54 protein-coding genes, 1 tRNA gene and 1 other RNA gene (1 of these 56 only partly in view) are annotated in these 56,559 nt (G+C 62.2%); 30 read left to right on the top strand and 26 right to left on the bottom strand.

Going from position 1 to position 56,559, the window contains the following annotated elements:
• Together I6E51_RS09965 and I6E51_RS09960 are read right to left on the bottom strand one after the other, a co-directional pair.
• Positions 1–663, bottom strand: partial view of an ABC transporter permease gene (locus I6E51_RS09965; RefSeq protein ID WP_307783908.1) — the 5' portion only. Its footprint begins 138 nt before the window's first position; the window shows 663 of its 801 coding nt (coding positions 1–663); the start codon lies at positions 661–663; the stop codon falls past the left edge of the window.
• A 146-nt stretch (positions 664–809) separates the two neighbouring features.
• Positions 810–1,502, bottom strand: a complete 693-nt coding sequence (locus tag I6E51_RS09960; RefSeq protein WP_197107291.1) for an NTP transferase domain-containing protein — start codon at positions 1,500–1,502, stop codon at positions 810–812.
• 201 nt (positions 1,503–1,703) lie between these two features.
• Here I6E51_RS09960 and I6E51_RS14545 point away from each other — a divergent pair, with 201 nt between their 5' ends.
• From I6E51_RS14545 to I6E51_RS09945, 3 genes are all read left to right on the top strand, one after another.
• Complete coding sequence (locus tag I6E51_RS14545; protein WP_307783907.1) at positions 1,704–3,986, top strand: ATP-binding cassette domain-containing protein; 2,283 nt, start codon at positions 1,704–1,706, stop codon at positions 3,984–3,986.
• A 53-nt stretch (positions 3,987–4,039) separates the two neighbouring features.
• A complete protein-coding gene (locus tag I6E51_RS09950; protein ID WP_197107290.1) occupies positions 4,040–5,533 on the top strand; it encodes a hypothetical protein in 1,494 nt (497 codons plus the stop codon).
• Between the two features lie 71 nt (positions 5,534–5,604).
• Complete coding sequence (locus I6E51_RS09945; RefSeq protein WP_197107289.1) at positions 5,605–5,865, top strand: DUF3039 domain-containing protein; 261 nt, start codon at positions 5,605–5,607, stop codon at positions 5,863–5,865.
• A gap of 30 nt (positions 5,866–5,895) precedes the next feature.
• On the opposite strand, the gene I6E51_RS09940 is transcribed toward I6E51_RS09945, so the two are convergent.
• A complete protein-coding gene (locus I6E51_RS09940; protein WP_307783906.1) occupies positions 5,896–7,188 on the bottom strand; it encodes a nicotinate phosphoribosyltransferase in 1,293 nt (430 codons plus the stop codon).
• Between the two features lie 72 nt (positions 7,189–7,260).
• Between I6E51_RS09940 and murI the strand changes: the two genes are divergently transcribed.
• From murI to I6E51_RS14540, 4 genes are all read left to right on the top strand, one after another.
• Complete coding sequence (gene murI / locus I6E51_RS09935; protein WP_197110229.1) at positions 7,261–8,097, top strand: glutamate racemase; 837 nt, start codon at positions 7,261–7,263, stop codon at positions 8,095–8,097.
• An 83-nt stretch (positions 8,098–8,180) separates the two neighbouring features.
• Entirely contained in the window at positions 8,181–8,930 is a 750-nt protein-coding gene (gene rph / locus I6E51_RS09930) for a ribonuclease PH (RefSeq protein WP_197110228.1), read from the top strand.
• Between the two features lie 2 nt (positions 8,931–8,932).
• Positions 8,933–9,562 carry an RdgB/HAM1 family non-canonical purine NTP pyrophosphatase gene (rdgB, locus tag I6E51_RS09925; protein WP_197107286.1) on the top strand — a complete coding sequence of 210 codons (630 nt, stop codon included), beginning with the start codon at positions 8,933–8,935 and terminating at the stop codon, positions 9,560–9,562.
• Positions 9,563–9,636: 74 nt separating this feature from the next.
• Positions 9,637–10,182, top strand: a complete 546-nt coding sequence (locus tag I6E51_RS14540; protein WP_197110227.1) for a HEAT repeat domain-containing protein — start codon at positions 9,637–9,639, stop codon at positions 10,180–10,182.
• A gap of 11 nt (positions 10,183–10,193) precedes the next feature.
• On the opposite strand, the gene I6E51_RS09915 is transcribed toward I6E51_RS14540, so the two are convergent.
• Positions 10,194–10,931: a DedA family protein gene (locus I6E51_RS09915; RefSeq protein ID WP_197110226.1), complete on the bottom strand. Its 738-nt coding sequence runs from the start codon at positions 10,929–10,931 to the stop codon at positions 10,194–10,196.
• A 202-nt stretch (positions 10,932–11,133) separates the two neighbouring features.
• A tRNA-Leu gene (locus I6E51_RS09910) sits at positions 11,134–11,218 on the bottom strand.
• A gap of 396 nt (positions 11,219–11,614) precedes the next feature.
• On the opposite strand from I6E51_RS09910, the gene I6E51_RS09905 reads away from it, so the two are divergent.
• Complete coding sequence (locus I6E51_RS09905) at positions 11,615–12,427, top strand: TauD/TfdA family dioxygenase (protein WP_197110225.1); 813 nt, start codon at positions 11,615–11,617, stop codon at positions 12,425–12,427.
• A 19-nt stretch (positions 12,428–12,446) separates the two neighbouring features.
• On the opposite strand, the gene I6E51_RS09900 is transcribed toward I6E51_RS09905, so the two are convergent.
• The 5 genes from I6E51_RS09900 to I6E51_RS09880 all read right to left on the bottom strand — a co-directional run bounded on the left by I6E51_RS09900 (position 12,447) and on the right by I6E51_RS09880 (position 16,659).
• On the bottom strand, positions 12,447–13,292 hold the full coding sequence (locus I6E51_RS09900) for a hypothetical protein (RefSeq protein WP_197110224.1): 846 nt from the start codon (positions 13,290–13,292) through the stop codon (positions 12,447–12,449).
• Between the two features lie 91 nt (positions 13,293–13,383).
• The gene (locus I6E51_RS09895) at positions 13,384–14,340 is read right to left on the bottom strand and encodes a DUF2510 domain-containing protein (protein ID WP_197110223.1); all 957 of its coding nucleotides are present in this window, start codon (positions 14,338–14,340) and stop codon (positions 13,384–13,386) included.
• 239 nt (positions 14,341–14,579) lie between these two features.
• Positions 14,580–14,981, bottom strand: coding sequence for a roadblock/LC7 domain-containing protein (locus tag I6E51_RS09890; protein WP_197107278.1), 402 nt, complete (start codon positions 14,979–14,981; stop codon positions 14,580–14,582).
• Positions 14,978–15,568 carry an ATP/GTP-binding protein gene (locus I6E51_RS09885; RefSeq protein WP_197107277.1) on the bottom strand — a complete coding sequence of 197 codons (591 nt, stop codon included), beginning with the start codon at positions 15,566–15,568 and terminating at the stop codon, positions 14,978–14,980. Before I6E51_RS09885 ends, I6E51_RS09890 begins: the two co-directional genes overlap by 4 nt.
• Positions 15,569–15,786: 218 nt before the next feature.
• Positions 15,787–16,659 carry an EamA family transporter gene (locus tag I6E51_RS09880; protein WP_197110222.1) on the bottom strand — a complete coding sequence of 291 codons (873 nt, stop codon included), beginning with the start codon at positions 16,657–16,659 and terminating at the stop codon, positions 15,787–15,789.
• 97 nt (positions 16,660–16,756) lie between these two features.
• Between I6E51_RS09880 and I6E51_RS09875 the strand changes: the two genes are divergently transcribed.
• Positions 16,757–17,266 carry a MarR family winged helix-turn-helix transcriptional regulator gene (locus tag I6E51_RS09875; protein WP_197110221.1) on the top strand — a complete coding sequence of 170 codons (510 nt, stop codon included), beginning with the start codon at positions 16,757–16,759 and terminating at the stop codon, positions 17,264–17,266.
• On the opposite strand, the gene xylB is transcribed toward I6E51_RS09875, so the two are convergent.
• Both xylB and xylA read right to left on the bottom strand, forming a co-directional pair.
• Positions 17,254–18,648 (bottom strand): xylulokinase, encoded by a 1,395-nt coding sequence (gene xylB / locus I6E51_RS09870; protein WP_197110220.1) that lies wholly within the window; start codon positions 18,646–18,648, stop codon positions 17,254–17,256. The genes I6E51_RS09875 and xylB overlap by 13 nt on opposite strands.
• Complete coding sequence (gene xylA, locus I6E51_RS09865; RefSeq protein WP_197110219.1) at positions 18,649–19,839, bottom strand: xylose isomerase; 1,191 nt, start codon at positions 19,837–19,839, stop codon at positions 18,649–18,651.
• Positions 19,840–20,199: 360 nt separating this feature from the next.
• Here xylA and chvE point away from each other — a divergent pair, with 360 nt between their 5' ends.
• The 5 genes from chvE to I6E51_RS09840 all read left to right on the top strand — a co-directional run bounded on the left by chvE (position 20,200) and on the right by I6E51_RS09840 (position 26,846).
• A complete protein-coding gene (chvE, locus tag I6E51_RS09860) occupies positions 20,200–21,303 on the top strand; it encodes a multiple monosaccharide ABC transporter substrate-binding protein (RefSeq protein ID WP_197110218.1) in 1,104 nt (367 codons plus the stop codon).
• Between the two features lie 88 nt (positions 21,304–21,391).
• Complete coding sequence (mmsA, locus tag I6E51_RS09855; protein WP_197110217.1) at positions 21,392–22,921, top strand: multiple monosaccharide ABC transporter ATP-binding protein; 1,530 nt, start codon at positions 21,392–21,394, stop codon at positions 22,919–22,921.
• Positions 22,922–22,925: 4 nt separating this feature from the next.
• Entirely contained in the window at positions 22,926–24,125 is a 1,200-nt protein-coding gene (gene mmsB, locus I6E51_RS09850; RefSeq protein ID WP_197110216.1) for a multiple monosaccharide ABC transporter permease, read from the top strand.
• A 42-nt stretch (positions 24,126–24,167) separates the two neighbouring features.
• On the top strand, positions 24,168–25,370 hold the full coding sequence (locus I6E51_RS09845) for an ROK family protein (protein ID WP_197110215.1): 1,203 nt from the start codon (positions 24,168–24,170) through the stop codon (positions 25,368–25,370).
• A gap of 66 nt (positions 25,371–25,436) precedes the next feature.
• Complete coding sequence (locus I6E51_RS09840; protein WP_197110214.1) at positions 25,437–26,846, top strand: GH1 family beta-glucosidase; 1,410 nt, start codon at positions 25,437–25,439, stop codon at positions 26,844–26,846.
• A gap of 25 nt (positions 26,847–26,871) precedes the next feature.
• On the opposite strand, the gene I6E51_RS09835 is transcribed toward I6E51_RS09840, so the two are convergent.
• Complete coding sequence (locus I6E51_RS09835; protein ID WP_197110213.1) at positions 26,872–28,506, bottom strand: SulP family inorganic anion transporter; 1,635 nt, start codon at positions 28,504–28,506, stop codon at positions 26,872–26,874.
• The gene (locus I6E51_RS09830) at positions 28,503–28,868 is read right to left on the bottom strand and encodes a metalloregulator ArsR/SmtB family transcription factor (RefSeq protein WP_197110212.1); all 366 of its coding nucleotides are present in this window, start codon (positions 28,866–28,868) and stop codon (positions 28,503–28,505) included. Before I6E51_RS09830 ends, I6E51_RS09835 begins: the two co-directional genes overlap by 4 nt.
• A 199-nt stretch (positions 28,869–29,067) precedes the next feature.
• On the opposite strand from I6E51_RS09830, the gene I6E51_RS09825 reads away from it, so the two are divergent.
• Genes I6E51_RS09825 through I6E51_RS09810 form a run of 4 tightly spaced genes read left to right on the top strand, consistent with a single transcriptional unit; the run spans position 29,068 to position 32,604 of the window.
• Entirely contained in the window at positions 29,068–30,306 is a 1,239-nt protein-coding gene (locus I6E51_RS09825) for a CpaF family protein (RefSeq protein WP_197110211.1), read from the top strand.
• Complete coding sequence (locus I6E51_RS09820) at positions 30,303–31,169, top strand: type II secretion system F family protein (RefSeq protein ID WP_197110210.1); 867 nt, start codon at positions 30,303–30,305, stop codon at positions 31,167–31,169. The genes I6E51_RS09825 and I6E51_RS09820 overlap by 4 nt, the downstream gene beginning before the upstream one ends.
• Complete coding sequence (locus I6E51_RS09815) at positions 31,166–32,104, top strand: type II secretion system F family protein (RefSeq protein ID WP_197110209.1); 939 nt, start codon at positions 31,166–31,168, stop codon at positions 32,102–32,104. The genes I6E51_RS09820 and I6E51_RS09815 overlap by 4 nt, the downstream gene beginning before the upstream one ends.
• Positions 32,105–32,157: 53 nt before the next feature.
• The gene (locus tag I6E51_RS09810) at positions 32,158–32,604 is read left to right on the top strand and encodes a hypothetical protein (protein ID WP_197110208.1); all 447 of its coding nucleotides are present in this window, start codon (positions 32,158–32,160) and stop codon (positions 32,602–32,604) included.
• 265 nt (positions 32,605–32,869) lie between these two features.
• Here the strand turns inward: I6E51_RS09810 and I6E51_RS09805 are convergent, their stop codons facing one another.
• From I6E51_RS09805 to I6E51_RS14495, 4 genes are all read right to left on the bottom strand, one after another.
• Entirely contained in the window at positions 32,870–34,474 is a 1,605-nt protein-coding gene (locus I6E51_RS09805) for a GTPase (protein WP_197110207.1), read from the bottom strand.
• Positions 34,471–36,231 (bottom strand): dynamin family protein, encoded by a 1,761-nt coding sequence (locus tag I6E51_RS09800; protein ID WP_197110206.1) that lies wholly within the window; start codon positions 36,229–36,231, stop codon positions 34,471–34,473. Before I6E51_RS09800 ends, I6E51_RS09805 begins: the two co-directional genes overlap by 4 nt.
• Before the next feature lie 128 nt (positions 36,232–36,359).
• The gene (locus I6E51_RS09795; protein ID WP_231600018.1) at positions 36,360–37,682 is read right to left on the bottom strand and encodes a PHB depolymerase family esterase; all 1,323 of its coding nucleotides are present in this window, start codon (positions 37,680–37,682) and stop codon (positions 36,360–36,362) included.
• A 225-nt stretch (positions 37,683–37,907) separates the two neighbouring features.
• Positions 37,908–39,641, bottom strand: a complete 1,734-nt coding sequence (locus tag I6E51_RS14495; RefSeq protein WP_197107257.1) for an InlB B-repeat-containing protein — start codon at positions 39,639–39,641, stop codon at positions 37,908–37,910.
• A 219-nt stretch (positions 39,642–39,860) separates the two neighbouring features.
• Between I6E51_RS14495 and I6E51_RS09785 the strand changes: the two genes are divergently transcribed.
• From I6E51_RS09785 to I6E51_RS09755, 7 genes are all read left to right on the top strand, one after another.
• Positions 39,861–40,907: a Gfo/Idh/MocA family protein gene (locus tag I6E51_RS09785; protein ID WP_197110204.1), complete on the top strand. Its 1,047-nt coding sequence runs from the start codon at positions 39,861–39,863 to the stop codon at positions 40,905–40,907.
• An 85-nt stretch (positions 40,908–40,992) separates the two neighbouring features.
• Complete coding sequence (locus I6E51_RS09780; RefSeq protein WP_197110203.1) at positions 40,993–42,855, top strand: BCCT family transporter; 1,863 nt, start codon at positions 40,993–40,995, stop codon at positions 42,853–42,855.
• A gap of 128 nt (positions 42,856–42,983) precedes the next feature.
• Positions 42,984–43,166, top strand: a complete 183-nt coding sequence (locus I6E51_RS09775) for a hypothetical protein (protein ID WP_231600052.1) — start codon at positions 42,984–42,986, stop codon at positions 43,164–43,166.
• A complete protein-coding gene (locus tag I6E51_RS09770) occupies positions 43,166–43,579 on the top strand; it encodes a TadE/TadG family type IV pilus assembly protein (RefSeq protein WP_197110202.1) in 414 nt (137 codons plus the stop codon). Before I6E51_RS09775 ends, I6E51_RS09770 begins: the two co-directional genes overlap by 1 nt.
• Positions 43,554–44,006, top strand: coding sequence for a hypothetical protein (locus I6E51_RS09765; protein WP_197110201.1), 453 nt, complete (start codon positions 43,554–43,556; stop codon positions 44,004–44,006). The genes I6E51_RS09770 and I6E51_RS09765 overlap by 26 nt, the downstream gene beginning before the upstream one ends.
• The gene (locus tag I6E51_RS09760; protein ID WP_197110200.1) at positions 44,006–44,461 is read left to right on the top strand and encodes a Tad domain-containing protein; all 456 of its coding nucleotides are present in this window, start codon (positions 44,006–44,008) and stop codon (positions 44,459–44,461) included. The genes I6E51_RS09765 and I6E51_RS09760 overlap by 1 nt, the downstream gene beginning before the upstream one ends.
• Positions 44,462–44,600: 139 nt before the next feature.
• Entirely contained in the window at positions 44,601–45,254 is a 654-nt protein-coding gene (locus I6E51_RS09755) for an SDR family oxidoreductase (protein WP_197110199.1), read from the top strand.
• On the opposite strand, the gene I6E51_RS09750 is transcribed toward I6E51_RS09755, so the two are convergent.
• Complete coding sequence (locus I6E51_RS09750; protein ID WP_197110198.1) at positions 45,244–45,885, bottom strand: LysE family translocator; 642 nt, start codon at positions 45,883–45,885, stop codon at positions 45,244–45,246. The two genes, I6E51_RS09755 and I6E51_RS09750, sit on opposite strands and share 11 nt — an antisense overlap.
• Positions 45,886–45,949: 64 nt before the next feature.
• Positions 45,950–47,206, bottom strand: coding sequence for an MFS transporter (locus tag I6E51_RS09745; RefSeq protein WP_197110197.1), 1,257 nt, complete (start codon positions 47,204–47,206; stop codon positions 45,950–45,952).
• Between the two features lie 98 nt (positions 47,207–47,304).
• On the opposite strand from I6E51_RS09745, the gene prfB reads away from it, so the two are divergent.
• The 4 genes from prfB to smpB all read left to right on the top strand — a co-directional run bounded on the left by prfB (position 47,305) and on the right by smpB (position 50,855).
• A complete protein-coding gene (gene prfB / locus I6E51_RS09740; protein WP_197107248.1) occupies positions 47,305–48,411 on the top strand; it encodes a peptide chain release factor 2 in 1,107 nt (368 codons plus the stop codon).
• Positions 48,412–48,551: 140 nt separating this feature from the next.
• On the top strand, positions 48,552–49,367 hold the full coding sequence (gene ftsE, locus I6E51_RS09735; protein WP_197107247.1) for a cell division ATP-binding protein FtsE: 816 nt from the start codon (positions 48,552–48,554) through the stop codon (positions 49,365–49,367).
• Positions 49,364–50,281, top strand: a complete 918-nt coding sequence (gene ftsX, locus I6E51_RS09730; protein ID WP_197107246.1) for a permease-like cell division protein FtsX — start codon at positions 49,364–49,366, stop codon at positions 50,279–50,281. Before ftsE ends, ftsX begins: the two co-directional genes overlap by 4 nt.
• A gap of 94 nt (positions 50,282–50,375) precedes the next feature.
• Positions 50,376–50,855 (top strand): SsrA-binding protein SmpB, encoded by a 480-nt coding sequence (gene smpB, locus I6E51_RS09725; protein WP_009771737.1) that lies wholly within the window; start codon positions 50,376–50,378, stop codon positions 50,853–50,855.
• A gap of 46 nt (positions 50,856–50,901) precedes the next feature.
• Here the strand turns inward: smpB and I6E51_RS09720 are convergent, their stop codons facing one another.
• A complete protein-coding gene (locus I6E51_RS09720) occupies positions 50,902–51,573 on the bottom strand; it encodes an SIMPL domain-containing protein (RefSeq protein ID WP_197107245.1) in 672 nt (223 codons plus the stop codon).
• Between the two features lie 2 nt (positions 51,574–51,575).
• Positions 51,576–51,848, bottom strand: a complete 273-nt coding sequence (locus tag I6E51_RS09715) for a glutaredoxin domain-containing protein (RefSeq protein WP_197107244.1) — start codon at positions 51,846–51,848, stop codon at positions 51,576–51,578.
• A 167-nt stretch (positions 51,849–52,015) separates the two neighbouring features.
• Between I6E51_RS09715 and ssrA the strand changes: the two genes are divergently transcribed.
• Positions 52,016–52,390: a transfer-messenger RNA gene (ssrA, locus tag I6E51_RS09710) on the top strand.
• A gap of 37 nt (positions 52,391–52,427) precedes the next feature.
• Here the strand turns inward: ssrA and galK are convergent.
• The 4 genes from galK to I6E51_RS14430 form a co-directional block, all read right to left on the bottom strand.
• Positions 52,428–53,606, bottom strand: coding sequence for a galactokinase (galK, locus tag I6E51_RS09705; RefSeq protein ID WP_197110196.1), 1,179 nt, complete (start codon positions 53,604–53,606; stop codon positions 52,428–52,430).
• Complete coding sequence (gene galT, locus I6E51_RS09700; RefSeq protein ID WP_197110195.1) at positions 53,603–54,712, bottom strand: galactose-1-phosphate uridylyltransferase; 1,110 nt, start codon at positions 54,710–54,712, stop codon at positions 53,603–53,605. The genes galK and galT overlap by 4 nt, the downstream gene beginning before the upstream one ends.
• Positions 54,709–55,701, bottom strand: coding sequence for a UDP-glucose 4-epimerase GalE (galE, locus tag I6E51_RS09695; protein ID WP_197107241.1), 993 nt, complete (start codon positions 55,699–55,701; stop codon positions 54,709–54,711). The genes galT and galE overlap by 4 nt, the downstream gene beginning before the upstream one ends.
• 126 nt (positions 55,702–55,827) lie before the next feature.
• Entirely contained in the window at positions 55,828–56,313 is a 486-nt protein-coding gene (locus I6E51_RS14430) for a GNAT family N-acetyltransferase (RefSeq protein WP_197110194.1), read from the bottom strand.
• Between the last annotated feature and the right edge of the window lie 246 nt (positions 56,314–56,559).

Genomic DNA, 56,559 nt, shown 5'->3' with positions numbered 1-56,559 from the left:
CGAGAAAATTCCGGCGAGCGGATTGAACGCGGCGAGACCGTCAAGGCCAAGCTTTTCCAAATCGGGGATGCCGTAAATGATGGGGGAGGCATAAAACAGAAAGCGCAGCGCGAGCTTGGTTGCCCGCTCAAGGTCGCGGAAGAACACCACCAGTGGCGCCACAATCAGGCCAACGCCGATCGTGAGTACCGCCTGCAGGAGCACGCCAAGAACGAAGTAGATTGCTTCCCAGTGCAGCACGGCACCGCTCGCGATAGCGAAGAAGGCGAGCACCGGCAGGCTCGCGATGAACTCGATCCCCTTAGAGAGCACGAGCCGGGCAACCCAGATAGTGCGAGGGATTTTGGTGGACCGGATGAGCTTGGCCTCACGCAGGTAGGCACGCGTGGCATCCGATACTGCACCGTTGAACCACATCCAGGGCAGCAGAGCGCTGAGCAGGAACACGATGTAGGGCTGCTCGCCAACAGCCTTGTCGAAGACCTGAGTGAAAACGAACCAGTAAATGCCCGCCATGACCAGAGGGTCGAGAACGGACCACACGTAGCCGAGGGCTGAGGTGGAATACCGCACGCGGAGGTCGCGCATGGTGAGCAACCAGAGAGTGCGGCGGTATCGGGTGAGGGGAGACCATGCAGGTCGCTCCAGTGCTGTGTTCGCCACGCCCCTATAGTAAACGGGCAATTCGACAATCAGCCGCACTCATTCGCAGTCGTGTGAGCGATTCTTCACTTTAAGCAGTAATGCCCGCCTCGCACTGAGTGCGAAACGGGCAAAAGCTGGGAGGCTCACTTGAGCCAGATGTCTCGTTAGACGAAGAGGTTGGCGCGCTCGAGGTCTTCAGCGAAGTCCACCTCGATGGCGTACAGGTCAGAAATGTCGACGGGCTCGATGAGCAGGCGGTCTTCTTCGATGGCGAGCTCAATGCCGCGTTCGAAGTAGTCCTGGTCGCCGACCTTCTTGAGGTGACGCACGAGAGTTGCTTTGGCGTCACGCGAAATGTAGTTGATGCCAACGGCCTCGCCCAGTCCGCCCTTGACGGTCTTGGAGAGTTCCTTGATGTAGCCCTCAGCGTCGGTCGTGTACTTGACTTCTTCGTCAGAGACCTTCGCGGTGTTGACGCTGACGAAGGACTGGTCGCGAGCAACCATGGCCGCGGCACGCTCAAGAGCGGTCGGGTCGAAGACAACGTCGCCGTTCATCCAGAGAACTCCACCAGGAGCGGATGCCTGCAGTGCACGCATGAGGCTCTTGGAGGTGTTGGTCTGGTCATACTGCTCGTTGTAGACGAACGATGCCTCAGGGAATGCTTCGATGATGTGCTCAAGCTTGTAGCCGACAACGATCGTGACCTTGGCATTGTTGCCGAAAGCGTGACGGATGTTGTCGAACTGCTGCTGCATGATGGTGCGGCCATCGCTGAGCTCAGTAAGCGGCTTCGGCAACGAGCGGCCCAAACGGCTGCCCATTCCGGCAGCTAAAATTACGACCTGTGTAGTCATGGTGGTCTCCTCAGTAGTTCTGGGGCTCGGGTTCAAGGTTCATGATTTACCTACTGTTAACCCGAGATTGGAAAAAACGACACACCTTTGTGCGATAGTCAGGCTAACTGTGTCGGCCGAGAACTCCATAGATTTTGGAGGGTTGTTGCCTATTTGTGATGCAGGCTCATTCTCTGCGCATCTGATTGGTAGGTTTGGACAGTGGAAAACGCCCAAACACCCGACGAGGGCACGAAGTCTGTTGAAACGCCGGTAACGAAGCCCGCGAGCAGCACCCGGAAGCCGGCTACGGCCCGTGGTTCTCAAGCAAAATCGTCTACCGCTAAGCCAACAACTCCTGCTACTCGTAAGCCCGCCGCCAAGAAGCCCGCCGCTCGCAAGACGCCGGCCAGCACTACAAGTAGTGCTGCCGCAAACGTTGATGCGTCAAACGTAGATGCGTCAAATGTTGATGCGTCTGCCGGTGAGTCGCCGACCGCTCCGAAACCGTCGCCGACGACGGTGAAGAGCGCCGCGAGCAAGTCGACTGCCGCGAAGCCGACTCCAACCGCAACGAAGCGTGCTGCTGCGAAACCCGGCGCAGCCAAGTCGAGTGCCGCAAAGAGTGGTGCAGCGAAGCCAACTGCCGCGAAGCCCAGTGCCGCCAAGAGTGGTGCCGCCAAGAGTGGTGTCGCCAAGACTGGTGCCGCTAGCGCTGCCGCAACGACGAGCCAAGCGGCCCGGGGCTCGACGGCGCCTAAGCCGACGGCACCGAAACCCACCGCACCCAAGCCGACCGTGCCGAAGCCTGCTGCGTCGGAGACGGCTGCCCCCGACTCGGATGCTGTTGGAGCGGTCGACGTTGAGGCGCTCGTTGACGATCTTGTAATCGCTGAGAGCACCGAGGTCACGACGGATGCTGACAAGGCCGACGCGAGTGTCGTTGCCGATTCGCGCGCCCCGGGCGCCACCGCTGACGTTGCTGCAGAACCGGCAGCTGCGGATGACACCACTAGTGACGCGAAGAGCGACGCCGACGCGAAGGACGATTCTGACGCTGAGAGCGACTCTGACGCGAAGAGCGACTCTGACGCGGAGGACGACGCGGAGCCCGCGGCCGTAGAACCCGCAGAGAAGCCGGATGCCGTACTCGCGGGACTCGCACGCCTGCGTGCCCTTGCATCGCAGTTCGCTGCGCCCGCAGCGGAAGCGGCCGAGAAAAAGGCGCTCGCCGAGAAGGCTGCCGCTGACAAGGCCGCAGCTGAGAAGGCAGAAGACGACAAGCGTGAAGCCGAGCGGGTCGAAGCAGAGCGTGCCGAAGCCGAGAAGGCCGAAGCCGAGAAGGCTGAAACCGAACGTGTCGAGGCAGAGCGGGCCGCCGCTGACAAGGCTGAGGCTGAGGAAGCCGAAGCGCTGAAGGCCGATGGCGAGAACGCTGACGCTGAAACTACTGAAGACCAGAAGCTCGCTGACGCTGACGCTGAGCGCGCTGCCGAGTCCGAATCCGACTTCGTCGCCGACACAGCAGAGGCAGCGACCACGAGCGCCGCTGGCGACGACGCAGAACTTGAGTCCGAAACCGCGGTGGCGGCAACGATGGCTCCCGCGCCGGAACGCGCGGCAGCCGTCGAGGCGGAATCCACCGACGAAACCACAACAGAGCCTGAGCTAGAACCTGCGGCTGCGAGCGACGCCCTGGTTGCGGTCGACGCCGCTGTGGGCCACGGACTTGAAGCGACATCCAGCGACGTCGTATTGGAAGTCAGCGGATTGTCGAAGGGCTTCGGCGACACTGTCGCGGTTGATGACATTCGTTTGAGCGTGCGCGCGGGAGTGTTCTACGGAATTGTTGGCCCCAACGGCGCCGGTAAAACCACAACGCTCTCCATGATCACCGGTCTGCTGCGCCCCGACTCGGGAAGCGCCACTGTTAACGGAGTCGACGTCTGGGCATCACCAGAAGTCGCCAAGCGCTCCATCGGCGTACTGCCCGACCGCCTGCGCATCTTCGACCGCCTCACGGGTTCGCAACTGCTCTACTACTCGGGAGTGCTGCGCGGACTCGACGCCACCGAAGTGCGCAAGCGCTCCGCTGACCTCGCCACCGCTTTTGGCCTCGACGACGTCATGGGCCGCCTCGTGAGTGACTACTCGTCCGGGATGCTCAAGAAGGTCGCGCTCGCCGCAGCAATGATCCACTCGCCGCGCCTGCTCGTGCTCGACGAACCCTTCGAATCGGTTGACCCCGTTTCTGCAGCAACCGTCACCCGCATCCTCAAGCAGTATGTCGATGCCGGCGGCACCGTGCTGCTCTCCAGCCACCGCATGGAACTCGTTCAACGCGTCTGCAGCCATGTTGCCGTCATCGTCGAAGGACGACTGCTCGCCGACGGCACCATCGACGAAGTGCGCAATGGAATGTCGCTCGAAGACCGCTTCGTGCAGTTGACCGGCAAAAATTCCAGTGGGGGAGGGCTCGAGTGGTTGAGCAGTTTCTCCGACTGAGACTAACCATCCTGGCGAACGCGTTTCGCCGAGGACCGCTCGTAGCATCCGCCATGGGACTGGTGCTGATCTACAGCGCCGTCCTATTCGTGATGGCCATCCTCGCCGTTGCCGACCTGCGCAACACCACCCCCGAAGTTGCGGGAGCCACACTCGTCGTGTTCGGCTCCGCCGTTCTCCTCGGCTTTCTCGTCATGCCCCTCGGGTGGAACGCGGATGACGCACTCGACCCGCGCAGATTCTCCTACCTCCCCGTCACCCGCATCCGCCTCGCGCTGCTTCTGCTGCTCGCCGGTGCGGTCAGTATCCCCACGGTGATGCTGGCCGGGCTCGCCGTGGCGCAAGTCATCGCGTGGTCGGCAAGCCTCGCATCCGCCCTTATCGCTGTGCTGTCGGGAATCGTCGTATTCGTCACGGCCATTGTCGGAGCTCGACTCGCCAGCCTCATCGCGGCCCGCTACTTGAGCACCAGACGTTTGCGAGAAGGCTTCGGCATTGTCGCGATTGCTCTCGTGGTTGCCTCACTGCCCATCGCCGTCATGCTCGCTCTCGCCGACTACCAATCCCAAGTGTTGCCCGTGATTCGCCGGGTTGCCGCGGTGATGGAGTGGACGCCCCTCGGCGTCGCGTTTAGCGCGCCGGCCTCCGCAGCAGCCGGAGACAGCAGCGACGTTGTGGGCAAGCTCGCGATCGCGGTCGGCTTCCTGGCCGTTCTCGCAGCCTGCTGGTACTTCCTCTTGGGCTACGTGCTCTCTCGCCCTGAGCGCAGCGCCGTCGAAACGTACCGTTCGGGCCTCGGCTGGTTCCGCCTCATGCCGTCAACGCCACTGGGCGCCATCGCGGCACGAAGCCTCAGCTACTGGGCTCGGGACGCACGATATTTTGTTGCACTCGCCGCCATCCCCATCATCCCCATCGGAATGGTTGCCGCTCTTCTCGTCGGCGGCATCGGAGCCGACGTGATCGCGTGGATCCCCGTGCCCGTCATGTGCCTCTTCCTCGGCTGGAGTGCCCACAACGATGTTGCTCACGACAACACCGCACTCTGGACCCACGTCTCGGCCCACACCCGTGGCTCCGATGACCGGTGGGGGCGCATCGTGCCCAACTTGCTCGTGGGCATCCCGCTCGCCGTCGTCGGCAGCATCCTCACTGTTGTCATTGTCGGCAATGGAGAAGCGCTGCCTGGCCTCATCGGCCTCAGCCTCTGCTTGCTCTTCGCAGGACTCGGCGTTTCCAGCATCAGCTCCGCAGCATTCCCCTACGCGGCACCGCTGCCCGGCCACGGTGCGTTCATTCAGCCCCAAGCGCTCGTATCGAATGCGGCTACGGTGCAATCGTTTACCTTCGCGATCACCGTGCTGTTCGGATTGCCCGTGTTGGGCGTCGTCTTCTTCAACCCCTTCACCGACCTGCAACCACAGTGGGCAGCATTCATCGTGGGTGTAGCCCTCGGTCTTGTCGTGCTCCTCATCGGCGTGTACGGGGGCGGGCGAATCATGGTCCGCCGCGGCCCCGAACTGCTCGCACTCTCCTCACAGAACTGATCCAGCACATCCCAAGCCACCTTTGCGGAAGCAAAGACAACGGCTTACGGCGACGGAAGTAGAATCGATCCATGGCTGACACCGATAGCACTGGCGGCGGAACCGACACGCTCGACCGCGAACTCGAAGAACTGCTCAACCAAGAGCAGGTTGAAGAGGGCGACCACGAGCGCTTCTCGCACTACGCACCCAAAAACAAGATCATGGAATCGGCGCTCTCGGGCAAGCCGATTCGTGCCCTGTGCGGAAAACTCTGGACCCCAGGCCGCGACCCCGAAAAGTTTCCCATCTGCCCGACCTGCAAAGAGGTCTACGAAAAGATGAAGGGCTAACGCTCAAGCTTTTTCGCTCGGCACACAGCCCTAGCGGTAGACCGTGGGCAGTACAGGTTCTCCGCGCGACAACCGGAACGCGGTTTGCGGCAGTTCTGACATGGCCGTTTCGCAGTGATCGCGGGCAGCAAGCGTGCCGCCATCACCGACCCACTGGTGATCGGCAATGCCCGCGGTCATGAGCGGAACGTTGAGGTCTCGGCCCTCGACATCCGGGCGTCCTTCGGACTCTTGATAGATAAGTTCCATGGATGCGACGCCATTGTCGAGAGCGCGCACCGCCGCCTTGTGACCGCCAATGGTGGCCTTCGCCGTCGACTTCTTGGCGACGGATACCCATTCGCCCGCATCGTTGTGGTGTGCGACAAGTTTGTAGACCATGCCGGCGGCGGGAAAACCTGAACCGGTGACCACGGAAGTGCCCACGCCGAATGAGTCGACAGGGGCGGCGCGCAACGCTGCGATCGCGTGTTCGTCGAGGTCGTTCGTCACGGTGATGCGTGTTTTCGTTGCTCCCAGCGAGTCCAGTTGGGCTCGAACGGCAGCGACTTGAACGGCAAGGTCACCAGAGTCGATGCGCACAGCGCCCAATCCGGTTCCGGCGACCTTCACGGCCAGCTCGACCGCAGTCTCGACGTCGTACGTGTCGACCAGGAGGGTTGTCGAGGGGCCGAGGGCGTCGACCTGCGCTTGGAATGCTTCTTCTTCGGAGTCGTGCAGCAGCGTGAACGAGTGCGCTGCGGTTCCCATCGTGGGCACGCCCCAACTGCGCCCTGCCTCAAGGTTGCTCGTTGCGCTGAAGCCGGCGATGTAGGCGGCGCGAGCGGATGCCACGGCAGAGCGTTCTCCAGTGCGGCGTGATCCCATCTCTGCGATGGGTCGTCCGTCGGCGGCAGACACCATGCGCGCAGCAGCGGAGGCGACAGCGGAATCGTAGTTCAGCACGCTTAACGCGAGTGTCTCCAGCAGCACGGCTTCGGCGAAGGAGCCCTCAACGGTGAGCACGGGGGAGCCCGGGAAGTAAGCGTCACCCTCCCGGTAACCGCTGATATCGCCGGTGAAACGATAGTTGGCGAGCCAATCGATCGTGGTGGGGCTCACAATCGCGTTGCGCGAAAGGAACCCAAGCTCGTCGTCGCCGAAGCGGAACTGTTCGATGAGTTCGAGAAGGCGTCCGGTCCCGGCAACAACGCCGTAGCGGCGGCTGTCGGGTAGGCGGCGGGCAAACACTTCGAACACACACTGGCGTTCGTGGCGGCCACTGCCGATAGCGGCGTCGAGCATGGTCAGCTCGTATTGGTCTGTTAGCAGAGCGGTACTCACCCGACCAGAGTACGCGACAGTCCCTCAACGCTGTCGGGGAGTGTGCGGGCATCCACCACTACGATTGAAGACGTGACTGATGCACCTATTGGCGTTTTCGACTCTGGAGTCGGTGGCCTCACCGTAGCCCGAGCGATCATTGACCAGTTGCCGCACGAATCGATTCTGTATGTGGGCGACACTCTGCACTCGCCGTACGGCCCCAAGCCCATTGCCGATGTGCGTCGCTATTCGCTCGAAGTGATGGACCGCCTCGTTGACGATGGCGTGAAGTTGCTTGTGATCGCCTGCAATACGGCCTCTGCTGCAATGCTGCGGGATGCCCGCGAGCGATACACCGAGGCGTACGGCATCGAAGTGGTCGAAGTGATCCAGCCCGCGACGAGGGCGGCAGTGCGTCAGACCCGCAATGGTCGCGTCGGAGTGATCGGCACCGAGGGCACGATCAAGTCGCGGGCTTACGAGGATGCCTTTGCTGCAGCATCCGGCATCGAATTGTTCACGCAGGCCTGCCCCCGTTTCGTCGAGTTCGTAGAAGCCGGCATCACAACCGGGCCAGAAGTTCTTGCTGTTGCCGAAGAGTATTTGGCGCCGCTCAAGGCTGCCGAGATCGACACTCTCGTGCTCGGCTGCACGCACTACCCACACATTTCGGCGGCGATTCAGTATGTGATGGGGCGGGATGTCACACTCGTCTCGAGTGCGGAAGAAACCGCCTACGACGTGTACAGCACTCTCGTCGCTCACAACTTGCTGCGCGAATCCACGGCACCCGCTCGTCATGCCTTCGAAGCGACAGGCCCAGACAAACAGGGCTTCACCAGTCTGGCCTCCCGTTTCATGGGACCAAACATTGTGAGCGTCGAGACTTTTGAGACCGGTGCGATCAGCCTGCCACCGCTTTCCTAGCGAGCACCCACCGCTTACGACCACCAGACTTCACCGATAGACCGATAGACCGATAGACCGATAGACCGATAGAGAGTAGAAACATGACCCGTCACGATGGCCGCGAAAACAACGAACTGCGCGAAGTAACAATTGAGCGCGGGTGGAGCGACCAGGCTGAAGGCTCCGCACTGATCTCGTTCGGTAAGACCAAGGTGCTGTGCACGGCATCCTTCACCAACGGTGTTCCGCGCTGGATGGCCGGCAAGGGCAAAGGCTGGGTCACGGCCGAGTACTCGATGCTTCCCCGCAGCACGAATAGCCGTATGGATCGCGAAGCCGTCAAGGGCAAGGTCGGCGGTCGCACCCACGAGATCTCGCGCCTCATCGGTCGCAGCCTGCGCGCTGTTGTCGACATGAAGGCCCTCGGCGAGAACACCATCGTGATCGACTGCGACGTTCTGCAGGCCGACGGTGGAACCCGTACGGCAGCGATCACGGGCGCGTATGTCGCTCTCGCCGACGCCATTGAATGGGGCCGCGAGAAGAAGTTCATCGGCAAGAACTCGAAGGCGCTCTTCGATTCGCTCGCCGCCGTCAGCGTCGGAATCATCGATGGTGAGCCGATGCTCGACCTCGCCTACGTTGAAGACGTGCGCGCCGAGACCGACATGAACGTTGTCGTCACCGGTCGCGGACTGTTCGTTGAGGTTCAGGGCACCGCCGAAGGCGCACCCTTCGACCGTAACGAACTCGACTCGCTGCTCGACCTCGCTCTCGCGGGCGGCACGCAGCTCACCGCGATTCAAGCTGCCACTCTCGGCCAGAGCAGCACCACCCTCACAGGCGCGTAGTCGTGCGCATCGTTCTCGCCACCCACAACGCTCACAAAGTTGCTGAGCTGCGCCGCATCCTTGGCCCAGCGCTCGACGGCCTCGAGCTCGTCGCCTACGACGGCCCTGAGCCGGTTGAAGACGGCGACACGTTCCAAGCCAACGCGCTGATCAAAGCGCGGGCCGCCGCTGCCCACACCGGGCTGCCGGCGCTCGCAGACGATTCCGGAATCTGTGTTGATGCGCTGGGCGGTGCCCCCGGCATCCACTCGGCTCGGTATGCGGGAACCCGCAACGACGTCGACAACCTTGAACTTCTGTTGGCCAACATGGTTGGCACGGATGACCGCGCCGCCCAGTTCGCGTGTGCGGCAGCGTTCGTGGTGCCGGCCGGTGTTGCTGGCACAGCCGACGCTGCTGGTGCCTCCACAGCAGAGGCTCACGAGTTCGTGGAGCTCGCACTCTGGCCGGGCACTGTCGCAACCGAGCGGAGCGGAACTGAAGGGTTCGGCTACGACCCGATTTTCTGTCCGGATGGCCAGCCGGGAACATCCGCCGACCTCACCTCTGACCAGAAGGATGCGCTCAGTCACCGTGCTCAGGCATTCGCCGCGATCATGCCGATCGTGCGCACTCAACTGCTTGGCAACTAGTCGTCGCCTGCCGATCGTCGGCGAGTATGTGCGCTGCGGTCTCGGCGTCGAGCGCAACAACGTAGGGTTGAGGCGTGTCTGAACATGATGATCCCCACGCAGTAGATCTTGAACTCCCCATCGCAGCCCGCATTGCGGCCGCGAGCGAACGCCATGGCGAAGCCGTCATTGTCGAACGTGCCGTCTCTCTTATTGAGGGCAACAACGAGGGCAAAGAGTTCCTGCTGATTGTCGGCGGTGAGCATGCTCAGGGCATCCTCGACGGCGCTCCGGTGCTCTACTGGCCTGAGCTGTGGGGAACGCGCGCGCTACTGCACGCCTGGAACGACAGTGCTGCGGATGCCGTACGCGCCGCTCTCAGTAACCAAGCGTGGCGTGTGCGCGAGATGGCGACGCGTGTTGTTGCTACTCGTCGACTCGACGCTCGCGAGCAGCTTGTGGCGCTCCTGACGGACGACACTGCCCGCGTTCGCGCGTCGGCAGCTCGCGCCCTCGGGACGGTCGGTTCGCTCGATGTCGTTGAGACGATCTCCGAGCTCGTAAAAGACGAAGACATTGAGGTCCGTCGCGCTGCTCAGCAGGCCGTGACCGCCATCCGTAAGCGTTCGCCTCAGGAATAGCGGCTTCTGGCCTAGTCGTCGAAGTCTTGGTTGAAGTCTTTCGGGTGCAGGGCTAGCTTTTCTGCTTCGGCATCGTCGAGAGGCTCGGCGCGGCCAGTTTCGCGCGCCTTTTTCGCTTTGTAGGACGAGCGGAAGTAGTGGTACGCCGTCGGTAGCACGGTGAGGGTCACAGCGGCGAGCAGGATCAAGTCGATGTACTCGACGATGAAATCGCTAAGCCAGGGAATGTAGCCGAGCAAGTAGCCGCCGAAGGTGAGCCCAGAGCCCCAGATGAGGGCGCCAATCGCGTTGTAGAGCGAGTACTTGCGGTAGTCCATGTGGCCAACGCCCGCCGCGACCGGTGCGAAAGTGCGCACGATCGGCACGAAGCGCGCCATGATGACGGCGAGACCGCCGAAGCGGGTGAAGAAGGCATTGGTGCGTTTGACATTTTCGACGCTAAAGAGACCTGTCTCTTTGCGTTCAAAGATCTTGGGGCCCACTTTGTGCCCAATGAGATAACCGACCTCACCGCCGAGGAAGGCGGCAAGGCTTATAGCCAAACAGACCCACCAAATGTCATATTCGATGACGCCGGCAAAGGTGAGAACGCCGGTGATGAGAAGCAGAGTATCGCCAGGAAGAAAGAATCCGACGAGGAGCCCGGTCTCGGCAAAGACGATGAAGGCAACGCCCAGCAGCGCGAAGGCCCCAAAACCGGTGATCAGGTTTTGGGGATCGAGCCAAGGGATAAGGGCGGTGCCTACCAAGGGGGTTCTCCAGAATCGTCGGCTAGGTGCGCGTAGTCGGCGACGTTAGCTATGTACGTCACAGAGTAACGCGTGCTAGCGAGGGTTCGCTGTGGGGGATACCCCCGTATCACCGGTTACGGTGACGCGCGCGAGCTTTGCTTCCCGGCTGTGTGCACTACCGTTCAACACCGCTGTGCTCGCGGTCGCGATGCGATCTATGTGGTGCGGAAGGCGGGACTTGAACCCGCACGCTCGAAAGCACAGGAACCTAAATCCTGCGTGTATACCAATTTCACCACTCCCGCTGGCCGGTTTATCTTATCGCGACTGGAGCGGTTGTGTTTGCGCCTATGGGATTGCTTCAACTTTGCTGTGCACGGCCCCGTCGGCCCCGCCATCCTCGTGTTTTTGGAGGTGGAGGGTGTAATTTATGAAGTGTCTTCCCTATGGAGACGATGTCCGCGATTGCGCCTTCCAAGAGCCCTGTGAGCCACAGCTAGCGCATCGCACGAAGCAAGGAGAGCGACATTACCGTTCACGAGCTCCAATCGAGCCTGTTCACCCTCGACTCGGCCACTGCCGAAGCGATCCGTACCGCTGCCGAGCGCATTACTGCGCACCCTAATGAGAACCCGGATGACTTCGGTCGCCAAGCTCTCGCTGCAGCGTTCAGTTTGCCTGAAGAGGTCCGTGCGGCTGTTTTGAATTTTGCTGAGGTCGGCTCCGAAGCCGGCATCATGGTTGTGCGTGGCCTGTATGTCGACGAAGACCTTACAGATACTCCGCTCGACAACAAGAGCGGCCTGGGCGCCGCCACCATCTTCGCGAAAGAAATGGGCATGCTTGCTCACCTCCTCGGCAGCATGGTTGCCTACGAGGCTGAGGGCAACGGCCACCTCATTCAAGACATGGTCCCCAACCCGAAGCTTGCTGTAACTCAGCAGTCGCAGGGCTCGAAGGTCGAGCTCGAAGCTCACACCGAGCAGTGCTTCTCTGACTTCAAGCCTGACTACGTGATCCTCGGTGCCCTTCGCGGTGACGAGAACGCCAAGACGTATGCATTCTCGGGTCGCAAGCTTGTTGCCCAGATGACTCCTGAAGAGGTTGCCAAGCTGCGCCAGCCGCTGTGGGCAACCACGATCGACGAGTCGTTCCAGCCATACATTCCTCGCCCGGATGCCGTTCGTGGTCCGTTCCCGATCATCACCGGTCCAGAAGATGACCCGTACATCCTCGTTGACCAAGACCTCATGCACGGCATCACCGCTGAAGCTCAGCGTCTGCTCGGCAAGGTCGTCGAGACCTACATTGAGCACCGCGACGCCCACGTGCTGCAGCCGGGCGACCTGCTGATGCTCGACAACCTGCGCGCCATGCACGGTCGTTCGATGTATGCCCCTCGCTTCGATGGCAAGGACCGCTTCATTGCGCGTGGCTTCGTCGTGCGCGACCGTCGCAAGCTCTGGCCACAGCTGCTCGAAGACCGCCGCACCCTCGCTGCGGTTCACAGCTAAGAGGCTCAGCGCAAGCTAGCTAGTTCGTAACGACGCGGGTCGTCTGCTCCGGCAGGCGGCCCGCGTTTGTGCGTTTTGGGGTGATGGCGAGGAAGAGCGCGGCAACGGCGAGCAGCTGCCCGAGAATGCTGAGCAGCATGCCGGGGCTCGCGGCATCACCGCCACTGACGAAGAAGGTATCGGCCAGCCCCATGCCCATCGAGAAGCCGGCGAACCAGTGGAAGAAGATCGCAACGCTCAGAATTACGCAACTAAGGATGAGCATCCCGCGCACGGTGATGATATTCGCGAAAGTGGGCAACGCCGTGAGGCCCGCGAAAGCGAGTGCGACGAGGGGCCAGAAAATGGCCCAAATCCAAGGGAACGGGTCGGGCCCGAGTTCTCCCGCCGCGGTCATGGCTGCGTAGATCTCGTCAAGCGTGAGCCCGGGAGCTTTGGTCAGCGGATTCCAGATAAAGATATTCAGTATTCCGATCGTGACTACGGCCATCATCGCCACGACGGTACCGGTGCTGATCAACAATCGCGTGCGACGTGAGAGCGGCGCGGTCGCCGGCGGATCGAGAGTGTAGCGGCGGTCGCCGGCCGTCACTGCGGTGGTCTCTCGCGCAGGCTCTGAACGAGCGCTCCATCCGGCTTTGATCGCGAACCCCGTCATGACCACGGCGAAGGCGAGCAGCACGATCGCAAAAACTCCGACCGCGGCGCCAACGACGGTGACTAAGACGGGAAACTCTGCCGGAGCTGTGCCGACTGCGCCGTAGGCGCCGAAGAAGAACTGGTTGGCGCCCAGAAGTCCAGCGCTGAGATAGGCGGCGGTAGCCCACCGCGCGAAATGGGACGCGGGCGACGAAAACGGAGTCATGCCGACACTCTAAGCCAGCGGCATCCGAAATCAAGGATTATTCAGTCGAGGGGTGAGCCGGGCAATATGCCCACCCTCTCGGCTGAGATCGTTAGCGCTTGTGGCGTCCGCGGAGTCGTGCGAAGAGGCCCTGAGGTGCCGGCGCTGGTGCCGGAGTGTCAGTTTCGTCTTCGCTGGCACCGGGAAGGATGCGCAGGATGTTCATGAGGCTCAGCGCCGCAAGGAGTGCGTGTGCTGCAGTGGGCAACGTCTCGGCAATCGCCGAAAGTTCCTTCGCCGACAGCGGTGCATGGCTCAGGATCGAGGTCATGCGCAGCTGGTCAGCATCGTGCGGAAGGTTGGTGATATTCGGCCAGCGACGCAGACGGTAGCGGGCACCATCGACGAGCCACGGTGCGGGAGTGTGAGCGTAACCGGTGTTGCCGATCATCCACAGCAGCGGGTTGAGGTCAAAGCCGGCACCCGTGGGCATAATCACTTCTTCGCGGATGTGGCTACGCACGTTGATGCTGACCGGGTGCGTCGGGAAGTCGGTGATTTCAGCTTTCCACCAGTAGGCGCGCTCGTTCACATCGATGACGAGCATTGGGAAGCTGGATGAGGTGATCGCCAAAACGGTTGGTTGCGCGCTGCTCGAGGCGATCTTGATTGCTTCAGCAACCTGCGCCCACTCTGAAACGAGAATCGACGGATCGAAGTCGTCATTCGAGGGCTCGCCCATGAAGCCGACAGTCGGGTCGCCGGCGGTAGCCGAGTCAACGGCCTGCTCGGGCATGGGGGCTTCGAGCTGGCGGAGCGTGCTCGCCAAGGTCGGCTCCGGTGTCGTTTCGCGGCCGATCGGCGTCGTCGCGGTGGCGGGCTGGACGTGATCGTCGAGCTCGTCGTCGGTGGGGTCGGCAAAGTCGACATCGACCAGCTGGTGCACGAGCGGTGCGCGTGCTCCAGAGATCTGGTCAGTCCAGGTGTGGTTATCCCACCAGCGCAGCTGGGGGAGGCCAAGCGGGTCGGGGTACCAGCCGGCGGGGATGTTGGTTGCGTATGTAGTCATCTTCACGCCTCCTGCGTGAATTGGTGTGCGGTGCCGAGGGTGCATCGCGGTGGTGCTTCGGGTAAAAATCCTCGAGTCAGAATGTGATCTGCGGGTTAGACAAGTGATCGCGTTCTGTTCGTAGTTCCTGGTCCTACTGCGGGTGTTTCGGGTCGTGCATGCTCAGGTACTGCTTGTGTTGCTTGCGGGTTAGTGCGGGTTACGCGGGTAGTTCGGGGCCAGCGGGTTTTCGGTTTGTACTACTTCGCCATCAGGAGGGTTGTGAGCCTTCGCGCGGTTCGGCGCGCAGCGGTCAACGACCCGCCAATGGTTTCTCGATCGGTGAAAAGTGCGGCGAGTACCAGCGGGTGGCCTTGGACTCGTACTTGTACGACGTGGCCTTGTTCAGCCGCGACGATCACAAACTCGTTGTCTCCGAGCTGCAATTCTCTAGCGACAGCGTCGGCGAGGGCCTGAGTGGAACTGGCCATGCTCGCGAATCGATTGCTGTCAAATTCTTTACCGGCTACCGAAACGACGCTGAATCCGTCTTCTGTCAGAAGGGATGCGTAGCGAAGCGACGGTGCTAGGTCGCGAAGTCCGCCCAAGGCGAGTTCGCCTCGGACGATGTACTTGGAGTCGAGGTGGGGCGCGAGAGTCATCGTGCCCTCCGTCCACCGGAACCGACGCCGACACCGATACTGTCGGCGACGGCTTGCTTGAGCTCGATGTTGGCGATGAGGGTCATGAGGAGCGTCATCATCTCTTCCTGGGAACGAGCATCCACGGTAAGCACCGGGATCATCACGTCAGGCATTTCATCGGCAAGAGCGTTGGCGTATTCCTCTATCAGCGCGCGGGGCACGAGGTCGGCCCGTGTGAGGCCGATGACGATTCCGCCGCGCTCGTAGAGAGCGAAAAATTCTTTGACGTATTCGATGGCGGTCTCGACAGGGTTGTCGGCATCCGCATTCACCAGCAGCAGTACGCCCTCGGCTCGTTCGGCGAGAATCGTCCACATGAAGTCGAATCGACGTTGACCGGGAACGCCATACAGGCGAACTTTCTCGGCCTCGTTGATGCCGATTTCGCCGTAGTCGAGAGCCACCGTGGTGGTGGGTTTGTCGGCAACGCTTCGGTCGCTATTTGCGGCCTCCGTGCTGACGACATCGATCTCGCTGAGGGCGCGAATAGCGGAGGTCTTGCCGGCGCCCATTGGCCCGGCAAACAGGATTACGTGCTCTGCCATCTGATCCCTCCCCCAGGAGTTCGTTCTACGGTTCTTTCTCACTGAAGCATGCAAGCCCCCGAAGCGGGGTAGTAGACCCCCGTTTGGGTGTCGTTAACAATTGCCCCCATAAATGCTGACCAGAACGTTCTGTCTGTCCCCTCAAGACGTGCCGTGTTCTCGGGGAAGTCGGACGATTTTCTAGACCAATTCGGCGCTGGTCTCGACCGCGGCAGGGGTCATCGCGAGGGGATTGGGGCGGGTGTGCGTGCGGGAATTTGTGCCCCGACAATTGCCGCAAGAGCCAGCCCAAACCCGAGCAATTGGGGTGCGCTAAAACGTTCGCCAAGGAGGAGTGCGCCGAGCGTGGCTGCAGTGAGGGGGGAGAGCAAACCGAGCACGGCGAGCGATGAAATCGGCACGATTCGAACGCCTCGAAACCAGAGTGTGTAGGCAACGATGCCGCCGACGATCCCTAGCCACGCATAGCCGGCGATAGCGGGCCCGCTGAGCGTTGCCGGAATGCCCTCTGCGAGCAGTGTGATGGGGAGGAGAAAGAGCCCGCCGGCGGTGAGAAGCCAGCCGGCATAGCTGAGTGCCGATACCTCGGGTGGTTTTCCCCAGTGCTTTGAGAGAAGCACTCCGAGCGCCATGGATGCCGTGCCGGCGAGCCCGGCGATGAGGCCGAGGGTGTCGAGTTGGGCACTCGCCCGCAACACAACGAGGGCAACGCCGAGGGCGCCGATGATGCCCCAGATCACGAGTCGCCAGGGAGCGCTTTGGCGAAAGGCTACGACGATGAGCACGGCAACGATGAGGGGCTGGGCGGCGCCAAGGGTGGCGGCGACTCCGCCGGGGAGGCGGTAAGCAGCGATGAAAAGCAGGGGAAAGAAGGCGCCGATGTTGAGCACGCCGAGCACGAGGGATTTCCACCACCAGGCGCCGTGGGGCAGCTGACGGGCGATGGCGAGGGCGATCAGGCCGGCGGGCAGCGCGCGCACGAGGGAGGCGAAGAGGGGGTGCCCGGTCGGCAGCAGCTCGGTGGTGACGATGTAGGTGGTGCCCCACGCGATGGGCGCAATGGCGGTGATGAGAGTGTCGCGCAGCCGCATGAGAACTCCTTAGCATTGAATAGTTGAACGTTAAACAATCTAGCGGGGTTATGCTGGATCCGTCAAACGATTCAACGTTGAGAGATTTTGAGGCATCATGACAGACAGCGTCGATCGCATCCTCGCCCAATGGGCCGCGGTGCGCCCCGACCTCAACGTCTCGGCCATGGGCGTGCTCGGGCGACTGTCCCGCCTCACCCGACTCCTCGAGCGCGCGCAAAGCGACGTCTTCGAGACGCACGGTCTGCAACCGGGGGAGTTCGACATTCTCGCGACCCTGCTGCGAACGGATGCCGGACCACGCGGCCTCACCGCGGGTGCGCTTTCGGCCAGCGCCATGGTCACCTCGGGAGCGATCACCAATCGGCTTGATCGACTCGTCACGAAAGGGCTCATCTCGCGCGACGTCGATCCCGAGAACCGGCGCACCATCCGTGTTGCGCTCACCGCTCAGGGAGCGGAGGTCGTCGAGGGCGCGCTCGCCGACCACCTTGAGAACGAGGAACGCCTACTGGAATCACTCAGCGCAAGCGAGCGAGCCCAGTTCGAAAGCCTGTTACGTGGCCTGTTGACCGTGCACGAAAGTGAGCCGAATCACACCGCGTAGCGGGCGTACTGCTCCCGAATAATCGGGTGGAAGTCGGATGCCGGCTCCGCCACAGTGGCGATAGCCCAGTCGGGGCGTGTGCCGTCGAGCACCCACGCCGCCTGGGCTGCGGCGCCCAGCGCGACATACTCTGCGGGCTCGGGAACCACGACCGGCACCGCAAACACCTGGGACGCGATGGTCGACACTGCGGGGTTTTGGGCGGCGCCACCGATGAGGAGGATGCGCTCGGCGGAAACTCCTTGGCGACCGAGAGCGTCGAGGCCATCCGCGAGTCCACACAGCAGTCCCTCGACGGCGGCACGCGCGAGTGACGGGCGGGTCGTGGAGGCAAGCGTCATGCCGAAGAGGGTTGCTGTGGCATCCGGAAGGTTGGGGGTTCGTTCGCCTTCGAAGTAGGGCTGCAGCACGAGTCCGCTAGCGCCGGGGGCCGCTTCGAGCGCGAGAATGCCGAGCTCATCGTGGGTGACGCCCAGAAGTGTTGCGGTGCTGTCGAGCACGCGGGCGGCGTTCATGGTGGCGACGAGGGGCAGGAAGATGCCGCTGGCATCGGCGAAGCCTGCCACGGTGCCGGTGGCGTCAGGAACCTGAGTTTCGGTAACAGCGAAGACGGTTCCGCTGGTGCCGATCGAGACGACGACATCGCCTGCTCGTGCGCCCAAGCCGAGTGCGGCTCCGGCGTTGTCGCCAGCGCCGCAGCCAATCTCGATGGCGGTTCCCGCGACAGTGCCTGCGGTTTCACCTGGCGCGACGATGCGGGGCAACACCACGCCATCGGTCACGGAACTGCGCCCGAGTGCTGCCGTGAAAACCTCGTCGTCGTAGGTGTTGGTGACCGAGTTGAAGTAGCCGGTGCCGCTCGCATCCGAGCGGTCGGTCACCAACTCAGTCAGTTCAGGATTCTCGGGGCCGAAGCCGCGCAAACGCCAGGTCAACCAGTCGTGCGGCAGGCACACGGCGGCAACAAGGGCGGCGTTCTCGGGCTCGGCATCGCGCAGCCAGCGCAGCTTCGTTGACGTGAACGACGCAACCGGCTTCGAGCCGGTGCGCTTGGCGAGGTCGGGAAACTCGGCGCTGAGGGCGTGAGCCGCGGCAGCAGAGCGGGTGTCGTTCCACAGCAAGGCTGGGCGGATGACCCGGCCGGCGGCATCCAACACGACCATGCCGTGTTGTTGGCCGCCGACCGAGATCGCGGAGACGTCATCCAGCCCGCCCGCCTCGGTGATGGCGTCGTTGAGAGCCACCCACCAGGCATTCGGATCAACCTCGGTGCCGGCCGGATGGGAAGCGCGGCCGGTGCGCACGAGTGCGCCGGCCGCGGCATCCACGATCACGATCTTGCAGGACTGGGTTGAGGAGTCGATCCCCGCGACGAGGGTCATTTAGCGGGCGCCCATGAGGTGCTCGGTTGCGAGCTGCTGCAGGCGAACAAAGCCGAAGCCCTTGCCATTGAAATAGGCCTCGTAGTCGAAGTCTTCGTACGAGGCGCGGTCTGCCAGCAGGTCGTCATAGCTTTCATTGTCGCCGAGAGTGTTCTCGGCCAGTTCGAAGACGCGCGCAGCTTCAAGAGCTTCTTGCACATCGGGGTCGGCACGGAATGCGGCTGCGCGCTCCTTGAGGAGCAGGTAGGTGCGCATGTTGGCGGCCGCGGAATCCCAGACGCCGGTCGAGTCTTCGGTGCGGCTCGGCTTGTAGTCGAAGTGACGCGGGCCGGTGTAGCTCTGACCTCCGTCGGGGCCACCGTTTTCGAGCAGGTCGACGAGCGAGAACGCGTTGTGCAGGTCGCCGTGACCGAAGACGAGGTCTTGGTCGTACTTGATTCCACGCTGGCCGTTGAGGTCAATGTGGAACAGTTTGTCTTGGTACAGCGCCTGAGCGATGCCCGAAGTGAAGTTCAAGCCAGCCATCTGCTCGTGGCCAACTTCGGGGTTCACGCCGAACAGTTCAGGGCGCTCAAGAGTTTCGATGAACGCAATCGCGTGGCCGACGGTCGGCAGCAAGATGTCGCCGCGGGGCTCGTTGGGCTTGGGCTCAATCGCGAAGCGGATGTCGTAGCCCTTTTCGGTGACATGGTCACCAAACAGGTTGAGAGCTTCGCGGTAGCGCTCCAGGGCGGAGCGAACGTCTTTCGCGGAGTCGTACTCTGCTCCCTCGCGGCCGCCCCACATGACGAAGGTCTTGGCACCGAGCTCTACGCCGAGTTCGAGCTGACGCATTGCTTTGCGCATAGCGAAGCGGCGAACACCGCGGTCGTTGGAGGTGAATCCGCCGTCTTTGAAGACGGGAGCGCTAAAGAGGTTGGTGGTGACCATCGGCACGATGAGGCCGGTGTCGCTGAGTACTTGCTTCAGGCGGTCGATCTGCTTCTGGCGTTCGGCATCCGTCGATCCGAAGGCGAAGAGGTCATCGTCGTGGAAGGTAAGACCGTAGGCGCCGAGCTCGGCGAGCTTCTCGACGCCGTGAACGACATCGAGCGGGGCGCGAGTGGGGCCACCGAAGGGGTCGGCTCCGTTGTAACCGATAGTCCAGAGCCCGAAGGAGAACTTGTCGGCGGGGGTGGGTTGTGTAGGCATTGAGGCTCTCCGTTGACAGCGTTGGCAATAAGTTATTGAGAACAACATACTTCGGTAAAGCAGTCACGTCAATCTCGGAACGCAAAAGAAGATCCATGTATTTACTGACTTGAGGCATCAATTTGGCGAAAGTTTTTGAAAGTTGTTGCATTCAACGTATGAAGCAATATAAGTTCGCTCTATCAACAAAACGGGGCGCTTACCGCTGCCCCTCGCGATACAACGAAGTAGCGCTCCACGGCGCTGGTAATCCGGCCCGTGCTCTTCGTCTCTCGTGAGGACCGCAGCCAAGCCCCGGCCGGTCATACCCCCGTGTGGCTGGCTTGTTGCCCGGCAATCACATTTGAAAGGGACAACACGATGTCAATGAAGAAGATAATTGCGGTCGCAGCAGCGACTGTGATGGCTTTCGGACTCGCCGCCTGCAGCAGCGACGAAGCAGGAACTGGCGGCGGCAGTGAAGGTAGCGTCGGTATCTCGATGCCTACCCGCAGCCTCGAACGCTGGATCAACGACGGCGAAGGCCTCAAGGCCCAGCTCGAAGATGCTGGCTACTCGGCAGACCTGCAGTACGCGGATGACAAGGCCGATACTCAGATCAGCCAGATTCAGAACCAGATCGCTTCGGGCGTTGACGTCCTCGTCATCGCGGCAATCGACGGAGAGCTTCTGGCCCCGGTGCTCGCCGATGCGGCAGCACAGGACATCGCCGTCATTTCTTACGACCGTCTGATCAACGGCACTCCCGACGTCGACTACTACGCGACGTTCGACAACTACAAGGTTGGCCAGCTTCAGGGTGAGTTCATCGAAGAACAGCTCGGACTTGCTGATGGCGCCGGCCCGTTCAACCTTGAGCCTTTCGCCGGTAGCCCCGACGACAACAACGCCAAGTTCTTCTTCTCTGGCGCGTGGGATGTCTTGCTTCCTTATGTAGAGAACGGCCAGCTGGTTGTTCCCTCGGGCAAGGCTCCGGCGAGCAACGATGACTGGGCAAGCATCGGAATCCTCGGCTGGAAGTCTGACTCGGCTCAGTCCGAACTCGACAACCGTCTGGGTTCGTTCTACACCGGTGGCGAGAAGATCGACGTCGTTCTTTCTCCCAACGACAGCCTCGCTCAGGGTATTGCCGCTTCGCTTCGCAGCGCTGGTTACACCGCAGGCACCGACTGGCCGCTCTTGACCGGTCAGGATGCCGACAAGGCTAGCGTCGTCAACATCCTCGCTGGAGAACAGTCGATGACGGTCTGGAAGGACACCCGCGAGCTGGGCAATGTTGTCTTCGGTTTCATCGAGGCGATCATGGCCGGCGACGAGCCGGAGATCAACGACACCGAAACGTACGACAACGGCGAGAAGGTTGTTCCCGCATTCCTCATTGCGCCCGAGGTCGTTGTGAAGGATGACGTGCAGTCGAAGCTCATCGACTCCGGCTTCATCCAGGCCTCAGACGTAGGACTCTAGCCCCGGCTAGATCCCAGTAATACGATTCGACGATCGGGGGACGGCACAGCAGCCGTCCCCCGAAAGTCACTGCGAGCGGAGCACACTCATGACTGCCATCCTCAGCATGAACCAGATCACAAAAGACTTCAGCGGCGGCGTTCGCGCCCTCGACGGCGTGAGCCTCGAGGTCGAACGCGGACACGTTCACGCTATTTGCGGTGAAAACGGCGCCGGTAAATCAACCCTCATGAAGGTGCTGAGCGGGGTGTATCCCGCCGGCAGCTATGGCGGCAGCATCACCTTTGAGAATCACGAGACCGCGTACCGGTCGATCAACGATTCCGAGGCCGACGGCATCGTCATCATTCACCAGGAGCTCGCGTTGAGCCCCTACCTCTCTATTGCAGAGAACATCTTCCTCGGTAACGAGATCGCCACGCGCGGTGTTGTCGACTGGCCCAAGACCAACCGCGAAGCAACCATGTTGCTCGCGCGCGTCGGCCTCGACGAACTGCCCAGCACGCCCGTGCTCGAACTCGGTGTCGGCAAGCAACAGCTTGTGGAGATCGCTAAGGCCCTCTCCAAGCAAGTGAAGCTGCTGATTCTGGATGAGCCAACGGCGGCCCTCAACGATGAAGACTCGGCACACTTGCTCGACCTCATCAACAGCCTTCGCGGCCAGGGCATTACGTGCATCATCATTTCGCACAAGCTCAAAGAGATTCGCCGTATTGCGGATACCGTGACGATCATCCGTGATGGCCAGACCATCGAAACCTTCGAGATGAAGGAAGCGGATGCTACCGAAGCGCGCATCATTCGCGCCATGGTCGGCCGTGACCTCGACAGCATGTTCCCGCCGCACACCCCAGAGATTGGCGATGAGCTATTCCGGGTGGAGAACTGGACGGTGCATCATCCGGTCGACACCACGCGCAAGGTTGTCGATGACGCCTCGTTCTCGGTGCGGGCGGGCGAGATCGTCGGCTTCGCTGGGCTCATGGGCGCAGGGCGCACCGAACTCGCGATGAGCATCTTCGGTCGCTCCTATGGCAGCCACATCAGCGGCACCGCGTTCAAAGAGGGCAAAGAGATCTCGGTCAAGACCGTCAGCGAGGCGATCGGCCACGGCATCGCGTACGCCACCGAAGACCGTAAACACTTCGGCCTCAACCTGATTGGCAGCATCGCGGTCAATATCTCAGCGGCAGCGCTCTCGAAGCTCTCGCGCTTCGGCATCGTCGACCGCTTTGCGGAGAACAAGGTCGCCGAGGACTACCGCGGCCAAATGAACATCAAGACTCCGAACGTGTCGGTGCTCGCCGGCAACCTCTCGGGAGGCAACCAGCAAAAGGTTGTCTTGAGCAAATGGATGTTCTCCGGCCCCGACATCCTGATTCTTGACGAACCCACCCGCGGCATCGATGTCGGTGCCAAGTACGAAATCTACGGAATCATCAACGATCTCGCCCGTCAGGGCAAAGCGGTCGTCGTGATCTCCTCAGAACTACCGGAGCTTCTCGGACTCTGCGACCGCATCTATGCGATCTCCGAAGGCACCATCACCGGCGAGATCGATCGCGCCGACGCTACCCAAGAACGACTCATGCACTTGATGACCGCGGGAAAGGACTAACCCGATGAGCACCACAACCCCCACTCGTAGGCTGCCCAAGATGCGGGTCGACCTGCGTCAGTACGGCATCCTCGCGGCGCTCGCCGTCATCGTCATCCTGTTCCAGGTGTTGACGGATGGCCGGCTCCTGCTGCCCGGAAACCTCAACAACCTCATCCAGCAGAACGCCTATGTGCTGATTCTCGCCGTGGGCATGGTCATCGTGATTATCGCGGGACACATCGACCTCTCGGTGGGCTCCGTCGTGGCGATGGTCGGTGCGGTTGCCGCGATCTCAATGAGCCAGTGGGGGATGCCCTGGTGGGCGGCCGTCATCATCTCGCTTCTGCTCGGCGCAGCGGTCGGAGCGTGGCAGGGATTCTGGGTGGCCTTCGTGGGTATCCCGGCCTTCATCGTCACGCTCGCGGGCATGCTGTTGTTCCGCGGTCTCACGCTCGTGTTCCTCACGGGCGGCACGATCAACGCGCTTCCCGGCGAGTTCAACGCGATCGGCGGCGGGTGGCTGCCCGAGCTGTTTGGCACGATTGGTGAAGGTCGCGGCAGTCGCGACATCCTCACAATTGTCTTGGGCGTTCTTGCGGTAGCAATGCTGATCACTCAGCAGGTGCGCAGTCGCGCCAAGCAACGCAGTCTTGAACTTCCCGTAGAGCGCAGCGTTTCGTTCTGGATCAAGAACGGTGTCGCTGCGGTCGTAATCTTGGCGCTCACCTTCCAGCTCTCTGCCTACCGCGGAACCCCGATCATCCTGATCATCTTGGCCGTGCTGATTCTGCTCTTCACATTCGTGTTGAACCAGACCGTCTTCGGCCGTCACGTCTACGCGATCGGTGGCAACCTCTTCGCCGCGCAGATGAGTGGTGTGAAGACCTCGTGGATCAACTTTTTCGTCTTCGTGAACATGGGCGTGCTCGCGGGGCTCGCCGGGGTCGTCACGACGGCGCGTGCTGGTGGTGCTGTGGCATCCGCTGGTCAAAGCTTCGAACTGGATGCCATCGCTGCCGTCTTCATCGGTGGCGCGGCGGTCACCGGTGGTGTCGGTACGGTCATCGGTGCCGTAATCGGTGCGCTCATTATGGGTGTGCTCAACATGGGCCTGTCGATCCTCTCGGTGGATGCCGCCTGGCAGCAAACGATCAAGGGACTTGTACTGTTGCTTGCCGTGGCGTTCGATGTCATGAGCAAGCGCCGCGCCGGACGTCGCTAGTCTTAGCATCAACGTTTTATTGCCAATCGAGTGGAACCGCCCGTGAACCAGAACACCCCGCCCTCGTCGTCGCTGCCGTCGTCGACCGGTACTGGTGGGCGCGGCGATCGCACTCGGCGGCACAACCTGTCGCGCGTGCTGACCCTGCTTCATCGTGGGGCTCAGCGCCGCTCGCAGTTGACCGCGCAGACGGGGCTTAACCGCTCGACTATTGCGGCGCTCGTGGCCGAGCTCACCGAGCTGGGTTTGGCGTACGAAAGTGAGCCCGATCCCACTCGGCAGGTAGGTCGCCCGTCGCCGATGGTGAACGCGGATGCTCGCACGGTTGCCATCGCGGTCAACCCCGAGATCGACGCCATCACCGTCGGAGTCGTGGGCCTCGACGGTTCGCTCTTGAAGCGCATCCGCTACGAGACAGAAACGCCCCCTACTGTTTCCGAGTTCGTGAAGATCTCGAGCCTGATCATCGAGAGCGTGCGTGGGGAGTACGAAACGTCGGGCCGCATCGTCGGTATCGGTATTGCGGCGCCCGGTCTCGTCCGCGTCGAAGATGGCCTCGTGCGCTGGGCACCTCACCTTCACTGGCGGGATGAACCCGTCACGGAACTGCTGGCCGAGGCGACCGGCTATCCGGTCTCCACCGCCAACGACGCGAGTGTGGGTGCGCTCGGCGAGCACATCTACGGCGCTGGCCGCGACATCGACGACCTCATCTACCTCAACGGTGGTGCCAGCGGTATCGGTGGCGGCATCATCAGCGGCGGGCGGCCCCTCACCGGTCGTGCCGGCTATGCGGGCGAGTTCGGCCACGTGCGCGTCGAGAACGGTGTCGCCGAAAAAGGCACTCGCGAAGAGGGCAGCCTCGAGACCGAAGTGAACCGCGCCGACCTGCTGCAGGCGCTTGGCCTCACCAACGTTGATGCCGAAACGTTGGATGCCGCGCTGCGCGAATCCACTGATCCTGCGGTGAGTGAGTTGGTGCGCCGCCAGCTGCTCGCGCTCGGCACGTCGCTGCGCAACGCAGTGAATGTGTTGAATCCTGAAGTAATTGTTTTGGGTGGCTTCTTGGCATCCATCTTCGCGTTCGACCCCGAATTCTTGATCGAGCGCGTGCGCAGCCAGTCGCTCGAAGCATCATTCGAGGGCGTGCAGATCGTGCCCGCTCAGCTTGGCGCAGATCTGCTCATGATCGGTGCCGCTGAGCTTGCTTTCGCTGCGCTTCTCGAAGACCCGGCGGCGCTCTAGCCTCACCGCTTCGTTACCTCGGGATAGTTTCGGCCAAATCGAAGCTCCCGGTCTTAGGGTTACTAGATGAACTCCGATTACCGTGATTCTGGTCTCGTGTTTCCGCCCAACTTCATCGTCGGCTCCGCGACGGCGGCGTATCAAGTAGAGGGCGCTGCGCGTGATGGCGGGCGCACCGAATCCATCTGGGATACCTTCAGCCACACCCCGGGCAAGACCTGGAACGGCGACACCGGCGATGTTGCCGACGACCACTACTACCGCTTAGAGTCCGACCTCGACCTCATGGCCGAGCTGGGCCTCGACGCCTACCGCTTCTCCATCTCATGGCCGCGCTTTCAGCCGGGCGGGCAGGGCCCGATCAACCCGGAGGGAGTGTCGTTCTACTCGCGTCTTGTCGACGGGTTATTGAGCCGCGGCATCCGCCCCATTGCCACTCTGTATCACTGGGATCTGCCGCAAGAACTTGAGGATGAGGGTGGCTGGCCTGAGCGCGATACCGCCATGTGGTTCGCCGAGTACGCCGAGCTCGCCGCCACTGCCCTCGGCGATCGCGTGCACACGTGGACGACCCTCAACGAGCCGTGGTGCTCGGCTTATTTGGGTTACGGCTCGGCGTCGCACGCCCCCGGTCGCGCGCGGGATGTTGACGCACTTGCCGCCGTGCACCACCTCAATCTCGCGCACGGAATGGCCGTGCCCCGCATCCGTGCCGCCGCGACGAATTCGCCGGAGGTGTCGGCGACCCTCAACTTTCACGTCATTCGGGGTGAGGATGCCGAGGCCACGCGTCGCATCGATGCGCTCGCGAACCGCGCCTTCACGAGCCCGATGCTGCTCGGCCGCTACGACGATGACTTCATTGCCGACACGAGCGAGGTCACCGACTGGTCGTTCGTGCACGCGGGCGATCTGGCGACCATCCACCAGCCGCTCGATTTCTTGGGCGTCAACTACTACTCCACGGTCACCGTGAAGATGTGGGATGGCGTGAGCGAGCGGGCGATGAACGACGGACACAAAGACATGGGTGGCTCCGCGTGGCCGGGCAGCCGCAACGTCGAGTTCTTGCCGCAAGACGGCCCGTATACGGCCATGAACTGGAACATCGCCCCCGATGGCCTTGAGGAACTGCTGGTCGATCTGGGCGAGCGGTTCCCTGACCTGCCGCTGATGATCACCGAGAACGGTGCCGCGTTTGACGACGAGGTGACGGATGGTCGGGTGCACGATGCCGACCGGGTCGACTATCTCAACCGGCACTTCACGGCCGCGCACCGAGCGATGCAGCGCGGGGTGAACCTGCAGGGGTATCTCGTGTGGTCGCTGCTCGACAACTTTGAGTGGGGCTACGGCTATTCGAAGCGCTTCGGCATCGTGCGGGTCGATTACGACACTCAAGAACGCATTGTGAAGGACAGTGGGCTGTGGGTTTCTGGGGTCGCCAAGAACAAGGTGACGCCCGCTCTGAGCTAGCCGAGTTCGTGAGCGGCGCGCTGGGTTAGCGCGCTAACTCTGCTCGACGAATGTGCGAACGTGCGTGCTCAATCGCGGGCTCGAGGTCGGCGAACAAATGGTTGGGGTGTCGCAGCGAGCTGATCACGCCAAGCCGTTTGAGCACATCCAAATGTTCGGGGCGGATGCCCTTGATGATCACGGTCACGCCGCGCTTCTCGAGAGCAGTGATGAGTTCGGTGAGGGTGTGGGCGCCCGTGGCATCAACGAGGTGCAGTTGCGACAGCCGCACGATCACGACTTCGAGGCCTTCGTGTTCGTTTATGCGGTCGATGAGGCGTTCCGCTGCTCCAAAGAACAGGGACCCATCGATACGGAACAGCGCGATGCGTTCGTCGCCGGGTTCGGGGGAGCCCGGAAGCTCTTCGCGGTGAACGCCGCTGGCTTTGCTCATCGTGCGGAGAGCGAAGAAGGCTGCGGCCGCGATTCCGATGCCGACCGCAATGATGAGGTCGAAACTCACGGTGATGATGCCGGTGATCACGAACACAGCGGCTTCAGATTTGCCGGTGCGCAGCATTGTCTTGATCAGGGTCGGCGACATCATGCGGGCCGCGGTGGCCATGAGAACGCCCGAGAGCGCTGCCAGCGGGATGACGGCGACAACCTGAGCGGCTAGGTAGACGACGGTCAGTAGCGCGAGGGCATGCACGACTGCCGAGAGGCGAGTGCGACCGCCAGACCGCACGTTCACGGCGGTGCGGGCGATGGCGCCGGTGGCCGGCATCCCACCAAAGAAGCTGGAGGCGACGGATGCCAACCCCTGGCCCACAAGTTCGCGATCGGCGTTGTAGGGGCCGGTGTCTGACATGCCAGCGGCGACGCGGGCGGAGAGCAGGGATTCGATGGCGGCGAGCGCGGCGACGGCGAACGCCGGGCCGATGAGCGTGGTCAGGTCGAAGTCGAATGACGGCACGGTCGGTGAAGGCAAGGATGCGGGAAGCTCGCCGATGGTGGCCAGCGGAAGGTTCAGCGCCTGGGCAAGGATGGTGACGATCGCAATGGCGATGAAGGATGCCGGAAGGCGCCCGCTGATGCGCGACAGCAACAACATGATCGCGATCACGGCGGCAACAACGGCGAGGGGCAGCAGGGCAGCGGGCCACTGGGCGGCAGTGACGAAGGCGATGGCGGCGAGCACGGCGTTGGTGGGGTGTTCGGTGCCTTCGGTGCCGAGCGCCGAGGGCACTTGCTGCAGGAAGATGATGATACCGATGCCGACCGTGAAGCCTTCGATCACGGGCCACGGAATGTAGCTGACGGTGCGGCCGAGGCGCAGCACTCCGGCAATGACGACGATGATGCCCGCCAGCAGGGTGACGATCGCCACCGCTTCAACGCCAGAACTAACCACGATGGGGGCAAGCACCACGACCATGGCGCCGGTGGGGCCAGAGACCTGCACGTTGGAGCCACCGAAGACGGCCGCGACAATTCCGGCGACGATGGCGGTGATGAGCCCCGCTTCAGCGCCCACTCCCGAGCTCACGCCAAAGGCGAGGGCGAGGGGGAGGGCGACGATTCCGACGGTGATTCCCGCGATCAGATCTCCCCGCCAGCTGGTGCGCAGTAGGCGGTAGTCTTTCGCGCTCGGCAGGAGCTCTTTCCAGGAACGTTTCATCGGGCATCCGGAATCGTGGGTAGTCCGGCAACGAGATCGCGTTGGCTGTCGGTGTCGGCAAGGATTTCGCCGAGCAGCACGCGCGCGACACGGAGGAGTTCAGAAATCTGGGGGTGAGCGAGGCGGTAGTAGACGACGCTGGCGCGACGTTCGGAGACGACGAGCCCGTAGCGGCGCAGCACGGCGAGGTGTTGCGAGAGGTGGGAGGCTTCGAGTCCGGTCGCCGTCAGCATTTCTGCGACAGAGGCTTCGTCGGCCGCCGACAAGATTTCGAGCACCCGGATGCGGTGCGGATGCGCGAGCCCCTTGAAGAGGTTCGCCTTTATTTCGTAGAGCGGCCTGCGCTCATCGAGAACGGCCATTCATGTGCTCCTGATCGGTGCGTGCGCTGTGCGGGCGATGTGGTTGCGCCAGCAAGCAATCGCTCACTTGCTGAATTGATGTAATCATCATATCAGGGATCTGGATGCGCCGATTCGACCTGATCAGAGGCGCTGGCGGCAGGACCACAAGATCGCCTGTGGACAACAGGAAGGCGTTTGCGCACCTGCTCGACACAATATGAGCATGTCTAACGCTCTGACGACCATCGCCGATCAGGTTCGCCAGAGGGTTCGCCGTGACGGCGTTGATCTGTCGCGGGACAGCGAACTTGCCTCGCGGTATGTGCGTGATGAGGTTCGCCGCTACAGCGAGCGTGCGCTGGGCGGGTCGGTGCCGTTGCTGGCGGATGAAGCTCAGGCCGCCCGCGAGGTGGTGGCGGCGCTGACCGGGTACGGTCCGCTCCAGCCGTTCTTCGACGATGACACCGTTGAGGAGCTGTGGATTAACGGGCCTGAGCAGATCTTCGTGGCCCGCAACGGGGTTCCCGAGTTCACCGGCATCCGTCTCACTGATGGTCAGGTTCGTGATCTGGTGGAGCGCATGCTGCAAACCTCGGGCCGCCGCGTTGACTTGAGTTCACCGTTCGTCGACGCTTCGCTGCCCGATGGTTCGCGACTGCACGTCGTGATTCCGGATGTCACCCGGCGCCACTGGGCCGTCAACGTGCGCAAGTTCAGCCGGAGCATCCGCGATCTTGATCGCCTTGTCGAACTCGGCAGCCTCACCCAGCACGCGGCCGACTATTTGCGGCTGTGCGTGCTGTCGGGGCAGAACATCGTGGTTTCGGGCGCAACGCAGAGCGGCAAGACCACGATGCTCAACGCCTTGCTAGCGGCGGCCCGACCGAGCGAGCGAGTCGTTACGGTCGAGGAAACCTTCGAGCTGAGCGTTGCCAGTCACGACCACGTCGGCATGCAGTGTCGCCAACCCAGTCTCGAGGGAACCGGCGAGATCAGCCTGCGTCGCCTCATCAAAGAAGCACTGCGCATGCGCCCCGAACGGCTAGTCGTGGGCGAAGTGCGCGATGCCGAATCGCTCGACCTTCTTATCGCGCTCAATAGCGGCCTGCCGGGAATGTCGAGCATTCACGCCAACAGTGCGCGCGAGGCTCTCGTGAAGCTGTGCACGCTTCCGCTGCTTGCTGGCCGCAATATCGACTCCAGCTTTGTGGTGCCGACGGTAGCCAGTTCAGTGGATGTCGTGGTGCATTGCGAACTGACCGCCGACGGCACGAGACGCGTGGTCGAAATCTCCTCGCTCACCGGTGAGGTCAGTGACGGGGTTATCGACAGCAGCCTGCTCTTCCGCATCGTGGACGGCACACTCGCCCACACGGGTGCCGTGCCCGCTCGGCTCTCCAAATTTCAGGCCACAGGCATCGACGCGGTCTCGCACTTGTTGAAGGTTGTCGCATGAGCCTGATGTTGGGCATCGTGCTCGCGGTCGGTGTCGTCCTTATCGCGGCTACCTTTCTCTGGCCGGCTACGGGCGAACTCCGGGTGCGTGGTCGTTCGGCGTTCTCGCTTCGCCTGAGCGAGCGACTCGTGCAGGCGGGGCTCCCGACCACTAGTCCGGTGGTTGTGGTGATTGTGTCGCTCGCATTGAGCTTCGCTGTAGCAGCCATCACCTTTGTGCTGACATCGGTGATCGCCGTCGTGCTGTGTGCTGCCGCGGCCGCCCTTGTGTTGCCGACGCTCGGGATCAGCTGGCGCGCTCGCATGCGTCGCCGGGCCACTCGCGTGGTGTGGCCCGATGTCGTTGACCAGTTGGTGTCGGCAGTGCGGTCGGGGCTTGCTCTTCCCGACAGCCTCATGACACTCGCCCAGACGGGGCCAGCGGTAACGCGCGCCGCCTTCGTCGCCTTCGCCGTTCGCTATCGGGCAACAGGAAACTTCTCGGTAGCCGTCGACGAACTCAAAGTGGCGCTCGCCGACCCGGTCGCCGACCGCATTCTTGAAACCTTGCGGATGTCGCGCGAAGTGGGCGGAAGTGAACTCACGAACGTTCTTCGCAGCCTCAGCGTCTACTTACGCCAGGAGGCAGCTATTCGTTCGGAGATCGAAGCGCGCCAATCATGGGTGATGAATGCGGCGCGGCTCGGTCTGGCCGCACCGTGGGTGGTGCTGTTCTTGCTCACCACACGGCCTGAAGCCGCACTCGCTTACAACTCAGCGGGTGGTGCTGCCCTGATCGTTGCCGGACTGATGCTGTCTGTTGTCGCCTACCGAATCATGGCGGGCATCGGTCGCCTTCCCGATCAGCCGCGGTGGTTCGCATGAGTGACGCACTGGCCTGGTCGCTTGTCGCCGGAATCGCCGGCGGGCTCGGTCTGTGGTCGATTCTGAGTCTCATCCCGCGGCTGAGCCGACCCACCTTGGCGACAAGAGTGGCGCCCTACGTCATTGACGTCTCCGCCGGCGCGCGGGAACATTTGGCCCCCCGCTCGGTCGGGCCGCTGCCGGTGTTGGGCGTACTGCTCGTTCCTGTTGCGCGCTGGTTGCGCGAGACTCTCGCGTCGGTGGTGGGCGGCAGTGACCAGATTCTGCGACGGCTCCGCCAGTCTGGCTCCGAACTGACCCTCGAGGCCTACCGGTCGCAACAACTCCTCGCCGTTCTCGGCGGTGCGATGGCGGGAGTCGCTTTCGATATTGCTGTCGCCAATCGGCAACAGGTGCCATTCGCGGCCCAAGCAGTGCTGGTGGTCGTCGGCGGTGTTGCGGGCATCACGCTTCGTGACTATCTGCTGCAACGCGCAGCCAAGAACCGCATCCGTCGTCTCACTGCAGAGCTACCGGTCGTGCTCGAGTTCTTGGCCCTCAGCCTGTCGGCTGGTGAGGGAATCTTGGATGCCGTGCGTCGCGTCTCGCACGTGGGCGGCGGTGAGTTGTCGCGAGAACTCGCTCGCGTGGTCTCCTCGGTCAATACGGGCCTTCCTTTTGGCGAGACTCTGGGAGTGCTCGCCCGCGAGTTGGAACTCGCCCCGTTCTCGCGCTGTGTCGACCAAATCTTGGGAGCCCTCGATCGCGGTAGTCCGCTGTCTGAAGTGCTGCAAGCTCAAGCTCAGGATGCTCGTGAAGAGTCCAAGCGTGAACTGCTCGAGCTCGCCGGCAAGAAGGAGGTCGCGATGCTCTTCCCGCTCGTGTTCCTTATCCTGCCCATCACGATCGCGTTTGCGATCTTCCCCGGCATCTTCGTGCTGCAGGTGGGGTTCTAGCGAGTAATCAGATCGATATCGGATCGCTTCCTGCATTGCCCTAAGGTGTGGACATGAGGCGTTTTCAACGATCAGCCGCCGCTGTCTCAGTGTTGGCGATTGCAGTGCTGCTTGCGGGCTGTTCCTACGTGAATCGTGTTGCCGCGCGGCTCAATGCCGAGGGCAGCTTCGACTTCGCAACCTGTGATGCCCGCAACACTGACTCCTTCGACGTCGAATGGATTGGCCCCGAAGGGGAACTTGTCGGCGACGTCACGAGCACCTCCGTCAAGGAGAGCGTCAAGGCCGGCGACGTGTTCCACCTCGATGCCCACACGCCCACAGCAGAGTGGGAATCCGTTTCCGTACGCAGCGAAGGTCTTGCCAACGAGGGGAATATTGCAGGTCACTTCGACGCAAGCGACCTCGCCACTGGCGACTGGGTGTGGAACCAAACAGCCGTCTTTATTGGCACTGTGGATGTGGAGCATTGTGAACTCGACGAAGACAATGCGCGCTAGGGAAACCACGGGCCGCCGAATGCGGATCAACTGAGGCCTGCTCTGGGCGATCCCGATCGCTGCTGGCGACAGTGGTTTCCGCGATCTCCCGGAACCGACTTGGCCTCGCCGTTGGAATCGTTGCGGTAGTTTCCTCGCCCTTCCTCGCTCTTTTTGGCCTCATCCTGACTGTCGGCGGTTACGGCTGGCACTGCCCCGACTATTAGGGGTGGGAGGCTCGAGTGTCCTAGTCAGCGCTGGTGGCTAAGTCCCGATTCGCCGCGCTCTAGCGCCGCGCGATCTGCAGCGCAGCCGACACCGCACGTGCCTGCTCAAGTGCCGCAACCACGGGAGCCACAACATCCCGCTGCACTACCTCGTCGACGGCGGCGAGAAGACGACGGCGAGCACGGCGGCGACGCCCTCCGGCGGTCAGCGCGCTGAGCACGGCAGAGATCAAGCCAAGCAGAATTCCGAGCAGCACCGCCGCGATGAGCAGCAGCGTTGGTATTGCCCACCCCGTCAGCGGGCCTTCCTCAACGGCGGGGAGCGGGAACGCGGGCAATCCAAATGTCGGAAGGAGCGCTGCGCCGACGAGCCAGAGGGCTCCACCCAATCCGATCACGACGGCGATCCACTGCACGATGCCGACCAGCACCCACCACCACGAACCCTTCGCGGGCAAGGGCGTGCGGGCTATCGTGAGATCGAGAGTGGAGGGCAGAGCGTCGAGAGTCTGCTCCGCGGTGGCGCGGGCGGCAGCCCGCCACGGGGGTGAAACGCTGGCAACCGTTTCGTCAGTGAAGGTGCGCACGGCCATCGACATCCGAGCCTGGGCGCCGGCGCTGAGCAGCGGCATGCTTGTGCGGTGAACATCCGGGTCATCGCCGCGACGCTTCGGCCCGAGACCCAGCCGCGTGAGCGGGTCAGCGCGCAAGCGACCAATCCACGACACGAGCGGCCAGCCCGTCGCCTGCCCAGAGCGTTTGCGATACGAACGTGCGACCGCGGATGCCACGATATCGACCCCTGCAGCGGTGCCGACCTCGTCACGCAATCGGGCTGTGCTCTTGGCGGTGACCTTCTGCGAAGTACCGGGGTCATCGATGCGGGCGGCGAGAGTTTGCACGTCAGCGCTCAGCCGCGCATCCCGCACCGCCTTCGACGCGGCAAGATCACCGATTGCCGTGCGTAAAGCATCCACGCCTTCACCCGTGCGGGCGCTCACCGGCAAGACTCGGGCACGGGGGAGACCATCCCGTTCGACGATCGCTTGCAGTGATTTCACGACGGCGGCACGATCTTCCGCGCTCAGAAGGTCAATCTGGTTGAGCACGACCAGAGTCACCGCAGCATGGCGAGCGTGCGGCGCGATGAACTGCGCGTGCAACACATCGTCGGCATACTTCTGCGGGTCAACAACCCAGATCAGGGCATCCACTTGGCTGGCTAGTCGTTCGGCGACGGCACGATTGCCGGCCTCGACCGAGTCGACGTCGGGAAGATCAACGAGCACGAGCTTGCTGGCGCGCGGGTCAATCGGAGTGGGGCGCTCGACACGCTCGCGAATCTCTAGCCAGTCGAGCAGGGCGGCAGAACCCGCGGCATCCCAGAGCACAGCAAGGGGCTGCGAGGTAGTCGGGCGGCGCACATGAGCGACCGCCACCTCAGCGCCAACGAGCGCATTCACGAGACTTGATTTGCCCGAACCGGTCGCCCCGAAAACACCAACCACGGTGTGTTCGGATGAGCGCGAGCGACGTGCCTCCGCCTGCTGCAAGAGCGCGCGGGCGTCATCCATAAGCTCGGAGGGGATGCGCCCAGCTCCCGCCTCGGTCACGGTGCGCAGAGCGGCAATGCGCTCATCGAGGCTCGGCTTGGCCGCGCTCACGAGTCGTTCCTCGCCGCGCGCGCCACGTCGTCGATCAGCACCTGCGATTCGCGTCGCAAGGTTGCGGGATCCGCCCCGAAACGCAGCGACTCCATCGCCGCATCCACGCGCGCGATCTCGGTATCGAAGAGGGCGCGCACGCGCTCCTGCAGATCGAGGCGTGCTTGGCTCGCAAGGTGGCGCACGGCATCCTCACCGAAGACGGTCTCTAACAGCTTTTGGCCGAGCACAGCAGAGCCACCGGCGATCGCAATTTCGCCGCCCGTCAGGCCGCCGGTTGACGCAAAGACGACAATCATGAGCGCCACCGTCACGACATTCAGTCCGAGCGAAAGCACTCGTGCCCGGATGCGCTTGTTGCCTGCATTGTCATGGATGAGCTGCATCAGCGCACCCTGCCATTCACGAATCATCGACGTCGTGGCCTGACGCAGCTCCGGGCTCTCCGCTGACAACGTCGGATGCTGCTCCGCGATCGAGCGACCGGGAGCGCTGCGCTCGAGGTCGGCCCACACAGCCGCAGCCGCCCGCCCGGCTTGGTCAACGATGACAGCCTGCAAACCGGTCTCGATCTGGGTTTCGACGTCAACAACGGGGCTCGGTTTGCCCGTGATCCAGGCGGTCGCTTTGTCGCGGCTGCGCGAGAACCACGAATCCACTTTGCGAAAGAAGTCGGATGTTCCCACGAAGTCTTGCCACCGTGCCAGCACCTCACCGCGCATCAGTGCGCCGTTCTGGGTGGCTTCGTCCACGGCCTTGATCGCGGTCTCGTAGTGCGCAGCGGTGGCCGCGTGCGCAGAGTCGAGCCAGTCGAGTTGCTGCTGCCGGGCATCCGCAATGAGGCTCACGTGTCGGTCAAGGTCGCTGATCGCGCCGCTCAGGGTGCGGGCGGCGATGCGCGTGCGGGCTTCGCGATCGCTGGCGATTCCTTCGAGCCAGGCGCGCGGGCCATCGACCGCACTGGCCGGGAGCATTCCGAGCTCGTCGAGTTGCTGCTCGTCGATGGTGAACACGGGAGCGTCAGACAGACCGCGCGCGGTGAGCATCTCGCGCAGGTCGGGCAGCACTTCGTCAACGGCGCCGGGGGGCACGCGGTTGAGCACGATCCCCACCGTGATCGATCGTGCTGCAGCGCTTTCGAGGAGTCGCCACGGCACAGCATCGGCGTAGCGGTTGGCGGTCGTAACAAACAACCACAGGTCGGCGGCAGCGAGCAATTGGGAGGCCAGAGCGCGATTCTCGTCGGCAACCGAGTCGATGTCGGGCGCGTCAATAATCGCGAGCGAACGCGGAACGCTCTCGTGTTCGAGCAGCATGAGCTCGCCAATGCGTGACTCTTCGGGAATGTCTCCGGCGTTCGATGCGGGCGTACCCGGCGCGCTCACCCGCCCGCGCACTCGCGCGAGCCCCGGCAAAATACGGTCGCTCGCAAACCAACCGGCATCGACGGGCGCGTGAACAAGAATGGGCTGACGCGTCGTGGGGCGGATGACTCCGGCACGAGTCGTGGCAACACCGAGCAGGGCGTTTACGATTGTGGACTTGCCCGAGCCCGTCGAGCCGCCCACGACAGCCACCAGCGGAGCATCCAAATCAGCTAGCCGTGGCCGAATGTAGTCGTCAATCTGACGCACGGATGCGGCGGCCAGCTCCCGCTGCGCCACAATGCCCTCGAGCGGCAGCGTCAAGCCCGCATCGGCAAGGGAGGCCCGCAGGCGCTCGAGCGAGAGGATCGCGGGCGCACTTTTGTCGGTCACCGCTTAAGCATGCCGGGTGCGGGGCCAGTTTGCTAACTTTTGCTGCACAGACAGGTTCCGCGGTCGAGTATCTCCAGAACGAAAGTCGTTCTGGAGACACTCTCCCTGAGCGTCAGCGCGGTTCAGTGCTAGCCGCAGCTAGTCGTTTTCGTCCAGCTATTCGCGGAGACCTGCGAGAGGCTCGTGATGGTCGAGTCACCCTGGCCGAGGTAGCTCAGCGACCCTTTCGCGTAGTACGGGTTGTAAGGATTGACCCCGTAGGCAAATGCGCGCCCGGCCGCAGCATGTTGAGCGTTGGTGGCGGTGAAACACGTCGCAGGATCCGGCGTGGGCGTGGGTGTCGCTGTAGAGGTCGGTGTTGGCGTGGGCGTCGGGTCCGGATCTGGCGTACCAGTCCGGTCGACGCGGCGGTTGTTGTCGAAGAAGAACTCGGTCACGTACGCCGGGTAGTCAAGGCTATTGGCGTTGATGTACGTTCCTCCCGTGCCTGCGCCCGCTGGCCAGTTGTGGCCGAGGTTCGAGTTCTGAATCACCGAAACCCGTGGCCCCGCGGCATCCGAATAAAGCGTGCCCGAGCCAGCAGTGTTGTTGCCAGCTAAGCCGCTCAAACTAAACGTTGACGTGCTGGATGCCCCATAAATGCCGGCCATGATCTGGCCGTTCAAGGTGTTGTAGCCGGTCGAGACGGTGGAGTCATTGCTGCCGTAAATCACCGAGGTGAGTTGTGTGGAGAAAGCCGCAGTGTTGCCGCTGCCGAAGGTGGTGCACGTGTTCGTACCCTGCGCCTTCGACACTGCGACACTCGAGATCTGGCCCGACGTGGTGCCCACCGTGGGGCCCGCATTGATACCCATGCCCGCAAAAATGTCGGGGGCGAGGCATCCCATCACCATGGTTTCTCCGCCACCGGATGACAACCCAGAAATATAGACCTGGTCGGCATCGATGCCGAGAGAAGCACGCGCGCTCAACGTTGTGGCGAGGTTCAGCAGATTGTCATCGTGCCGCGCAGGGTTGCTGCGGGAGTGATTGGAGTCGTAGTAGTCCCAGCAGCCGAACACGACGCCACCGTTGGGCGCATCGGGGAGGGCGACGATCATTCCGTAGTCTTCGGCGGCGGCCACCCAGTTGGCGTTCGCTTGGAAGTCGCTCGCTTTCTGGGCGCAGCCGTGGAGGCTGATCATGAGGGCGCGTCCGGCCGGCAGTTCGGCGGCAGTGGATGGCGTGTAGATACGAGTGCTCATCCCGGCAACCGTTTCGGTGGACCACGTTCCCGGAACAGCGTTGGAGCCGCCGGGATCGGACGAGTTGCTGCACCCCGGCAGCATCTCGAAACCGGGTGGACACGTGATCGCTTGGGCCGCGAGTGGCGCTCCGGCCAGCGTGGCGCTGACGAGGGCGAGAGAGGCGAGTACTGCCGGGATGGTGAGCCGGCGTTTAACAGTGGACATTCGGAATACCTCCGCACGTCGCAATGCGGTCTTCGCTCCGTGCGTCATTGCGCGGATGTCCCGGCCGCATTGCGCGCCGCGACACAAGCGCGACGCTGACGGCAGCCGCCGTCGAGCGACGCACCGTCAGAATCACCGTACAGTGAAACCTGAATCATGTCTCAGGTTTTCCACAAGTTGCGTTACTGGGAACGCAGCGCGGGTTCGCGGGGGACTCGTGTTGCGCTATCGCTGCCGGGCGGTGACGCGTCGGCGAAGCACGAGGAGGGCGAAGCCGGCCACGAGCAATGTTGCACCTACGGAGAGGTGGGGCGCTAACGCAAAACCTGTAGCGGCGAGCGTGACGTCAGCGGTGGGGGCGCCACCGGTCGCGGGCACTTCTGTCCACGTCGCGGTTAGCGTCAGTGGCGTGGTCACCGGGGTGGTGAAGTCGTAGGCGGCGCCGCTGACTGTCCAGCCGGCGAAGGTGTAGCCGGTGCGGGTGGGGTCGGTGGGTGCGCTGAGGGTGTCGCCATCGGAGACTGACGCGTCTGCTGTGGTTGTTCCGTTAGCGGCATCGAAGCTAATGATGTAGCTGGCGGGCACTTCTGTCCACGTTGCGGTCAGCGTCAGTGGCGTGGTCACCGGGGTGGTGAAGTCGTAGGCGGCGCCGCTGACTGTCCAGCCGGCGAAGGTGTAGCCGGTGCGGGTGGGGTCGGTGGGTTCGGTGAGAGTGTCGCCGATGGCAACAAATGCGGTGTCGGTTGCCGTTCCGCCGGCCGCGTCGAAGGTCGCGATGCGCACGAATTCGACACTGATCTGACCGCCGGAGCCAACAGTGGCGGTAGCGGCCGTATAACCGATCCCTGCCGGAGTCGTGGAATTGGTGATGAGGGCACCGTTCGGGTCTCCACCATTAGTAGCTGCCCCTGGTGCGCCGATGCCATGAATGTCGAGTACTCCAGAGGAGAAGCTGTTCTGGCCGCCGCCGATGCCTGCGCCTGAGTTGTCGCCGGTAGCGGTGGTGGTGCCTCCGGTGAGGATGGTGGTGCCGCCGTTGCCCTGATATCCGCCGCCGATGCCCGCGCCACTGCCGCCTCCGGTTGCGTCTAGCGTGCCACCGCTAACGGTCGTGGTGCCGCCGTCGCCTTCCTGGCCGCCGCCGATGCCTGCGGCCGCGAAGCCTCCGATCGCGCTGATGGTGCCGCCGCTCTGAGAGGTGGTGCCGCCGTTGCCGTTAAGGCCGCCGCCGATGCCTGCGCTTCTGTTGCCGCCGGTTGCGGTGATGGTGCCGCTGTTGGTGGTGGTGCCGCCGTTGCCGTTAAGGCCGCCGCCGATGCCTGCGCCGTGGTAGCCGCCGGTTGCGAGGATTGTGCCGCTGTTGACGATGACGGAGCCGCCGTCGCCTTCCTGGCCGCCGCCGATGCCTGCGCCGTGGTAGCCGCCGGTTGCGGTGATGGTGCCGCCGTTGACGGTGGTGGTGCCGCCGTCGCCTCCGTCTCCGCCGCCGATGCCCGCGCCGAAGCGGCCGCCTTGTGCGGTGATGGTGCCACTGTTAACGATGACGGAGCCGCCAGCGTTGCCTTCATTGCCGCCGATGCCCGCACTGTACCGGCCTCCGGTTACTGTGAGCGTTCCGCCGCCGGGGGCAACGATGGTGAGCGTGGAGGTGCTGGGAACCTCAATCGCCGCCAGAGAGTCAGGGACGTCATTGTTGACGGTGAGGTCATGCCCGTTGAGGTCAAGCGTGATCGATTCGCCCGGTTTGACCGTTATTGACCTGCCTGCCGGAGCAACGATATCGGCAATGAGTTTCACGGTGCCGCCATCGGACGCGTAAGCGAACGCGTCTGGCATGCCGCCCCAACTGTTGACGAGGTACGTTGCGGCGGCGTTCGCTGGCAGTGCGCCGGCGAAAGTCAAGGCAAGCGCAAGGGCGACAGCGGTAATGCTGGGCAAGATTTTAGGGCGAGGAATCACGATAGTTCTCCGGTTGGTCGGGTGGAGGAGCTGCAGGAGAGGTAATCCCAAGCACAAAGGGCTGACGCTAGCAGAAGCAGTCCTAGCCCCGGGTCGTTCGGGCGGAGATCGCTCTTCTGGGCGCCCACTTCGGAGGCCAACTGCGCACATGGGCCTACGCCTGTTCGAGTCCTAGACTGGTCGAGGCCTGCGCCGCCGCAGTCCTCCCCAACGAGAAGGATGCTTGTGTTCCCCACCACGTTCCCGGCCCCGATCATTCCTGCAGCAGACTCCGTTCCGGCATTGCGCTGGGGCATCATGGCTCCCGGTGGAATCGCCGCGACGTTCGCGGAGGCGGTGCACGCACACACTGAGCAGAAGCTCGTGGCTGTGGCATCCCGCAGTCTCGATCGTGCCCAAGACTTTGCGAACACTTGGGGCATCGAGAAGGCCTACGGCGACTATGCCGAGCTGCTGGCCAACCCCGATGTCGACGTGATCTACATCGCTGCGCAGCAGCACGTGCACCGCGATCTAGCGCTGCAGTCGATCGCCGCGGGCAAGCACATTCTGGTGGAGAAGCCGTTCGCCATGACCGGTGCCGAAGCTCGCGACATTGTGGCCGCAGCCCGAGCCGCCGGGGTGTTCGCGATGGAAGCGATGTGGACTCGCTACCTGCCCCAAACCTCTATCATCAACCAACTTGTTGCCGATGGAACCTTGGGCGATATTCACCTCGTCACCGCCGACCACGGCCAGCACATTCCCGAGGGGCACCGGGTTCGCTCGCTCGACAGCGGGGGAGGAGCCCTGCTCGACCTCGGCATTTACCCGATCGCCTTCGCATCACAGATTCTGGGCGCGCCTACTGCCGTGCACAATGTGGGGTCGCTCATCGAGAGTGGGGTGGATGCCCAATCCCTTCTTACCCTCAGCTATGCGGGCGCGGCTCAGGCCCAGCTCAACACCACGTTGCTCGCGCGCACACCAATCACGGCATCCGTCGCGGGCACCGACGCCCTGTTGGAAGTCGGCAATGGCTTTTTCACGCCCACCTCGCTGACCCTCTCGAAGCCCGGCTTCGACGGCGAATCAATTCACTGGAAAGACGAGACCGGTGTAGTTGGCCACCGCGGTCTCAGCTACCAAGCCACGGCGCTCGCAGGATTTGTGGCGCAAGGTCGCACTGAGTCGCCGGTGCACTCGCTCGACGAAACTGTCGCGATTCTCGACACTATTGACAGCGCCCGCTGGCAGCTCGGTTACCGCTTCCAATCGGAGCAGTAGCGCGAAAGAACCCTCGTCGCAGTGTGATTTACGCGCAATCGCTCTGTACTGTTGATGCAGCAATTGCCACGCGATCGGAGATCTCATGACCGCAGAATCGACAACCCCCACAGAGACTGATCTGCCACAGAGACCTGTAGCGACGCGGATGCTCGCCCCTTGGGTTTTCTGGCCAGCAGCCGGGCTCATCATCGCGATCACGGCGTTCGCGATCATCGCGCCGAACCTCGCTAACGCCGTTTTTTCCACCCTGCAGTCGAGCGTTATCAACTCTTTCAGTTGGTATTACGTGCTCATCGCGGCCTTCTTTGTGGCCTTCGCGCTGTATCTGGGGTTTAGCCGCTACGGCGACATCAAACTGGGCAAGGATGACGACGAGCCAGAGTTCTCGATGATCGCGTGGATCTCCTTCCTGTTTGCCGCGGGCATGGGCATCGGCCTCGTTTTCTATGGTGTTGCCGAACCGCTCAGCCATTTCGCGAACCCGCGTCCTGGTGTTTCGGGCACGGAGATTCAGCTCGCCCAGCAAGCCATGAGTCAAACGTTCCTGCACTGGGGCGTACACGCCTGGGCTATTTACGTTGTGGTCGGCCTCGCTCTCGCGTACGCCATCCATCGTCGCGGTCGCCCCATATCGATCCGCTGGACTCTTGAGCCACTGCTCGGCAAGCGCGTTCGGGGTGGCTGGGGCAACCTCATCGACGTCATCGCGCTCGTCGGCACCGTGTTCGGTGTTGCTACGTCTCTCGGTCTCGGCGTTCTTCAGATCTCTGCCGGTCTTGAAAAGACTGGCATCGCCGAATCGAATCTCACGACTCAGGTCGCCGTCATCGTCGTCATCATCGCGTTCACCATCCTGTCGCTGGTGTCGGGTATCGGCCGCGGCATGAAGTGGCTCTCCACTACTAATCTCCTGCTCGCTGCGGTGCTTTTGGTATTCCTCCTGATCGTCGGTCCCACGGCGTTCCTGTTCCGCGAGTTCGTTCAGTCCATGGGTAACTATCTCCAAGGCTTCATCGGCCTCGCTTTTAACGTCAGCGCCTACCAGGGCGATGCTGGCGAACAGTGGCAGGCCGGCTGGACCACCTTCTACTGGGGCTGGTGGATGTCGTGGGCACCGTTCGTTGGCGTCTTCATTGCGCGGGTGTCAAAAGGTCGCACCGTGCGCGAGTTCGTGGGCGGCGTCATGCTCGTCCCGACCGTGCTTACCTTTCTCTGGTTCAGCGTTCTCGGCGGAAATGCCATCTACCGTGAGCTCTACGGTCAGGGCGGGCTCGTCGCCGCAGATGGATCGGTGGATGCCGATTCGGCGTTATTCGATCTTCTCGCGGGGTTGCCAGCGGGAACCGCTCTCACATTCGGAGCGATCCTGCTTATCGGCATCTTCTTTGTCACCTCGGCGGATTCTGGTGCCCTCGTGATGTCGATGATCGCAACCGGTGGCTCGGCAGAACCACCCAAGCGCATCCGGATCTTCTTCGCGCTGCTTGCCTCATTCTTGGCAATCGCTCTCCTGGTGACAGGGGGGCTGCAGACTTTGCAAACGGCGGCAATTCTGTCTGCATTGCCCTTCAGCGTCGTGATGCTCATGATGTGTGCAGCCACGGTGACGGCGTTCAGCCGAGAGCGGCGTGCCTACGATCGCGCGCAACGCGCTCAGTTCGTGGACCAGATTGGCACGTTCTATGGCCTCGAGGTCGAGGAACCGCTGCTTCGCGAACCCGTGCACCCCCTTCGCGCGGCACTCGATCGCCTCCGCAAGAAAGCCGGGCAGTCTGGCGGCGGAATCTCGCAGGTCACCGAAGACGCGATTCTTGCCGACACCGGATTGGTATCGCCTGACAACATCGCGCAGGCAGACGCCATCGTCGAAGACGAGGTCGAGCGGTTGCAGGCGCTGCAAGCCGAGTTGCAGGACAAGGCAAAGCGAGACGCGCCCGAAGAATAGCGAACGGGGGAGTGGCCCGCGCGGGGAGTCGCGCCGCGTCGTCTCTGGTTAGTCGCTCTCGCTCGTTGTGGAAAATCTTTACGCACAATTGTGTTTCGCTCAATGATTACAGAGTGAAATCATCTCAATTGCTACTGAAGAGCGGGCTTACCCGAGGCACCCGAGCGCTCACCTCAGAGCGAGGAGACGTACCGGGCTGGGTGCTGATTACTCTCATGACCGCAGGTCTTGTGGTCATTATTTGGGGTCTTGCGGGTCCAGCACTCAGCTCGGTTTTTGAACAGGCCATTGATCGCGTCACCGGCTTCTAATGCGTGCGCGCTGGCGCGAACGCGGCAGGCTGGTGGGCGCTGACGAATCCGGGTCCGCCGTGGTGGAGTTCGTTCTCGTCTCCGTTCTGTTGACGGTGTTGACGCTCAGCGTCATCCAGCTGGCTCTTGCCCTGCACATCCGCAATACGGTGTTGGATGCCGCGGCGGAGGGTGCCCGTTATGCCTCCCTTGCCGACACTTCGTTGGGTGATGGCGTCACTCGCACTCGTGACCTCATCTCTACGGCGCTGTCTCCCGGCTATGCCTCGGATGTGAGCGCGAGCACCACATCCCACCTCGGGCAACCCGCCGTGCTCATCACCGTACGAGCTCCGCTCCCGCTCTTTGGCCTTATCGGTATTAGCGATGGCTTGGAGGTGTCTGCCCATGCGGCAATCGAGCAGGTTCGCTGATGAACGGGGTTCGTCATCCCTGGAGTTCATTACGGTCGGAATGGTGATGCTCATCCCGCTCGTGTATCTGGTGCTCACGATGTCTGCGATTCAGTCCGGAGCTCTCGCCGCTGAGGGGGCTGCCCGCCAAGCGGCGCGCGTGTTCGTTCAGGCTGACACGCTCAGCGAGGCAAACGCGGCGGCATCGCGCGCGGTTGAATTCGCCCTCGACAATCACAACGTGGATGCCGCAAGCGCGGCGGTCACAATCTCGTGCGCGCCCGATCCCAGCGATTGTCTTTCCCGCCACAACTTCGTCACCGTTCAGGTGGCAATTGCTGTGCCGCTCCCGCTGGCGCCGCCGGTCTTGACTGGGTCATTTCCTCTAGAGGTGCCGCTCGATGCGGCCGCAACGCAGCAGGTTTCTCAGTTTGCGGGGTCGCGCTAGTGAACCCTTCGCCACGGCTACGGCTACGGCTACGTGACGACGACGGTTCTGCACTCCTGCTCACCATCTTCTATGGCTTCCTCTCACTCGTGCTCATCTTTCTGGTGGTCGCGGCAACCTCGCTCTATCTGGAACGCAAGCGACTCTTCACACTCGCGGATGGCGCTGCTCTCGTCGGAGCAGAATCCTACGATCTCGACGATGTGCTGCGAACGCCCCAGGGGTTTCGCCCGCAATTGACGCCCACCAAGGTCGCGGACGCGGTGGGGGAGTATGTCGCTGCCGCCCCGACCGCAGAGTTCGACGGTCTCGCCATCGAGCAGGCGACGAGCGTCGACAGTTCCAGCGCGACGGTCTCGCTGTCTGCCTATTGGAAGCCACCGTTCGTCTCGCTCTTGGTCCCGGAGGGCCTGCGTATCGAAGTTACGGCTAACGCTCGCTCGGTCTTTTCGTAGCGTTCTCTGGAGGTCGGTCGCGAGCACACCGCAATCCTCCAGCCCGCGATCACACTCCACCCAGCGAACAGGGAGTTTCGATCCGTAGCGTGGATGGTGCGCTTCTCGCAGGCGCATCACCGAAGCAAAGGAGTTAGCCATGAAACGAATCGCTATCGTCGGGGGCCACGGCAAGATTGCCCTGAGTCTGGCCGAGCTTCTCACCTCTCGCGGTCACCACGTGCACTCGTTGGTCCGCAAGCCTGAGCAGGAGGCTGACATCAGCGCCACGGGCGCCATGCCCGTCATCGCAGACATTGAGGCACTTAGCGCCGAAGAACTCTCTGAAATCTTTACGGGGCACGATGTCGTTGTGTTCTCGGCGGGCGCTGGTGGGGGAAGCCCCGAACGCACCTATTCAGTTGACCGCGATGCGGCCATCCGCACCATGGATGCTGCTGCCCATGCGGGCGTCAAGCGCTACGTCATGGTCTCGTACAAGGGTGCCGGTTTTGACCACGGTGTTCCCGAAGACAACGCTTTCTTCGCGTATGCAGAAGCAAAGGCTGCTGCCGATGAACACCTCCGCACGGGCCCCCTTGAGTACACCATCGTCGGCCCGGGTTCACTCTCGAGTGAACCAGCATCGGGCATGATCGGCGTCGGCGATGACGCCACCGACGAGCACACGAGTCGCGACAACGTGGCCCGGGTTCTCGCCGAAGTGATTGATGCCGACAACACCATCGGTCAGACCATCGAGTTCACTGATGGGTCGACCCCGATTCCGGATGTTATTGCCGCTATTGCTTAGCATGCGGGATAAATAGAGATCCCACTCCCAGCGCAATCAACGCCACCCCACCGGTTGCGCTGAGGGTGGTGATTCTCTGCGGTGAGCGCGCGAACCAGTCGCGCGCAAAACCGGCAGCGATCGCCCACGACGTGTCTGTCACCACAGCAATCGCCATAAACAGCAGCCCCAAAACGAGCAATTGCAGTTGCACGTTCCCGGCTCCGAAGCTCACGAACTGCGGCAAAACAGCGACGAAAAACACGGTCGCTTTGGGATTCGTGATGCCGACAATGAAACCTTGGCCGAAGATGCGCCAGCGTGACTGTGGGCGGGGAGCTGCGTCATCCGCTGTCGTGTGATCGTTGCGGTGATGAATCGCTTGAATACCGAGGTAAATCAGGTAGGCGGCACCGAGGTATTTCACGACGGTGAACGCAATAACGGATTGCGCGATGATCGTGCCGACGCCAAAGGCGACGGCGAAGACGAGAGTGACGCCGCCGGTGGCATTTCCCAGCGAGCTGATGATGCCGCCGAGCTTTCCGAGCGAAAGCGAACGCCCGATCAAGAACAGCACACTAGGCCCGGGAATCAGGATGATCGGCAGCGCGATGAGCACGAAGGCAATCAGGTTGCTGTTCGGGATCATTTCGCCAGTCTAGGGCTCCGGGCTCGCCGGAGAAGACCGGCTGGCACCGGCTAGATCTCGGTGCCTAGCGCTGCGGTTTCGTGATGTAACGCGGCACGTACCGCACCATGATTCCGGCGCCGATGAGACCGAGTATCCCGACAGCCCCCGCAGCGAAAGAGATGGAGGCCACAGCCGTAATCCCCGCGATGAGCAGGGGAGAGGATGCCTGGCCGACGCCACCGGTAAAGCGCCAGGCTCCGAGGAACGGGGCGGGGTTGGATTGCGGAGCAAGGTCGGCACCGAGGGTCATCAGGATGCCGCTTCCCAAACCGTTCGCGAGCGACAGGAACATGGCGGCGAAGATGAACCAACCCACGTTCTGCGCTGAGTCGTGGGTGAAGGAGAGCACAAGGTGGCCGATGCCGAGGCCGACGAGGGAAGGCACGGCGGTCCAGAGTCGGCCGAAGCGGTCCATGATCTGGCCGCCCGTGTAGAAGAGGGCGAAGTCCACAGCACCGGCGATGCCGATGATGATGGCGGTGTTGGTGTCGGCGAGCCCAATGCTGACGGCCCACAGCGGCAAGATCACCTGACGACTGGCACGCATTGCTCCGATGACGGCGGCACCGAGGCCGAGGCGTGAGAGCAGCGCACGATTGCGGCGCACGGTAGCGAAAAGCCCGTGTGATTCCTGCTCTACAAGCGCTTCACCGTCACGCAGTGTGCGGTTGTTGACGCGGGAAGTGTGAACCGCGCCGAAGGTCGTTGCTGGGTCGGGAAGGAGAAGGAGCACCGCGGCGGCGGCTAGTGCTGCCACAACATGAATCCAGAAGGCAGCAGTCACGGTACCGGTGAGGTGAATGACCCCGGCCGAGATGAACGGTCCGATGAAGACGCCGAGCCTGAAGGTTCCGCCGAGTGTCGAGAGTGCGCGGGCGCGATAGGCAACGGGAACGAAGCTCGTGAGAAAAGCATGTCGTGCCAAAGCAAACACGGCGGCGGCAAGGCCGAGCAGCAGCACACCGAATCCGAGTGCGACGGGGTTGGGGGCGAGAATCGCGATCACTACTCCGATGATGGAGAGTGCACTCGCGCCGATCATGGCCGGGCGTTCGCCAACCCGGGAGATGAGCCATCCGCTCGGGATGTTGCCGAACAGTTCGCCGATCGTCAGCACGGCAGCAACAAGGCCAGCTATCGCGAGGGTCGCTCCGAGGCTGTCGGCAGCGATCGGAATCAGCGGGATGATGGCGCCTTCACCGATCGAAAAAAGCAGTGTCGGCAAGAGAACGGGAAGCCCGATCGAGCGCCAGCTAAAGGGTTGTCCTGTTGTGCTCATCGCCGTCCATAATATGTCGTGCGGGCCAGAGGGTGCGCGCGAACGGGAACTCGGCCAACAGGTGTCGCGTGAGGTTCGCGGGTAGTCTGGTTGGTGACATGGATGAACTGGACTTTTCTGACGACATCGCGGCGCTTCGCTCCACCTTTGCGGACATTCGCCAGGTGGTCGACACCGACCGGCTCACGTCGGAGATCGCACGATTGAGCGAGGCAGCTGGTGCCCCCGATCTGTGGGATGACACCGATAAGGCGCAGAAGGTCACGAGTGACCTGAGCCACCGCCAGGCTGAGCTGGCCAAGATCAATTCCATTTCGAGTCGCCTTGACGATCTCGAGATCATGGTCGAGTTGGCCAACGAAGAGAGTGACGATCAGGCAGCGGCGGATGCTCGCACCGAACTCAGGGGCATCAAGAAGACTCTGGGTGACCTCGAGGTACAAACCCTTCTCAACGGTGAGTTTGATCAGCGACCCGCTGTCATCACCATTCGCGCGGGAGCCGGTGGCGTCGACGCCGCCGATTTCGCCGAAATGCTGTTGCGCATGTACCTGCGGTACGCCGAGCAGCACTCGTATCCCACACGCGTGCTCGACACGAGCTATGCCGAAGAAGCCGGCATCAAGTCGGCCACGTTCGAGGTCGACGCTCCCTTCGCTTTCGGAACGCTCAGTGTCGAGGCTGGCACGCACCGTCTGGTGCGCATGAGCCCGTTCAACTCGGCAGGCAAGCGCCAGACGAGTTTTGCCGCGGTCGAAGTTGTTCCTCTTATTGAGACGACGGATGTTGTCGAAGTTCCCGAGAACGACATCCGTGTCGATGTCTTCCGGTCTTCCGGCCCCGGTGGCCAGTCGGTTAACACGACGGACTCCGCGGTGCGCATCACTCACTTGCCCACGGGAATTGTGGTGAGTTGTCAGAACGAGAAGAGCCAGATTCAGAACCGTGCTGCCGCCATGCGGGTTTTGCAGTCGCGGCTGTTGCTGCTGCAGCGTGAGCAAGAAGCGGCCACCAAGAAGGAAATCGCGGGTGTCATTACGGCGAGCTGGGGCGATCAGATGCGCAGCTACGTTTTGGCGCCGTATCAAATGGTGAAAGACCTCCGCACGGAGTTTGAGGTCAACAATCCTTCGAATGTGTTCGACGGTGACCTTGACGGTTTCATCTCGGCCGGAATCAAGTGGCGCAAGCGCACCATCGAATAACCACGACCGCCCGGTTTACCCGGGGCGCCACTGTTCCGTCCTTCGGTGCCGGTGTGCCCTGAACTGGGCCACCCTGTGAGTACGTGCCTGCGGTGCGTCGCTGCCGAGTTCTCGGGCACGGCTCCTTAGGCTGGCTCCAAATGATTCGTTTTGATTCTGTTTCGAAGTCGTATCCGGGCACGACACGACCGGCGCTGAACTCTGTTGACCTTGAGATCCTTAAGGGCGAGTTCGTGTTCTTGGTTGGCGCATCCGGCTCGGGCAAGTCGAGCTTTTTGCGGCTGATCCTCAAAGAGGAGAACCCCACGAAGGGTTCCATCCACGTGCTCGGTCAACACCTGAATACGCTGTCGAGCCGCAAGGTGCCCTATTTCCGTCGCAACCTTGGTGTGGTCTTCCAGGACTTCCGCCTGCTACCCAACAAGACGGTCTTCGACAATGTGGCGTTCACGCTGCAGGTCATCGGCAAGAGCCGGGGTTTCATCCAAGAGGCTGTTCCGGATGCTCTCAAGATGGTCGGTCTTGCCGGTAAATCGAATCGTTTTCCTCATGAACTTTCGGGTGGTGAGCAGCAGCGTGTGGCGATCGCTCGCGCTGTGGTGAACAAGCCAGCCATCATGCTTGCGGATGAGCCGACCGGAAACCTTGACCCGGCTACTGCTGCGGGAATCATGACGCTCCTCGAGCGCATTAACCTTGGCGGCACGACCGTGCTGATGGCTACCCACGATGCCGGCATCGTCGATCAGATGAAGCGCCGAGTGATCGAACTTATCGGCGGTCAGATTGTGCGCGACGAGCTTCAGGGTGGGTATCAAACCCAGACTGTTCCGACTCAGGGGCGTATTCCGCATCCTGCTGCGAGCAAGCCAACGAGCGCCGCGCCGACTGCGACCCAGTCTCCGGCGCGCCCGATGACCTCGCCGTCATCTCAGGGTGAGGGGCTCGACGCATGAGGCTCGGACTGATCTTAGGAGAGGTCGGCAGCGGACTGCGCCGCAACCTCTCGATGGTGGTCTCCGTCGTTCTGGTGACCTTTATCTCGCTCACGTTCGTGGGCGCATCCATTCTTCTGCAGATGCAAATCGGGCAGATGAAGGGCTACTGGTACGACCGTGCGCAAGTGGCGGTCTACATGTGCACCGAGATCGATACGACCGGCAATTGCACCCTGGCTGAGGCGACTGAAGATCAGATCGCGTCGGTGCAGCAACAGCTCGATTCGCCGACTCTCGCGCCGTACATCAACGAGGTCGAGTTCGAGACACACGAGCAGGCCTACGAAAACTTCAAGGAACAGTTCGCTGACACGACGTTCGAGGGCATCATTACCCCGGAGTCGTTGAACGAGAGCTTCCGGGTGAACCTCGTCGATCCCGAGCAGGCCGATGTGCTCATCGAGAGTCTGTCTGGGCTTGCGGGAGTTGAGAGTGTCGAAGATCAGCGGGCCTATCTGGAACCGATTTTTGCCATTCTGAACGCCGCTAGTTACACCGCGATTGGGGTCGCTGGTCTGATGCTGGTCGCTGCGGTGCTGCTGATTGCCACGACCATCCGGCTGAGCGCCTTCTCTCGACGGCGAGAGCTCGGCATTATGAGACTCGTGGGTGCGTCCAACAGATTCATCCAGACGCCATTCATCCTCGAGGGTGTTTTCGCCTCGTTGATCGGGTCAGTCCTCGCAGGCGGTGCGATTGTCGCGATCGTGCAGTTCTTCGTTCGCGGCTATCTGGCCTCAACGCTTCCCCTCAATACAAGCCTGCTCGGAATGGAAGAGGCGCTGCTGGTCGTGCCCATTCTCATCGTCTCCGGCGCCGCGCTTGCTGCGGTATCCGCCGGCGTCGCGATCAGTCGTTATCTCAAGGTGTAGTCGCCGGGCCACTCTCGCGCTAAACTGGTCTGCTGCACTGTCGGCATCCGCCATAGCATTGCAGCATCCAACGTATCGAAGAGAGAAGTGAACCATGCCCAAGGAAGGTGACCGAAAGGTTGTTGCCAGCAACCGTAAGGCGCGCCACGACTACAGCATTGAAGACACCTTTGAGGCTGGTCTTGTGCTGTCGGGTACTGAGGTCAAGTCTCTGCGGTTAGGGCGCGCCAGCCTGATCGATGGCTACGGCTACATCGACGACCATGCTGAGGCGTGGTTGGATGCCGTGCATATTCCTGAGTTCTTTCAGGGGTCGTGGAACAACCATCCTCCGCGTCGCAAGCGCAAAATGTTGCTGCACAAAGAGCAGATCCTGAAGATTCACAACAAGATCAAGCAGGGCGGCTACACGCTCGTTCCTTTGTCGATCTATTTCTTGGATGGCCGCGCCAAAGTTGAGCTCGCTGTTGCCAAGGGCAAGCGCGAGTATGACAAGCGTCAGACGCTGCGTGAGCGCCAAGATAAGCGCGAATCAGACCGGGCGATTTCGGCCCGCAAAAACATGGGGGAGTAGCGGAACTTCGTTTCCGCTCTCGTCTCTGTACCCGTTTCCGCGCCCGTTAGCGTGCGCTGAACCGCGCCTCGACGCGTGCCGAGATCGCGATCTTCTCGGGGTTGAGCGTCAGCTGGGCGCCATCCGAGGGCGCACCTGACATCCGCATGGCTGCAGCGCTGGCAAAGCGATCGTGATCGCCTGCGGGACCGACGTGGTCGAGCATCCCTGGATCGGCAATGGCGAGAGCGGTTACCTCGGTGAGCCCCACACTCGCTGCGTACTCGTGTGCCTTGGTGAGGGCATCCGTAACGGCAAGGCGTCGGGTGTGTGCGTGTGCGGCACGAGTGGATTCTTCGGTGAGTTCCCACTCGACATACTTCACCGCAGTGTTGTCGACCGCACTGACGTATTCGATGAAGAGTGCGAGCGCGTCAAAGTCCTTGAACCGCGCGATGTAGTCGATCGCGGCGGAGTGCACGAGCGGCAATTGTTGGCCGGCGTTATTCCACGGCCGTTGGGAGGTGACGCGCACGGTGTCAGATGACCACCGCGTAATTGCACCATCGTTCGAGGCGAGCTTGGCGAGGAGGGCATGCACCCGACTCGACGACTGCAGTGCAGCATCGAAGACCTCACTCCGGTCGGGACCGTCTATCGATACCGCCAGATGCACGATGCCGCGTTCGGCAGGGTGCCACGATTCATGCTCGCCTCGAACAGTGATGACGAGGGACATTGTTAGATGGCGCCGAGTTCTTCGAGCTTGGCCTTCAGCTCCTTGTCGCTGGGCTCCACTTGGAAGGTTCCGTCAGTGAAGTGCACGACAGGAATGTTGAGGCGGCCGCTGATGGCGTGGGCGCGATCTGCTGCCGTGGGATCTTTCTCCACATCGACTTTTTCCCAGTCAATGTTCAACGAGTTGAGAAGTGCTTCGGAGCGCACGCAGTCGCGGCACCAGTCTGCGCCAAACATAGTGATTTTGGCGGGGAGGGCTTGAGTTGTATCGGTCATGAACCAAATCTACTTCGCCGATACTGGATGCGGGCGTTGCGTTCGCTGGCAGCGTTCGCTGCCTGGGTGCAGGGCTGGCTACTGCGCCGAATCCGACCTACACTAGAGGGCTACCTGTTCATTAGGTAGCAATTGATAACTCCACAGCGCGACAACGACCCACACAGGGGGATGATCGGTTTCGACATTGCCTGCAAAACTGTGAGAAGCGGGTCGAGAATGCAGCCTTATCTCGTTAACGATGACTGCAAACTATAAGTGCCAATTCAAAGCGCACTGACTTCGCCCTCGCTGCCTAAGCGAGCGCACTAAAGAAGTCCGTCAGGCCGGGAATGCTCTCTACCCGGATTCTGGCGCAATTTAGAGAGATTGCTGCGTAGTTACGCCTGAGGGCTACGTGGGACTTGCACTCTGGCTGGGCTTGTTGATCTAGGTGCTTGTGGCAAAGATCAGAGCCGAGTAGAACGTCTGCACAAGATACACCCGTAGAAGGCACAGAATTACAGCAGTGGACGGGGGTTCAATTCCCCCCATCTCCACCACCGGTCGTTGTCGCGTTGTGAGTTTCAGAAACTCTGCCTAGTCGGCATCGTTCCGTTCTGCTCCCTGAGAGGGAGTCACGGTAAACGTCATGGGTTCGGTGAATCCGCGGGCTGCAAAGGCTTCCTTCACCGCGACTTCGACTTCTGACACTCGGGCGTGCGGAACGAGAGCGATTGCTGCTCCGCCGAAGCCTCCTCCGGTCATCCGCGCGCCGATCGCGCCGTGTTCGCGCGCTGTTTCGACGGCAAGATCGAGTTCGGGGATGGAGATTTCGAAGTCGTCGCGCATCGACACGTGCGATGCATCAAGCAGCGCACCAATGGCGAGCGGGCCTTCTTCGTTGAGGGCGCGAACGGTGTCCAGCACGCGCTGATTTTCGGTGACCACGTGACGGACTCGGCGGAACGTCACATCGTCAAGAATTTCTTGAGCGCGTTCCAGATCGGCGACGCTCACATCGCGCAACGACGAAGCACCCAGGGCGGCAGCGCCAGCTTCGCAGGATGCACGGCGTTCGGAGTAGCCCCCGGTGGCGTGAGAGTGCGAGACGCGTGTGTCCATCACGAGAATGCTCAATTCCGCTGGTGCAAGCCCGAGCGGTACGACCTCGACATCAAGGGAGCGGCAGTCGAGAAACACTGCTGAATCTGTAGCGCCTAAGAGAGACGCAGACTGGTCCATGATTCCGGTGGGGGCGCCGACGACTTCGTTTTCGGCGAGCTGCCCTACCTTCGCCAGTTGCTCGCGCGAGAATCCGAGCTTCCACAGGTCGTTGAGGGCTAAGGCTACGGAGCTTTCAATTGCGGCCGACGACGACAGGCCTGCGCCGACGGGCACGGTGGAATCGATGAGGATATCGACGCCCGGCACACCGTTCAGGTCGGCGCCGTGTTGGCCGAGGGCCCAGGCAACGCCGAGCGGGTACGCGCTCCAGCCAACGATTTCACCCGCGGAACGCGCTGCGTCGAGTCCAGAAAGCGGAACCTCAATTGACGTGTCATCGAACGTGCTGGTGACGCGGATGACGCCGTCGGCGCGCAGCCCAACGGCGGCGCGGGTGCGGCGATCGATAGCGAACGGCAGCACAAAGCCTTCGTTGTAGTCGGTGTGTTCACCGATGAGATTGACGCGGCCCGGTGCTGACCAGACCCCGTCCGGCTCGTGTCCGGTTAGTTCGCTGAATCGTTTGCGTAGCTGCTGCACTGTGTCGCTCATGCTCGTTCGATTGCCTTTCGGATGTTCTCGGCTGCGGCCTCTGGAGTGACGTCAGCGATCCAGGCGCCCATTGCCGATTCGGATCCGGCAAGGTACTTCAGTTTGTCTGCCGCGCGTCGGGGCGAGGTCAGTTGGAGGTGCAGGCGGAAGGTGTCGCGCGCACGGTTCACGGGTGCCTGATGCCACGCCGCGATGTAGGGCGTGGGGGTGTCATAGATCGCATCGATCCCACGGAGCAGTTTCAGATACATTGTGGAGAGTTCGTCGCGTTCTTCAGTGGATGTTGCAGCGAAGTCAGGAACCTGGCGGTGTGGCAGCATGTGCACTTCGATGGGCCAGCGTGCCGCAAACGGCACGAAAGCGGTCCAATGCTCTCCGCTCAGCACGACGCGGTCGCCCGCGCGTTCGAAGTCGAGGATGCGCTGAAACATGTCGGGGCTGGTGCGATCAATCGCATCCAGAGTTCGCTGTGTTTTGGGCGTGATGTACGGGTACGAGTAGATCTGCCCGTGTGGGTGAAGCAGTGTCACGCCGATCGCTTCTCCGCGGTTCTCGAAGGGGAAAACCTGCTGCACGCCGTCGAGTGCCGAGAGCGCCTCGGTCCGATCCGCCCACGCTTCAATAACGGTGCGAGCGCGGCTCGGGGTTTGAGTGCCGAACGATCCTTCGTGGTCGGGGCTAAAGCACACCACTTCACAACGCCCGATGGAGCTGCGGGTGCGGCCGAGGCCGAGGTCGGCAAGGTCGTCGAGCCCGGTCGGGCTGTTTTCGCTTCCGGCGAGGTCTGGCCCGAATGATGGCGAACGGTTTTCAAAGACCGCCACGTCGTAGAGTGCGGGAACCTCTGACGGATTCTGGGGAGTTTGTGGCGCCAGCGGGTCTTGATCTGCGGGCGGGAGGAAGACTCGGTTCTGTCGGGCCGCGGCCACGGAGACCCATTCTCCCGTGAGGATGTCTTGTCGCATCGTCGCGGTAGCCGGTCGAGGGTCGAGCACCCGGCTGTCGACCGATCGCTCCTCGCCCAGCGTGGTGTCGGCGTCGTCGAAGTAGATGAGCTCGCGACCATCGGCAAGAGTTGTCGGTCGTTTGGTGATCTTCGAAGTCATTCTGCACTTCCCTGGGTAGCGCTGTCATTGTCGGCGCGAAGGCGAGCATCCCAAGCACTTCGAACCATTTCTTCTGCGGTGTGCCGCATTTTCCAGTCGAGGTCGCGGGCGGCAAGGTCACCATTAGCAACGATGCGGGGCGGGTCGCCGGGCCGACGCGGTGCGATCTCCGGGGTGAAGTCGATTCCGGTGACGGTCGCGATAGCGGTCATGATCTCTGCGACGGAGAGTCCGTTTCCGCTGCCGAGGTTGTAGGCAGGCTCGATTGATTCATGAGCGTCAAGCCGGCGGGCGGCAGCGACGTGGGCGGCGGCGATGTCGGCAACGTGTACGTAGTCGCGCACGTTGGTGCCGTCTGGCGTGGGGTAGTCGGTGCCGTTGATCCGCGGTGTCTTACCCGTGACGAGTGCTTCGAAGACAAGGGGGAACAGATTATGGGGGCTCGTGTCGTAGACAACGGGGTCGCCGGAACCGACGACGTTGAAGTAGCGAAGCGAGGTGTGCCGCAGTCCAGTGGCAACGGCTTCGTCGCGCAATAGCCATTCGCCGATCAATTTTGATTCTCCGTAGGGGGAGAGGGGATCTTTCGCTGTGTCTTCGGTCACCAGATCGACATCCGGTGTCCCGTACACGGCGGCACTCGAGGAGAACACGATTTGGTCGATCTTCGATTCCTGCATTGCTTCGAGTAAGGCGAGTGTGCCGGTGACATTCTGTGCGTACGTGTGGAGCGGCCGCTGCACGGAGACGCCGGCGTACTTGTAGCCAGCAACGTGGATGACGCCGGTTACGTCGTGGGCGGCCATCGTTTCGATGAGTGCATTTTTGTCTCGGATGTCGGCCTGCACGAATACGGCGTCCTGCGGAATGAATCGCGTGAACCCACTGGAGAGGTCATCAACGATCACTGTTTTCATTCCGGAATTCAGTAGCGCGCGAGCTACGTGGGCGCCGATATAGCCGGCGCCGCCCGTTACCATCCAAGTCATTGCAGTCCCTTGCGTTGAAGCAGCGGTGGGGCCGCGAATGCAGCTCTACACCCTGTGATTGTCCAATAATATGATTATTGGCGTGTTGCGTCTAGTCGCCACGAGGTCCGCGGGGGAGTGTCTTCGCTATGAACGAGCGAGTCGGAGTTCGCGGATGTTCGGATTGAAATCCATTTCGCGAACGGTGCCGTCGTACATGAAGCGGTTTCTGGCATAAAAGGCGCGAGCGCGCGGATTCTGTTCAAGCACCCAGACGCTTGCGGCTGCGCCTCCCAGCGCTGCGTCGATCAACGACTGGCCTGCGCCCGTGCCATGAGCACTGGCGAGAACATAGATCATGGCGAGCTCTTCGGAGGGCAGATCGGGGTCATCGCGATTGTGGTGCGCCTGGGCGAATCCGATGATGTGGGAACGAACCTCAGCCACCACTGTTGTCGTGTTCGCGTCGGTGAGGAGCTCGTTCCACATCGCTTCGCGTCGCTGCCGAGCCTCATCGCTCCAGGCTTGTTCAGGAAACAATCCGGTGTAGGTCTCTTTCCAGGATTGCGTATGCACGCTAGCGAGCTCTTTGGCGTCGTCGAGCCGTGCGGCTCGTGTGGTGAAACTGGGCACGAAACCATCTTTGCGTACGCACACGTCTCGAGGGTGCGGCTCGCGAAAAAGGTGGAGAGAGTCGGATGTGGCGAGGGCCTGTGCATCAGGGCGCGGCGAACGAGGTTGGTGAGTGGTGCACATCCCCATGTTTCAGGGGGTGCAACGGTGCGACGCGCCCGGGATGCACGCGGTGTTGGCGAGGGGGGCAAAATGCACGTAATGTTTCCTCTTGTCACCCCAAAGGTGCGGAAGTCCCGGGCAGTT

The organism is Salinibacterium sp. NSLL17, assembly GCF_015864935.1.
Lineage (GTDB): Bacteria > Actinomycetota > Actinomycetes > Actinomycetales > Microbacteriaceae > Rhodoglobus.
The sequence above is the reverse complement of the archived record's forward strand: the minus strand, read 5'-3'. Positions and strand labels throughout refer to the sequence as shown.

Excerpts from the sequence above, each read along its gene's own strand:
- I6E51_RS09960 (WP_197107291.1), bottom strand. The coding sequence starts at position 1,502 with ATGACTACACAGGTCGTAATTTTAGCTGCCGGAATGGGCAGCCGTTTG.
- I6E51_RS09950 (WP_197107290.1), top strand. The coding sequence starts at position 4,040 with ATGGGACTGGTGCTGATCTACAGCGCCGTCCTATTCGTGATGGCCATC.
- I6E51_RS09945 (WP_197107289.1), top strand. The coding sequence starts at position 5,605 with ATGGCTGACACCGATAGCACTGGCGGCGGAACCGACACGCTCGACCGC.
- rph (WP_197110228.1), top strand. The coding sequence starts at position 8,181 with ATGACCCGTCACGATGGCCGCGAAAACAACGAACTGCGCGAAGTAACA.
- I6E51_RS09900 (WP_197110224.1), bottom strand. The coding sequence starts at position 13,292 with ATGACTCCGTTTTCGTCGCCCGCGTCCCATTTCGCGCGGTGGGCTACC.
- I6E51_RS09895 (WP_197110223.1), bottom strand. The coding sequence starts at position 14,340 with ATGACTACATACGCAACCAACATCCCCGCCGGCTGGTACCCCGACCCG.
- I6E51_RS09890 (WP_197107278.1), bottom strand. The coding sequence starts at position 14,981 with ATGACTCTCGCGCCCCACCTCGACTCCAAGTACATCGTCCGAGGCGAA.
- I6E51_RS09885 (WP_197107277.1), bottom strand. The coding sequence starts at position 15,568 with ATGGCAGAGCACGTAATCCTGTTTGCCGGGCCAATGGGCGCCGGCAAG.
- I6E51_RS09880 (WP_197110222.1), bottom strand. The coding sequence starts at position 16,659 with ATGCGGCTGCGCGACACTCTCATCACCGCCATTGCGCCCATCGCGTGG.
- I6E51_RS09875 (WP_197110221.1), top strand. The coding sequence starts at position 16,757 with ATGACAGACAGCGTCGATCGCATCCTCGCCCAATGGGCCGCGGTGCGC.
- xylB (WP_197110220.1), bottom strand. The coding sequence starts at position 18,648 with ATGACCCTCGTCGCGGGGATCGACTCCTCAACCCAGTCCTGCAAGATC.
- xylA (WP_197110219.1), bottom strand. The coding sequence starts at position 19,839 with ATGCCTACACAACCCACCCCCGCCGACAAGTTCTCCTTCGGGCTCTGG.
- chvE (WP_197110218.1), top strand. The coding sequence starts at position 20,200 with ATGTCAATGAAGAAGATAATTGCGGTCGCAGCAGCGACTGTGATGGCT.
- mmsA (WP_197110217.1), top strand. The coding sequence starts at position 21,392 with ATGACTGCCATCCTCAGCATGAACCAGATCACAAAAGACTTCAGCGGC.
- mmsB (WP_197110216.1), top strand. The coding sequence starts at position 22,926 with ATGAGCACCACAACCCCCACTCGTAGGCTGCCCAAGATGCGGGTCGAC.
- I6E51_RS09840 (WP_197110214.1), top strand. The coding sequence starts at position 25,437 with ATGAACTCCGATTACCGTGATTCTGGTCTCGTGTTTCCGCCCAACTTC.
- I6E51_RS09835 (WP_197110213.1), bottom strand. The coding sequence starts at position 28,506 with ATGAAACGTTCCTGGAAAGAGCTCCTGCCGAGCGCGAAAGACTACCGC.
- I6E51_RS09830 (WP_197110212.1), bottom strand. The coding sequence starts at position 28,868 with ATGGCCGTTCTCGATGAGCGCAGGCCGCTCTACGAAATAAAGGCGAAC.
- I6E51_RS09825 (WP_197110211.1), top strand. The coding sequence starts at position 29,068 with ATGAGCATGTCTAACGCTCTGACGACCATCGCCGATCAGGTTCGCCAG.
- I6E51_RS09820 (WP_197110210.1), top strand. The coding sequence starts at position 30,303 with ATGAGCCTGATGTTGGGCATCGTGCTCGCGGTCGGTGTCGTCCTTATC.
- I6E51_RS09815 (WP_197110209.1), top strand. The coding sequence starts at position 31,166 with ATGAGTGACGCACTGGCCTGGTCGCTTGTCGCCGGAATCGCCGGCGGG.
- I6E51_RS09810 (WP_197110208.1), top strand. The coding sequence starts at position 32,158 with ATGAGGCGTTTTCAACGATCAGCCGCCGCTGTCTCAGTGTTGGCGATT.
- I6E51_RS09795 (WP_231600018.1), bottom strand. The coding sequence starts at position 37,682 with ATGTCCACTGTTAAACGCCGGCTCACCATCCCGGCAGTACTCGCCTCT.
- I6E51_RS09785 (WP_197110204.1), top strand. The coding sequence starts at position 39,861 with ATGCTTGTGTTCCCCACCACGTTCCCGGCCCCGATCATTCCTGCAGCA.
- I6E51_RS09780 (WP_197110203.1), top strand. The coding sequence starts at position 40,993 with ATGACCGCAGAATCGACAACCCCCACAGAGACTGATCTGCCACAGAGA.
- I6E51_RS09770 (WP_197110202.1), top strand. The coding sequence starts at position 43,166 with ATGCGTGCGCGCTGGCGCGAACGCGGCAGGCTGGTGGGCGCTGACGAA.
- I6E51_RS09765 (WP_197110201.1), top strand. The coding sequence starts at position 43,554 with ATGCGGCAATCGAGCAGGTTCGCTGATGAACGGGGTTCGTCATCCCTG.
- I6E51_RS09755 (WP_197110199.1), top strand. The coding sequence starts at position 44,601 with ATGAAACGAATCGCTATCGTCGGGGGCCACGGCAAGATTGCCCTGAGT.
- I6E51_RS09750 (WP_197110198.1), bottom strand. The coding sequence starts at position 45,885 with ATGATCCCGAACAGCAACCTGATTGCCTTCGTGCTCATCGCGCTGCCG.
- I6E51_RS09745 (WP_197110197.1), bottom strand. The coding sequence starts at position 47,206 with ATGAGCACAACAGGACAACCCTTTAGCTGGCGCTCGATCGGGCTTCCC.
- prfB (WP_197107248.1), top strand. The coding sequence starts at position 47,305 with ATGGATGAACTGGACTTTTCTGACGACATCGCGGCGCTTCGCTCCACC.
- ftsE (WP_197107247.1), top strand. The coding sequence starts at position 48,552 with ATGATTCGTTTTGATTCTGTTTCGAAGTCGTATCCGGGCACGACACGA.
- ftsX (WP_197107246.1), top strand. The coding sequence starts at position 49,364 with ATGAGGCTCGGACTGATCTTAGGAGAGGTCGGCAGCGGACTGCGCCGC.
- smpB (WP_009771737.1), top strand. The coding sequence starts at position 50,376 with ATGCCCAAGGAAGGTGACCGAAAGGTTGTTGCCAGCAACCGTAAGGCG.
- I6E51_RS09720 (WP_197107245.1), bottom strand. The coding sequence starts at position 51,573 with ATGTCCCTCGTCATCACTGTTCGAGGCGAGCATGAATCGTGGCACCCT.
- I6E51_RS09715 (WP_197107244.1), bottom strand. The coding sequence starts at position 51,848 with ATGACCGATACAACTCAAGCCCTCCCCGCCAAAATCACTATGTTTGGC.
- galK (WP_197110196.1), bottom strand. The coding sequence starts at position 53,606 with ATGAGCGACACAGTGCAGCAGCTACGCAAACGATTCAGCGAACTAACC.
- galT (WP_197110195.1), bottom strand. The coding sequence starts at position 54,712 with ATGACTTCGAAGATCACCAAACGACCGACAACTCTTGCCGATGGTCGC.
- galE (WP_197107241.1), bottom strand. The coding sequence starts at position 55,701 with ATGACTTGGATGGTAACGGGCGGCGCCGGCTATATCGGCGCCCACGTA.